Annotated in this window: 55 protein-coding genes and 1 riboswitch (2 of these 56 running past the window's edge); of the genes, 37 read left to right on the top strand and 18 right to left on the bottom strand. The window is 64.2% G+C overall.

All coding sequences use genetic code 11. The features are described from left to right. Positions 1-211 carry the 5' end (the start) of a transketolase gene (gene tkt, locus WM94_RS03230; protein ID WP_061550429.1) on the bottom strand. The gene continues 1,787 nt to the left of window position 1, outside the view, so 211 of the gene's 1,998 nt are visible here — the first part of the coding sequence; it begins with the start codon at positions 209-211; its stop codon lies beyond the left edge, outside the window. A 229-nt stretch (positions 212-440) separates the two neighbouring features. Between tkt and WM94_RS03235 the strand changes: the two genes are divergently transcribed. The 4 genes from WM94_RS03235 (at position 441) to WM94_RS03250 (ending at position 5,013) form a co-directional block, all read left to right on the top strand. Further along, the gene (locus tag WM94_RS03235) at positions 441-1,433 is read left to right on the top strand and encodes a metalloregulator ArsR/SmtB family transcription factor (protein WP_061550430.1); all 993 of its coding nucleotides are present in this window, start codon (positions 441-443) and stop codon (positions 1,431-1,433) included. Positions 1,434-1,451: 18 nt separating this feature from the next. Continuing rightward, the gene (metK, locus tag WM94_RS03240) at positions 1,452-2,642 is read left to right on the top strand and encodes a methionine adenosyltransferase (protein ID WP_015272060.1); all 1,191 of its coding nucleotides are present in this window, start codon (positions 1,452-1,454) and stop codon (positions 2,640-2,642) included. A 145-nt stretch (positions 2,643-2,787) separates the two neighbouring features. Further along, positions 2,788-4,488 (top strand): NAD-dependent DNA ligase LigB, encoded by a 1,701-nt coding sequence (gene ligB, locus WM94_RS03245; protein ID WP_061550431.1) that lies wholly within the window; start codon positions 2,788-2,790, stop codon positions 4,486-4,488. A 132-nt stretch (positions 4,489-4,620) separates the two neighbouring features. After that, the gene (locus WM94_RS03250) at positions 4,621-5,013 is read left to right on the top strand and encodes a DUF1090 domain-containing protein (RefSeq protein WP_061550432.1); all 393 of its coding nucleotides are present in this window, start codon (positions 4,621-4,623) and stop codon (positions 5,011-5,013) included. A 135-nt stretch (positions 5,014-5,148) separates the two neighbouring features. Here the strand turns inward: WM94_RS03250 and WM94_RS03255 are convergent, their stop codons facing one another. Then, a complete protein-coding gene (locus WM94_RS03255; protein WP_061550433.1) occupies positions 5,149-5,595 on the bottom strand; it encodes a cytochrome c in 447 nt (148 codons plus the stop codon). A gap of 119 nt (positions 5,596-5,714) precedes the next feature. Here WM94_RS03255 and WM94_RS03260 point away from each other — a divergent pair, with 119 nt between their 5' ends. Next, on the top strand, positions 5,715-6,866 hold the full coding sequence (locus WM94_RS03260; RefSeq protein WP_061550434.1) for a murein transglycosylase A: 1,152 nt from the start codon (positions 5,715-5,717) through the stop codon (positions 6,864-6,866). Between the two features lie 49 nt (positions 6,867-6,915). On the opposite strand, the gene WM94_RS03265 is transcribed toward WM94_RS03260, so the two are convergent. Both WM94_RS03265 and WM94_RS03270 read right to left on the bottom strand, forming a co-directional pair. After that, positions 6,916-7,302 carry an MAPEG family protein gene (locus tag WM94_RS03265; RefSeq protein WP_024087834.1) on the bottom strand — a complete coding sequence of 129 codons (387 nt, stop codon included), beginning with the start codon at positions 7,300-7,302 and terminating at the stop codon, positions 6,916-6,918. A gap of 28 nt (positions 7,303-7,330) precedes the next feature. Continuing rightward, positions 7,331-8,164, bottom strand: coding sequence for an EamA family transporter (locus WM94_RS03270; protein WP_061550435.1), 834 nt, complete (start codon positions 8,162-8,164; stop codon positions 7,331-7,333). A gap of 291 nt (positions 8,165-8,455) precedes the next feature. Between WM94_RS03270 and WM94_RS03275 the strand changes: the two genes are divergently transcribed. Beyond that, the gene (locus tag WM94_RS03275) at positions 8,456-9,691 is read left to right on the top strand and encodes a sodium:proton antiporter (RefSeq protein ID WP_061550436.1); all 1,236 of its coding nucleotides are present in this window, start codon (positions 8,456-8,458) and stop codon (positions 9,689-9,691) included. Between the two features lie 122 nt (positions 9,692-9,813). Here WM94_RS03275 and WM94_RS03280 read toward each other — a convergent pair whose 3' ends face one another. Next, the gene (locus WM94_RS03280) at positions 9,814-10,215 is read right to left on the bottom strand and encodes an acyl-CoA thioesterase (protein ID WP_003257757.1); all 402 of its coding nucleotides are present in this window, start codon (positions 10,213-10,215) and stop codon (positions 9,814-9,816) included. 178 nt (positions 10,216-10,393) lie between these two features. Next, positions 10,394-10,490, top strand: a riboswitch (S-adenosyl-L-homocysteine riboswitch). Between the two features lie 20 nt (positions 10,491-10,510). Between WM94_RS03280 and ahcY the strand changes: the two genes are divergently transcribed. The 5 genes from ahcY (at position 10,511) to WM94_RS03305 (ending at position 17,153) form a co-directional block, all read left to right on the top strand. After that, entirely contained in the window at positions 10,511-11,920 is a 1,410-nt protein-coding gene (ahcY, locus tag WM94_RS03285; protein ID WP_013974512.1) for an adenosylhomocysteinase, read from the top strand. Positions 11,921-12,086: 166 nt separating this feature from the next. Then, entirely contained in the window at positions 12,087-12,932 is an 846-nt protein-coding gene (gene metF / locus WM94_RS03290; protein WP_039612479.1) for a methylenetetrahydrofolate reductase [NAD(P)H], read from the top strand. Between the two features lie 92 nt (positions 12,933-13,024). Next, entirely contained in the window at positions 13,025-14,095 is a 1,071-nt protein-coding gene (locus WM94_RS03295) for a hypothetical protein (RefSeq protein WP_039612480.1), read from the top strand. 166 nt (positions 14,096-14,261) lie between these two features. Beyond that, a complete protein-coding gene (locus tag WM94_RS03300) occupies positions 14,262-15,050 on the top strand; it encodes an ABC transporter substrate-binding protein (protein ID WP_061550437.1) in 789 nt (262 codons plus the stop codon). 219 nt (positions 15,051-15,269) lie between these two features. After that, the gene (locus WM94_RS03305) at positions 15,270-17,153 is read left to right on the top strand and encodes a DEAD/DEAH box helicase (RefSeq protein WP_015272073.1); all 1,884 of its coding nucleotides are present in this window, start codon (positions 15,270-15,272) and stop codon (positions 17,151-17,153) included. Positions 17,154-17,292: 139 nt separating this feature from the next. Here the strand turns inward: WM94_RS03305 and WM94_RS03310 are convergent, their stop codons facing one another. The 3 genes from WM94_RS03310 to WM94_RS03320 form a co-directional block, all read right to left on the bottom strand. Then, positions 17,293-17,871: a YceI family protein gene (locus tag WM94_RS03310; protein WP_013974517.1), complete on the bottom strand. Its 579-nt coding sequence runs from the start codon at positions 17,869-17,871 to the stop codon at positions 17,293-17,295. 34 nt (positions 17,872-17,905) lie between these two features. Next, complete coding sequence (locus tag WM94_RS03315; protein ID WP_025340898.1) at positions 17,906-18,457, bottom strand: cytochrome b; 552 nt, start codon at positions 18,455-18,457, stop codon at positions 17,906-17,908. Between the two features lie 256 nt (positions 18,458-18,713). Next, positions 18,714-20,567, bottom strand: a complete 1,854-nt coding sequence (locus tag WM94_RS03320) for a flavin monoamine oxidase family protein (protein ID WP_061550438.1) — start codon at positions 20,565-20,567, stop codon at positions 18,714-18,716. A gap of 265 nt (positions 20,568-20,832) precedes the next feature. On the opposite strand from WM94_RS03320, the gene WM94_RS03325 reads away from it, so the two are divergent. Both WM94_RS03325 and WM94_RS03330 read left to right on the top strand, forming a co-directional pair. Beyond that, positions 20,833-22,239 (top strand): adenosylmethionine--8-amino-7-oxononanoate transaminase, encoded by a 1,407-nt coding sequence (locus WM94_RS03325; RefSeq protein WP_061550439.1) that lies wholly within the window; start codon positions 20,833-20,835, stop codon positions 22,237-22,239. A 129-nt stretch (positions 22,240-22,368) separates the two neighbouring features. Next, positions 22,369-23,088 (top strand): 16S rRNA (uracil(1498)-N(3))-methyltransferase, encoded by a 720-nt coding sequence (locus WM94_RS03330; RefSeq protein WP_061550440.1) that lies wholly within the window; start codon positions 22,369-22,371, stop codon positions 23,086-23,088. On the opposite strand, the gene WM94_RS03335 is transcribed toward WM94_RS03330, so the two are convergent. From WM94_RS03335 to WM94_RS03365, 7 genes are all read right to left on the bottom strand, one after another. Continuing rightward, on the bottom strand, positions 23,089-23,706 hold the full coding sequence (locus tag WM94_RS03335; RefSeq protein WP_013974522.1) for a hemolysin III family protein: 618 nt from the start codon (positions 23,704-23,706) through the stop codon (positions 23,089-23,091). It abuts the gene before it with no gap. A 158-nt stretch (positions 23,707-23,864) separates the two neighbouring features. Further along, the gene (locus tag WM94_RS03340) at positions 23,865-24,338 is read right to left on the bottom strand and encodes a chemotaxis protein CheW (RefSeq protein WP_013974523.1); all 474 of its coding nucleotides are present in this window, start codon (positions 24,336-24,338) and stop codon (positions 23,865-23,867) included. Beyond that, the gene (locus WM94_RS03345) at positions 24,331-29,283 is read right to left on the bottom strand and encodes an Hpt domain-containing protein (RefSeq protein WP_061550441.1); all 4,953 of its coding nucleotides are present in this window, start codon (positions 29,281-29,283) and stop codon (positions 24,331-24,333) included. The genes WM94_RS03340 and WM94_RS03345 overlap by 8 nt, the downstream gene beginning before the upstream one ends. Before the next feature lie 48 nt (positions 29,284-29,331). Continuing rightward, the gene (locus tag WM94_RS03350) at positions 29,332-31,386 is read right to left on the bottom strand and encodes a methyl-accepting chemotaxis protein (RefSeq protein WP_013974525.1); all 2,055 of its coding nucleotides are present in this window, start codon (positions 31,384-31,386) and stop codon (positions 29,332-29,334) included. Between the two features lie 11 nt (positions 31,387-31,397). Further along, a complete protein-coding gene (locus WM94_RS03355; RefSeq protein ID WP_003257767.1) occupies positions 31,398-31,952 on the bottom strand; it encodes a chemotaxis protein CheW in 555 nt (184 codons plus the stop codon). After that, entirely contained in the window at positions 31,949-32,314 is a 366-nt protein-coding gene (gene pilH, locus WM94_RS03360) for a twitching motility response regulator PilH (RefSeq protein ID WP_003257768.1), read from the bottom strand. Before pilH ends, WM94_RS03355 begins: the two co-directional genes overlap by 4 nt. 47 nt (positions 32,315-32,361) lie before the next feature. Next, the gene (locus WM94_RS03365) at positions 32,362-32,763 is read right to left on the bottom strand and encodes a PleD family two-component system response regulator (protein ID WP_003257770.1); all 402 of its coding nucleotides are present in this window, start codon (positions 32,761-32,763) and stop codon (positions 32,362-32,364) included. Between the two features lie 212 nt (positions 32,764-32,975). Between WM94_RS03365 and gshB the strand changes: the two genes are divergently transcribed. From gshB to WM94_RS03435, 14 genes are all read left to right on the top strand, one after another. Beyond that, positions 32,976-33,929, top strand: a complete 954-nt coding sequence (gshB, locus tag WM94_RS03370; protein ID WP_039612489.1) for a glutathione synthase — start codon at positions 32,976-32,978, stop codon at positions 33,927-33,929. A gap of 91 nt (positions 33,930-34,020) precedes the next feature. Further along, a complete protein-coding gene (locus WM94_RS03375) occupies positions 34,021-34,926 on the top strand; it encodes an energy transducer TonB (protein WP_013974528.1) in 906 nt (301 codons plus the stop codon). A gap of 171 nt (positions 34,927-35,097) precedes the next feature. After that, the gene (locus WM94_RS03380) at positions 35,098-35,667 is read left to right on the top strand and encodes a YqgE/AlgH family protein (protein WP_015272081.1); all 570 of its coding nucleotides are present in this window, start codon (positions 35,098-35,100) and stop codon (positions 35,665-35,667) included. Beyond that, entirely contained in the window at positions 35,667-36,104 is a 438-nt protein-coding gene (gene ruvX, locus WM94_RS03385) for a Holliday junction resolvase RuvX (RefSeq protein WP_013974530.1), read from the top strand. Before WM94_RS03380 ends, ruvX begins: the two co-directional genes overlap by 1 nt. 49 nt (positions 36,105-36,153) lie before the next feature. Further along, positions 36,154-36,672 carry a bifunctional pyr operon transcriptional regulator/uracil phosphoribosyltransferase PyrR gene (pyrR, locus tag WM94_RS03390; RefSeq protein ID WP_003257772.1) on the top strand — a complete coding sequence of 173 codons (519 nt, stop codon included), beginning with the start codon at positions 36,154-36,156 and terminating at the stop codon, positions 36,670-36,672. Positions 36,673-36,684: 12 nt separating this feature from the next. Beyond that, positions 36,685-37,689 (top strand): aspartate carbamoyltransferase catalytic subunit, encoded by a 1,005-nt coding sequence (locus WM94_RS03395; protein WP_061550442.1) that lies wholly within the window; start codon positions 36,685-36,687, stop codon positions 37,687-37,689. Then, positions 37,686-38,957 carry a dihydroorotase gene (locus WM94_RS03400; protein WP_015272083.1) on the top strand — a complete coding sequence of 424 codons (1,272 nt, stop codon included), beginning with the start codon at positions 37,686-37,688 and terminating at the stop codon, positions 38,955-38,957. Before WM94_RS03395 ends, WM94_RS03400 begins: the two co-directional genes overlap by 4 nt. Before the next feature lie 213 nt (positions 38,958-39,170). After that, positions 39,171-39,701, top strand: coding sequence for an ATP-dependent protease subunit HslV (gene hslV, locus WM94_RS03405; RefSeq protein ID WP_003249309.1), 531 nt, complete (start codon positions 39,171-39,173; stop codon positions 39,699-39,701). A 76-nt stretch (positions 39,702-39,777) separates the two neighbouring features. Further along, on the top strand, positions 39,778-41,121 hold the full coding sequence (gene hslU, locus WM94_RS03410; RefSeq protein WP_015272084.1) for an ATP-dependent protease ATPase subunit HslU: 1,344 nt from the start codon (positions 39,778-39,780) through the stop codon (positions 41,119-41,121). A gap of 171 nt (positions 41,122-41,292) precedes the next feature. Further along, entirely contained in the window at positions 41,293-41,670 is a 378-nt protein-coding gene (locus WM94_RS03415; protein ID WP_003249306.1) for a gamma-butyrobetaine hydroxylase-like domain-containing protein, read from the top strand. A 269-nt stretch (positions 41,671-41,939) separates the two neighbouring features. After that, positions 41,940-43,619, top strand: a complete 1,680-nt coding sequence (phaC, locus tag WM94_RS03420) for a class II poly(R)-hydroxyalkanoic acid synthase (protein ID WP_015272085.1) — start codon at positions 41,940-41,942, stop codon at positions 43,617-43,619. Positions 43,620-43,681: 62 nt separating this feature from the next. Next, a complete protein-coding gene (phaZ, locus tag WM94_RS03425) occupies positions 43,682-44,533 on the top strand; it encodes a poly(3-hydroxyalkanoate) depolymerase (RefSeq protein ID WP_015272086.1) in 852 nt (283 codons plus the stop codon). Between the two features lie 52 nt (positions 44,534-44,585). Continuing rightward, a complete protein-coding gene (phaC, locus tag WM94_RS03430; protein ID WP_039612490.1) occupies positions 44,586-46,268 on the top strand; it encodes a class II poly(R)-hydroxyalkanoic acid synthase in 1,683 nt (560 codons plus the stop codon). A 13-nt stretch (positions 46,269-46,281) separates the two neighbouring features. Continuing rightward, positions 46,282-46,896 (top strand): TetR/AcrR family transcriptional regulator, encoded by a 615-nt coding sequence (locus WM94_RS03435; protein ID WP_025340913.1) that lies wholly within the window; start codon positions 46,282-46,284, stop codon positions 46,894-46,896. A gap of 130 nt (positions 46,897-47,026) precedes the next feature. Here WM94_RS03435 and WM94_RS03440 read toward each other — a convergent pair whose 3' ends face one another. From WM94_RS03440 to WM94_RS03450, 3 genes are all read right to left on the bottom strand, one after another. After that, on the bottom strand, positions 47,027-47,800 hold the full coding sequence (locus WM94_RS03440) for a phasin family protein (protein ID WP_061550443.1): 774 nt from the start codon (positions 47,798-47,800) through the stop codon (positions 47,027-47,029). 10 nt (positions 47,801-47,810) lie between these two features. Next, the gene (locus WM94_RS03445) at positions 47,811-48,230 is read right to left on the bottom strand and encodes a phasin family protein (protein ID WP_061550444.1); all 420 of its coding nucleotides are present in this window, start codon (positions 48,228-48,230) and stop codon (positions 47,811-47,813) included. 123 nt (positions 48,231-48,353) lie between these two features. Further along, positions 48,354-48,629, bottom strand: coding sequence for a polyhydroxyalkanoic acid system family protein (locus WM94_RS03450; protein ID WP_015272091.1), 276 nt, complete (start codon positions 48,627-48,629; stop codon positions 48,354-48,356). A gap of 124 nt (positions 48,630-48,753) precedes the next feature. Between WM94_RS03450 and ubiE the strand changes: the two genes are divergently transcribed. The 10 genes from ubiE to WM94_RS03500 all read left to right on the top strand — a co-directional run. Beyond that, positions 48,754-49,524: a bifunctional demethylmenaquinone methyltransferase/2-methoxy-6-polyprenyl-1,4-benzoquinol methylase UbiE gene (gene ubiE / locus WM94_RS03455; RefSeq protein ID WP_013974541.1), complete on the top strand. Its 771-nt coding sequence runs from the start codon at positions 48,754-48,756 to the stop codon at positions 49,522-49,524. Next, complete coding sequence (locus WM94_RS03460; RefSeq protein ID WP_003259850.1) at positions 49,524-50,147, top strand: SCP2 domain-containing protein; 624 nt, start codon at positions 49,524-49,526, stop codon at positions 50,145-50,147. The genes ubiE and WM94_RS03460 overlap by 1 nt, the downstream gene beginning before the upstream one ends. Beyond that, a complete protein-coding gene (gene ubiB, locus WM94_RS03465; protein ID WP_061550445.1) occupies positions 50,144-51,763 on the top strand; it encodes a ubiquinone biosynthesis regulatory protein kinase UbiB in 1,620 nt (539 codons plus the stop codon). Before WM94_RS03460 ends, ubiB begins: the two co-directional genes overlap by 4 nt. Positions 51,764-51,835: 72 nt before the next feature. Further along, positions 51,836-52,228, top strand: coding sequence for a phosphoribosyl-AMP cyclohydrolase (hisI, locus tag WM94_RS03470; protein WP_013974544.1), 393 nt, complete (start codon positions 51,836-51,838; stop codon positions 52,226-52,228). Position 52,229: 1 nt separating this feature from the next. Continuing rightward, the gene (locus WM94_RS03475) at positions 52,230-52,565 is read left to right on the top strand and encodes a phosphoribosyl-ATP diphosphatase (protein ID WP_015272093.1); all 336 of its coding nucleotides are present in this window, start codon (positions 52,230-52,232) and stop codon (positions 52,563-52,565) included. A 153-nt stretch (positions 52,566-52,718) separates the two neighbouring features. After that, positions 52,719-52,991 (top strand): twin-arginine translocase TatA/TatE family subunit, encoded by a 273-nt coding sequence (locus tag WM94_RS03480; protein ID WP_003259853.1) that lies wholly within the window; start codon positions 52,719-52,721, stop codon positions 52,989-52,991. Positions 52,992-52,994: 3 nt separating this feature from the next. Continuing rightward, a complete protein-coding gene (gene tatB / locus WM94_RS03485) occupies positions 52,995-53,372 on the top strand; it encodes a Sec-independent protein translocase protein TatB (RefSeq protein WP_003259854.1) in 378 nt (125 codons plus the stop codon). Next, complete coding sequence (gene tatC / locus WM94_RS03490) at positions 53,369-54,157, top strand: twin-arginine translocase subunit TatC (RefSeq protein ID WP_013974546.1); 789 nt, start codon at positions 53,369-53,371, stop codon at positions 54,155-54,157. The genes tatB and tatC overlap by 4 nt, the downstream gene beginning before the upstream one ends. Then, a complete protein-coding gene (locus WM94_RS03495; RefSeq protein ID WP_061550446.1) occupies positions 54,154-54,861 on the top strand; it encodes a 16S rRNA (uracil(1498)-N(3))-methyltransferase in 708 nt (235 codons plus the stop codon). The genes tatC and WM94_RS03495 overlap by 4 nt, the downstream gene beginning before the upstream one ends. 100 nt (positions 54,862-54,961) lie before the next feature. Next, a protein-coding gene (locus tag WM94_RS03500; RefSeq protein WP_015272095.1) for a methyl-accepting chemotaxis protein crosses the window boundary here: on the top strand, positions 54,962-56,022 show its 5' portion. Its footprint extends 856 nt past the window's final position; the window shows 1,061 of its 1,917 coding nt (coding positions 1-1,061); its start codon is at positions 54,962-54,964; the stop codon falls past the right edge of the window.

Consider the following 56,022-nt stretch of genomic DNA (forward strand, 5'->3'; position numbering starts at 1 on the left):
TCAGCATCGAACCGTGGCCGTTGGACAGTACGAAGCGGTCACGGTCGGCGAAACTCGGGTTGCTCGGGTTGTGCTTCAGATAGTCGCGCCAAAGCACTTCGGCGATATCCGCCATGCCCATGGGGGCACCTGGGTGGCCGCTGTTGGCCTTTTGCACGGCATCCATGCTGAGGGCACGAATGGCGTTGGCACGTTCACGACGGCTGGGCATCGCTGATCTCCTGGGGGGCTTGAATAGGTGGTGTCACGAAAAAAGGCGGCCATTTTCGCCCACTGGGGGGGCTTGGGGCAATGACGTATGGTCGCAGTCGGGGGATTTTCCTGCGATTGGCATTCAATTCGGGGTAAAACCGGGAGAACCACCCCACTCATCACTCAATATCAAAACTTTTTGATATTGCCCTTGCTAGGGCAACGATGCCTGTCTAGACTGCCGCACCATGAACCTCCGTGCGCAATCGATCCCCGAGCAACGCGAAGCATTGGCTGCCCTGTGCAAAGCCAGTGGCGACGAGTTGCGCCTGAACGTATTGCGCGCCCTGGCCAACGACTCGTTCGGCGTGCTGGAGCTGGCGCAGATCTTCGACGTGGGCCAGTCGGGCATGAGCCACCACCTTAAAGTACTGGCCCAGGCCGAGCTGGTGGCGACCCGCCGCGAGGGCAATGCCATCTTCTACCGCCGCGCCCTGCCCGACAGCTTGCGCCTGGGAGGTCGACTGCACGCGGCGCTGCTCGAAGAGGTGGACAACCTGACTCTTCCGCCTGACGTGCAGGCGCGCATTGCCCAGGTGCAGCAACGCCGCGCAGCCACCAGCCAGGACTTCTTCCTGCGCGTGGAAGAGAAGTTCCGCGCCCAGCAAGACCTGATCGCCGGCCTGCCGCAGTACCGCGAAAGCCTGCTGGCGCTGCTCGACAAACTGAATTTCGACCCGGCCGCCAGCGCCCTGGAGGTCGGCCCCGGTGACGGTGGCTTCCTGCCCGACCTGGCCCGGCGCTTCGCCCAGGTCACCGCCCTGGACAACAGCCCGACCATGCTCGAACTGGCGCGCCAGGTGTGCCAGCGCGAAGGGCTCGACAACGTGAACCTGCAGTTGGCCGATGCACTGGGTGCAACGGATGTGGCCGCCGACTGCGTTGTGCTGAACATGGTGCTGCACCATTTCAGCGACCCGGCCCTGGCCTTGCGCCAGCTGGCCAAACGGGTGAAGGCAGGCGGCAGCCTGCTGGTAACCGAACTGTGCAGCCATGACCAGGGGTGGGCGCGCGAAGCCTGCGGCGACCTGTGGCTTGGCTTCGAACAGGACGACCTGGCCCGTTGGGCCAACGACGCCGGGCTGGCCCCCGGGGACAGCCTGTACGTGGGCTTGCGTAACGGTTTCCAGATCCAGGTCCGCCATTTCCAGCGGACGGCTGGCGACATACACCATCGGTAAATTTCAGGAACCTTCGAGATGAGCGAATACTCCCTTTTCACCTCCGAGTCCGTGTCCGAAGGGCATCCGGACAAGATCGCCGACCAGATTTCGGACGCCGTCCTTGATGCCATCATCGCCCAGGACAAATACGCCCGCGTAGCCTGCGAAACCCTGGTCAAGACCGGCGTCGCCATCATCGCCGGCGAAGTCACCACCTCCGCCTGGGTCGACCTGGAAGAGCTGGTGCGCAAGGTCATCATCGACATCGGCTACAACAGCTCCGACGTCGGTTTCGACGGCGCCACCTGCGCCGTGATGAACATCATCGGCAAACAGTCGGTGGACATCGCCCAGGGCGTCGACCGTTCCCGCCCGGAAGACCAGGGCGCCGGTGACCAGGGCCTGATGTTCGGCTACGCCAGCAACGAAACCGATGTGCTGATGCCGGCACCGATCTGCTTCTCGCACCGTCTGGTCGAGCGCCAGGCCGAGGCGCGCAAATCGAAACTGCTGCCATGGCTGCGTCCGGACGCCAAGTCGCAGGTCACCTGCCGTTACGAAAATGGCAAGGTGGTCGGCATCGACGCCGTGGTGCTGTCGACCCAGCACAACCCTGAGGTTTCGCAGAAAGACCTGCAGGAAGCCGTGATGGAGCTGATCGTCAAGCACACCCTGCCTGCCGAACTGCTGCACAAGGGTACCCAGTACCACATCAACCCGACCGGCAACTTCATCATCGGTGGCCCGGTGGGTGACTGCGGCCTGACCGGGCGCAAGATCATCGTCGACTCCTACGGCGGCATGGCCCGCCATGGTGGTGGCGCGTTCTCCGGCAAGGACCCATCCAAGGTCGACCGTTCCGCCGCCTACGCCGGCCGCTACGTGGCCAAGAACATCGTCGCCGCCGGCCTGGCCGAGCGTTGCGAGATCCAGGTGTCGTACGCCATCGGCGTGGCCCAGCCGACCTCCATCTCGATCAACACCTTCGGTACCGGCAAGGTCTCCGACGACAAGATCATCCAGCTGGTGCGCGAGTGCTTCGACCTGCGTCCTTACGCCATCACCACCATGCTCGACCTGCTGCACCCGATGTACCAGGAAACCGCTGCCTACGGTCACTTCGGCCGTACCCCGCAGCAGAAGACGGTCGGCGACGACACCTTCACCACCTTCACCTGGGAGCGTACCGACCGCGCCCAGTCGCTGCGTGACGCTGCCGGCCTGTAAGTTTCCTACAGCGCCAGGCGAAAGCCCCTGCCGAGCAATCGGCAGGGGCTTTTTTGTGACATATGGGCTGACAAACGCTGCATGGCGACGCGCACGCTACCTGCCTAGGCTGAGGGCTCCCACCTGCCATGCAAGGATGCTGGCCATGCCGCTCATGCTGCTGTTCGCCCTGATGTTGACGTTGAATGCTCCCCTTGTCCGTGCCGCCACATGCCCCACCTGGAACCCGCAACAAGTCGAGGCTGAAGTGAGCCGACTGCGCGCCACGCTTGCCCGCTGGGACGACCATTATCATCGTCAGGGCATCGCATTGGTGGCCGATGAAATATACGACCAGAGCCGCCAGCACCTGGCGCACCTGCAGCAATGCTTTGGCATCACGACTACCCCGTCCCCGCTGGCCAGCGCTGGCGGGCCAATTCCGCATCCGGTGCCGCACACCGGCGTCGACAAGCTGGCCGACCGTCAGGCTGTAGAACGCTGGCTGGCCGGCAAGGCAGATGTTTGGGTGCAACCAAAGGTCGATGGCGTAGCAGTCTCCCTCATCTACCGAAAGGGCCGGCTGGTGCAGTTGATCAGCCGGGGGGACGGCGTGCAGGGGCACGACTGGAGCCGCCACATCCCCCTGCTCGACGCAATCAACCGGCAGCTGCCCCAGACCATTGACCTGCAACTCCAGGGCGAACTGTACCTGCGCCTGGACGCGCATGTGCAAGCCCGGGCAGGCAGCGCCAACGCCCGAGGGACGGTAGCCGGGCTGCTGGCTCGCAAGCAGCTGGGTCGTGAGCAAGGTGAGCGCATCGGCCTGTTCGTGTGGGACTGGCCGCAAGGCCCCGAGCAGCAGGCCGAACGCCTCGCGAAGCTGGCGGAACTGGGCTTTGCGCACAGCCAGGATTACAGCGTCGCCATAGAAACAGCGGACGATGCAGCGCACTGGCGTGAGTACTGGTACCGCTCACCCCTGCCTTTCGCCACCGATGGCGTGGTGTTGCGCCTAGGCGTCCGGCCTCCGTCCGAACGCTGGCAGGCCAAGGCGCCCTACTGGATCGCGGCGTGGAAGCACCCGTACACGCAGGCCTTGGCCGAAGTGCGCGACGTACGCTTCCGCGTCGGCCGTACCGGCAGGGTTACGCCAGTCTTGCATATACTGCCGGTTACCCTGGATGACCGGCGAATCACCCAGGTGAGCCTGGGATCGCTGGCACGTTGGCTCAAGCTCGACATCCGCCCCGGTGACCAGGTGGCCGTCAGCCTTGCCGGGCTGACCATCCCACGCCTGGAGCAAGTGGTGCACCGCGCCGCCGAGCGCCAACCGGTGATCGCACCAGCGCCCGGCCAGCATCATGCCCACAGCTGCTGGCAGATCAGCGAAAGCTGCGAAGAGCAGTTCATTGCTCGTCTCACCTGGCTCAGCGGCAAGCAGGGGCTGGCCCTGCCGCGCACCGGCCCTGGTACCTGGCGCCGACTGGTGGCTGCAGGGCTGGTGACCTCGATGACCGACTGGCTGCATCTGGATGCCGAGCGCCTGGCCCAGGTAGCGGGTATCAGTGACACAACGGCTTCGCAGTTGCTGGGCAGTTTCGACCAAGCCCGCTCACGGCCTTTTGCGCAATGGCTTCGCGGACTCGGCGCGCCTACACCCACCGGCATGCAGGTAACAGGCGACTGGCTGGAGCTGGCTGCCCGCACGAATCTTGAATGGCAAGCCATGCCCGGTATCGGCGAAAAGCGCGGGCAACAGCTTGCTGGATTTTTTGCAACCACCGAGGTTCAAGCCATTGCAACGCAACTGGCCACGGCAGGGATCGATGGATTCCGGATCGACAGGCAAAGCATCGAGCAATGATTATTTACCAATTTACCTGTAGGAAAACCCCGAGATTAAGCCGGAAAACCCCAACAAGGGTTTCTAAATGAGCAAAACCAAGGCAGGATTTCCCCCAACTTTTGCTGCCCCGCCCCCTCAAGGAGGCTTTTCATGAAACGTATTTCGACCCTTTTCCTGATCGCGACACTGGGCCTGCCCGCTGGTGCCGTACAAGCCGCCCAGCCGGACGCCGGCCTGACCGGTTGCGCCGCCAAGCGTAGCGCCATCGAGAACCAGTTGAAGATTGCCCGTGACCACGGCAACAACGAACAGGCCGCAGGGCTTGAAGAGGCACTGCGAGGGGTCGACAACTGCACCGATGCCAGCCTGCGCAAGGAACGTGAGCAGAAGGTGCTCGACGCACGTCACGAAGTGGCGCAGCGGGAAAAGGACTTGAAGAAAGCCGAGAAGAAAGGCGATTCGGAGAAGATCAACAAGCGCAAGGACAAGCTGGCCGAGTCGCGCAAGGAACTGCAGGAAGCGGTGGAGGATCTGGATCGCTGACAGAGATTCGAATACTGCGTTGCCTTTACTGGCCTCATCGCCGGCAAGCCGGCTCCCACAGGTACTGCATTGCACTTGAGGGCAGCGTGATACTTGTGAGAGCTGGCTTGCCGGCGATGAGGCCGCAACAGGCCATCAATGATTACGAAACTCGATATGACAGGCCTTGCAAGCCGCTTCGACCTTGTCCATCGGTGCCTTCAACTGCGCAGCGTCCAGCGGCTGGTCGCGGGTGACGTCGACCAGTTCGCCAGTAACGCCTTCCAGCTGGCGGGCCAGGTCATGAAAGCGCGTCTGCCGCTCCCATACCTCGGCACGCGCACTACTGTCGCCACTATCACGCGCCTGTGGGAAGTGCTGCCAGGGCTGGTGCGAAAGGTTGTCCAGCTTCAGCGCACCGTCGGCAAACTTCACCCCGTCGAACGGCAACCGTCCACGCAACATGCCGCCCAGGTCTTCGCTGGTCTTGAGCATGTCCTTGAAGATCACCTTGCGCTTGCCCAGCGGGGAGTTCGGGTCAACCCGGTCACAACCACCCAGGGCCAGTGCTGCCAGCAGAACAACGGTCAATCGCTTCAACATCACGGTCACTTCGGCCTACGCAAATGGGCGGCCAGTATCGCTGCCAAGCGGCGAAAGACCAATAGCCACATAAAAAACAGGGGCGAATATCCGTGTTCACCCATGACAGGAACGTACTCATGAAATCTGCCCTGCGCCATCTGGCCTGGACACTCCCGGCACTGGCCCTTCTGGCCGGCTGCAACGGTGGCGAAAGCGCCAAACCCGAGCCCCATGCCATCGCCACCTACGCCAATGCCACATGGCAGGACCTGCCTGCCGTCAACGACAGCGACCTGGTGGCTGGCTTCCAGGCCTGGCGCAACGGCTGTGAAAAGCTAAAGCGCGACACCGTCTGGGCCAGCACCTGCGAAGCAGCCACCAGCGTGCCCGACAATGCCTTGCAGGTGCGTGCCTTCCTGCAACAGAACCTGCAGGTATACGGCCTGCGTTCGGCCGAGAATAACGCCAACGGCCTGATCACCGGTTACTACGAACCGGTCTACCCTGGCAGCCTGAGCCAATCGGCAACCAACCACGTGGCGGTCTACGGCATCCCCGACGACATGATCGTGGTCGACCTGGCCAGCGTGTACCCCGAACTCAAGGGCAAGCGCCTGCGCGGTCGCCTCGATGGCCGGGTGCTCAAGCCCTACGACACCGCCGAGGTGATCAACCGTGACGGCGTCAAGGCACCGGTGCTGGCCTGGCTGACCGACCCGATGGACCTGCAGTTTCTGCAGATTCAGGGTTCCGGCCGGGTACAACTGGAGGACGGGCGCCAGCTGCGCCTGGGTTACGCCGACCAGAACGGCCACCCCTATCGGCCGATCGGGCGCTGGCTGGTGGAACAGGGCCAGTTGAAGAAGGAAGAAGTGAGCATGGGCGCCATTCATGCCTGGGCCCAGGCCAACCCACAACGGGTGCCGGAACTGCTCGCCAGCAACCCCAGCTACGTGTTCTTCAGCACCCGCCCGGACAGCAACGAAGGGCCACGCGGTTCGTTGAACGTACCGCTGACCGCTGGCTACAGCGTGGCCATCGACCGCAAGGTGATTCCGCTGGGCAGCTTGCTGTGGTTGTCCACCACTCGCCCGGACGGTACGCCGGTGGTACGCCCGGTGGGGGCCCAGGATACCGGCGGGGCAATTACTGGCGAGGTGCGCGCCGACCTGTTCTGGGGCACTGGGCCGGAAGCTGGAGAACTGGCCGGGAACATGAAGCAGCAGGGGCAGATCTGGATGCTGTGGCCCAAGGGCAAGCCGCTGCCCGAGGTGCCGAAAGTACCTTGATCGGCGGTGGATTCTTCGCGGGCGAGCCCGCGAAGAAGGCGACGCGGTATCAGATGGAAACCACGAAGAAAGCCACAATGATCGCCAACCCGGCAAACCACACCAGCGATCGCAGCATGGCCCAGTCGGCCAGGTAACAGATGATGTACAGCAGCCGGCTGGTGATGTACATCACCCCCAGCACATCCTGGGTCACCTGCTCGGCATTGCCGACGATATCCGCCACCAGCACCGCCGCGGCAAATGCCGGGAAGGCCTCGAAACTGTTCTGTTGGGCAGCATGCGCGCGCCGCGGCAGCCCGGACAGGGTATCCAGGAAGGCACGCGGGTCGTGGTTGTCGCGCAGTCGGAAGCGGCCACTACCGGCCTTGGCTATCAACGCGCACAGTGGCGGCAAGAGCAGCGCGATCAGGATGCACCACAGGGCAACAGTCATGGACAGGACTCCTTGTTCAGTCTTCGGGTCAAAGCTTCATTACCAGCATGCCGGCCAACACCAGCCCGCAAGCTAGGAGTCTCGGCCCGCCAAAAGGTTCTTTCAGGTAGCGCATGCCCAGCAGCACCACCAGAATCACACTCAACTCGCGCAACGCCGCCGCTTCGGCCACCGACCCCAGGTGCATGGCCCACAGCACCAGCGCGTAACTGAGCAGTACACACAGCCCCACCGCCAGCCCCAGGCGCCACTGAAGGCGCCAGAACAAGATGAATGGCGCACGTCGGGCCACGCTGGCCAGCAACGGGAAGGGCCAGGCACTGAGCAAGGTCAGCCATACCAGGTAATCCCAAGGCTTGCCCCACAAGCGCACGGCCTGGCCGTCGAACCAGGTGTAGCAACCAATACACAGGCCAATCAGGACAACCACCGGCAGCATCGACCAGGGCAGCCGGTCACCGCCACCGCCCTGCCACAACAGGCAGGCCATGCCACAGGGGATCAGCAGGATGCCGATGATCTGCTGCTGGCTCAGCGATTCGCCGGCAAAGGCCAGGGTCAGCCCCAGCACCACCAACGGCGACAGCCCGCGCATCAGAGGATAGACCAGCCCCAGGTCGCCCACGCGGTAGGCCTGGATCAACAGGAAGCGGTACAACTGCTCGGCCAGCGCCGAAGCCAGCAGCCAGGGCCAGATGTTGGCCGGCGGTACCTCGACGAAGGGCACCGCCAGCACCGCGAAGGCCAACGCCACCGTATCCATGCTGGCGATCACCAGCAGGCGCTCGCCGCTGAATTTGATCAGGGTATTCCAGGTCGCATGCAGCAGGGCAGCGACCAACACCAGGGAAGTAGCCAGCACGCCTTCTTATCCTTGTGGCTTTTTATGGCTGGGACTATATAGCGTTCGAGGGCCACTGTGCGGCCCAATCGCCGGCAAGCCAGCTCCCACCTCGACCGCGTCGCTTTCAAGGTTGATGCAGTACATGTGGGAGCTGGCTTGCCGGCGATTGGGCTGCGTAGCAGCCCCTTGGATGGGAACGTTTCAAACGAATCCGGTCAAACCCTGTGTCCCGAACCCCGCGCCAGGTCATCAAAGAACTGCCCGAGCCATTCGGGTTACGACTTGGAAGCCACTGTTACAGGATTCGGGATGCTTGAACTAGTTGCCGCGTTTATCTGCCTCACCACACTCCTTACCTATGTAAATTACCGTTTCATCGGCCTGCCCCCTGCCATCGGTGTGATGGTCACGGCGCTGCTGTTTTCCCTGATGCTGCAGGGCTTGAGCCTGATCGGCTTCCCTGGCCTGGAAGCTCGCGTCGAAGGTCTGATGAACCAGATCGACTTCAATAACCTGCTGATGCACTGGATGCTGGCGTTTTTGCTGTTCGCCGGCGCCTTGCACGTGAACCTCTCCGACCTGCGCAGCTACCGCTGGCCCATCGGCCTGCTGGCCACCGTCGGCGTACTGATTGCCACCGTCGTCATCGGCTACCTGTCGCACTGGGTGTTCGCCCTGTTCGGCTGGCAAGTGCCGCTGATCTACTGCCTGCTGTTCGGTGCGCTGATCTCGCCCACCGACCCGATCGCCGTGCTTGGCGCGCTACGTACCGCCAACGCCTCCAAACCACTGAAAACCACCATCGTCGGCGAGTCGCTGTTCAATGACGGCACCGCGGTAGTGGTGTTTACCGTGTTGCTGGGCATCATCCAGTTGGGCGAGACGCCGAGCATGACCGACACGGCGCTCCTGTTCGCCCGCGAGGCCATCGGCGGGGTGCTGTTCGGCGGCCTGATCGGCTATGCCACCTACCGCATGATCAAGAGCGTCGAGCAATACCAGGTGGAAGTGATGCTGACCCTGGCGCTGGTCATCGGCGGCTCGGCAATGTGCTACGAACTGCACGTTTCGGCGCCGATCGCCATGGTGGTGGCCGGGCTGATAATCGGCAACCTGGGGCGCAACCTGGCGATGAACGACATGACCCGTCGCTACATGGACGGCTTCTGGGAGCTGATCGACGACATGCTCAACGCCTTGCTGTTCGCGTTGATCGGCCTGGAGCTGTTGCTGCTGCCTTTCAACTGGATGCACATGGTAGCCGGCGGCGTGCTGGCGCTGGCGGTGCTACTGTCGAGGTTGCTGACCGTGGCCCCGGCGATCGTGCTGCTGCGGCGCTGGCGCCCGGTGCCCAAGGGCACGGTACGGGTGCTGACCTGGGGTGGCTTGCGCGGTGGGGTGTCGGTTGCCCTGGCACTGTCGCTGCCACTGGGCGAAGAACGTGACCTGCTGCTGTCGATCACCTACATCGTGGTGCTGTCGTCGATCCTGGTGCAGGGGTTGAGCATCGGGCGGGTGGTGCGCAAAGTCAGCGCTCAGCCTTGAGAAATTGTGCCGGCCTCTTCGCGGGTAAACCCGCTCCCACAGGATCTGCGCTACCTTTCGGACGGTGAAAAACCTGTGGGAGCGGGTTTACCCGCGAAGAGGCCGGCACCGACAACCGAGATCTATTCGACTGCACTGTCCGGGAACTGGTCCTGGATGTACTTGATCTCGGTCCGCCCATGCGCCGCTGGCAACCCATCCTCGCCAAGGTTGACGAAGACCATCTTGTCGACCGTGAGGATGGCCTTGCGGGTGATCTTGTTGCGCACTTCGCACTTGAGGGTGATCGAGGTACGGCCGAACTCGGTGGCAGTGATGCCCAGCTCGATGATGTCGCCCTGACGCGAGGCACTGACGAAGTTGATTTCCGATATGTACTTGGTCACCACACGCTGGTTGCCCAACTGGACGATGGCGTAGATCGCAGCCTCTTCGTCGATCCAGCGCAACAGGCTGCCACCGAACAAAGTGCCGTTTGGGTTGAGGTCTTCGGGTTTAACCCACTTGCGGGTATGAAAGTTCATCTGTACTCCTGACCTGCCTGGCTAACGTGTAGCAATGATGGCAGAGCGGCCGCTGTCGCTCCATTGAACATCGACTATCGTCGCGATTAATCGACAGAAAACCTTGGGCAAGCCGGCGGGCGCGGCTATAATCTCCGCCGCTTCACATGGCCGCCCTCAGCGGCGCCATGCCCGCCACCCGTCCGAGGGGCGCTGCAGCAGGCTAGGCCTGTCAGGCTCGGATGGGGCGTTGCTCGCTCTCGCGGGCGCTTAACGCACAACGGCGCCCATTCGCACACTACGAATGGAGGCTCTCATGAGCGCTGCAAACATGCCTGCTGGTTTTACCGATTACAAAGTCGCCGACATCTCCCTGGCCGCCTGGGGTCGTCGCGAAACCATCATCGCCGAATCGGAAATGCCTGCACTGATGGGCCTGCGTCGCAAGTACCTGGCCGAGCAACCGCTCAAGGGTGCGAAGATCCTGGGCTGCATCCACATGACCATCCAGACCGCCGTGCTGATCGAAACCCTGGTTGCCCTGGGCGCCGAAGTGCGCTGGTCGTCCTGCAACATCTTCTCCACCCAGGACCAGGCCGCCGCGTCCATCGCCGCCGCCGGTATCCCTGTGTTCGCCTGGAAAGGTGAAACCGAGCAAGAGTACGAGTGGTGCCTGGAGCAGACCATCCTCAAGGATGGCCAGCCATGGGACGCCAACATGGTCCTTGACGACGGTGGCGACCTGACCGAGCTGCTGCACAAGAAATACCCGCAAGTGCTGGAGCGCGTGCACGGTGTGACCGAAGAGACCACCACCGGCGTGCACCGCCTGCTGGACATGCTGGCCAAGGGCGAGCTGAAAGTCCCGGCGATCAACGTCAACGACTCGGTTACCAAGAGCAAGAACGACAACAAATACGGCTGCCGTCACAGCCTGAACGACGCCATCAAGCGTGGTACCGACCACCTGCTGTCGGGCAAGCAGGCCCTGGTGATCGGCTACGGTGACGTGGGCAAGGGCTCGGCCCAGTCCCTGCGCCAGGAAGGCATGATCGTCAAGGTCACCGAAGTCGACCCGATCTGCGCCATGCAGGCCTGCATGGACGGTTTCGAAGTGGTTTCGCCGTTCATCGACGGTATCAACAACGGTACCGAAGCCAGCATCGACAAGGCCCTGCTGGGCAAGATCGACCTGATCGTGACCACCACCGGTAACGTCAACGTCTGCGACGCCAACATGCTCAAGGCGCTGAAGAAGCGTGCCGTGGTGTGCAACATCGGCCACTTCGACAACGAGATCGACACCGCCTTCATGCGCAAGAACTGGGCCTGGGAAGAGGTCAAGCCGCAGGTGCACAAGATCCACCGCACCGGCGCTGGCAGCTTCGACCCGCAGAACGACGACTACCTGATCCTGTTGGCCGAAGGTCGCCTGGTCAACCTGGGTAACGCCACTGGCCACCCAAGCCGCATCATGGACGGTTCGTTCGCCAACCAGGTACTGGCGCAGATCTTCCTGTTCGAGCAGAAGTTCGCCGACCTGTCGCCCGAAAAGAAAGCCGAGCGCCTGACTGTCGAAGTACTGCCGAAGAAGCTCGACGAAGAAGTGGCCCTGGAAATGGTCCGCGGCTTCGGTGGCGTGGTCACCCAACTGACCAAGCAGCAGGCCGACTACATCGGCGTGACCGTCGAAGGCCCGTTCAAGCCACACGCATACCGCTACTAAGCGGCCAGCTTGAAGCTTCAAGCGGCAATCAAAGGCAGACCATGCCGTTGCCGCTTGCAGCTCAAGCATCACGGATCTTGAACGATGCCCAAGCCAGGCCGGCCATAACCGATCTGGCTTTTACTTGCAGCCTGCCGCTTGAAGCTTGCTGCCAGAGGAACGCCCGATGTCCCAGGAACGCCGTTACAGTTTCGAGTTCTTCCCGACCAAGACCGATGCCGGTCACGAAAAGCTGATGGGCGTCGCCCGCCAGCTGGCCGCCTACAACCCGGACTTCTTCTCCTGCACCTACGGTGCCGGTGGCTCGACCCGCGACCGCACGCTGAACACCGTGCTGCAGCTGGAAAGCGAAGTGAAGATACCTGCCGCGCCGCACCTGTCGTGCGTAGGCGACACCAAGGCCGAACTGCGTGCCCTGCTGGCCGAATACAAGGCTGCAGGCATCAAGCGCATCGTCGCCCTGCGTGGCGACCTGCCATCGGGTATGGGCATGGCCAGTGGCGAACTGCGCTACGCCAGCGACCTGGTCGAATTCATTCGCCAGGAAACTGCCGATCACTTCCACCTGGAAGTGGCCGCCTACCCGGAGATGCACCCCCAGGCCCGCAACTTCGAGGCTGACCTGGCCAACTTCGTGCATAAGGTCAAGGCCGGTGCGGACAGCGCCATCACCCAGTACTTCTTCAACGCCGACAGCTACTTCTACTTCGTCGAGCGCGCGCAGAAGCTGGGCGTGGACATCCCGGTGGTACCCGGCATCATGCCGATCACCAACTACAGCAAGCTGGCGCGCTTCTCCGATGCCTGTGGCGCCGAGATTCCTCGCTGGATCCGCAAACAGCTGGAAGCCTATGCCGACGACACCGCCAGCATCCAGGCATTCGGCGAGGAAGTGATCACCCGCATGTGCGAACAGCTGCTGCAAGGCGGCGCACCGGGCCTGCACTTTTACACCTTGAACCAGGCCGAGCCGAGCCTGGCGATCTGGAACAATCTGCAGCTGCCGCGCTGAAATTTTTTGCAAAATCTGTTTAAGATTTGATTAAGGCTTTGGTCATAGACTAAAGCCTTATTCATTTTCCGGTTAAACAGGTCTTGCCTGCCATGCAGCCCCCTCAGCCATTGCGTCCCCAGCTCGTCTACCTGGCTTTTGGCCCGGCAACCTACCATCAGGAAGCCTGCTTCAGCATCATCAGCGCCCTCGCCCATCTGGGCACGGGCGAAGCCATGGACATTCAGGTTTACACCGACAACCCGCAGCCCTATGCCGGTCTGCCGGTCACCGTGCACCTGTTGGACGAAGCCACACGCCAGGCATGGAACGCGCCTCACGGTTATCACTTTCGCAGCAAGCATGTGCTGTTGCGCCAGGTGCTGCAGCAACACCCGCTGGCAGTGCTGATCGACACCGACACCTTCTTCCGCAAGTCGCCGCTGGAGCTGTTCGCTCGGGTAGCCCCTGGCCGCCTGCTGTGCAATGCCATCGGTGCGCGCTACGGCAGCAACCAGAAGTGCCTGCTGTACAAGAACCTGCTGGCCATCCTCGAGTCCAGAGGCCTGGCTGATTGCCAGATGCCACTGGTCAATTCGGGGGTGATCGGCCTCACCGTCGAAGACGCCGGAACCCTGGACCGCTCCATCGCCATGATGGACGAGTTCCACCCCCTGGCTCGCGAAGCGTATACCCTCGAGGAGTTCTGCCTGGCGGTGGCGGCCTACCGCACGCTGGAATTGGCCGAATGCACAGATGTCATCCACCACTACTGGAGCCGCAAGGCGCAGTTCCGCGCCAAGATTCAGGCCTGGCTGCGCAAGCACGGCCACGACCCGCTGAGCCAGGCGGCGCTGGCCGACGTATCCCTGGTCAATGACCAGCTGCCACGGCCGCCGGCCCTGCAACGCCTGGGTTACAAGGCACTGAGCATGACCCTGCCCAGCCACGAGCGCCAGTTCGCCCGCGAGCTGCTTTATGGCTGCTACCCCTATCCCAATGAGTTCGACCGCGCCTGCGCGCCGGCCTGGTGGGACAAGGCCCTGGAAAACCTCAACGCCCGCCATGGCCACGTGGAGCCCGAGCAACTGCGCCAGTGCCTGCGCCACCCGGGGTTGCGCCTGTCGCTGGGCGAGCGGCGCAAGGATATCGAGGCGCACCTGCTGAGGTCATCCCACACTTGAGTGAACCTGTGCCGGCCTCTTCGCGGGTAAACCCGCTCCCACAAGTACATCGCGAGCCTGCAAGCCAGCAGAGATCCTGTGGGAGCGGGTTTACCCGCGAAGAGGCCGGCACAGGGGAACATCATCCTCACTGGCCTTGAACAGGCCGAGCGCGTAATCTCCGGGCATGCCACACATCGCCCGACTGTTCTGGATCCTGTTGCTCGCCTGCCTGAGCCCGCTGGCCCTGGGCGAGCGCCTGCGCCTGGTGACCGACGACTGGGCACCTTATGCGTACCAGCACGACGGCCAACCGCGCGGCATCGACTACGAAGTCACCACACGGGTGTTCGAGCGCCTTGGCGTCGAGGTGGAGTGGGAGTTCCTGCCGTGGAAGCGCTGCCTGGCAATGATCGAGCAGGGCTTGGCCGACGGCATCATGGATATCTTCCAGAACGAGTCGCGCCAGCACTACCTGGTGTACGCCCCCGAGCCCATGTCGGAGGTAGAGTTCGTCCTGTTCCAGGCCCGCACTCGACGCCATGCCGTCAAGACTCTCGATGACCTTGCCGGCCTCACCGTCGGCACCTCACCCGGCTACGCCTACGGTGCCGCTTTCAACGAGGCTGTACATTTCCGGCGCGAAGCTGCACCTACCCATGAAGCCAACTTCGGCAAGCTGATGCTGGGCCGCGTCGACCTGGCAATCACCGACCGCAAGGTCGGCCATTACCAGCTGCGGCATCTGGGCCTCCAACAGCAGGTCGAGGAGCTGCCCCTGGTGATCAGCCGCCAGGCCCAGTACCTGGGGCTGGCGCGCAAGCCGGGGCGGGAAGCACTGGCCCAGGCCTTCGCCGTGGAACTACGGCGCTTCAAGCTGGAACCGGCCTATGCAGCAATCAACAACCGCTACACAGGCGACATCGGAAACATTCTCAACGCCGTTGAGCAGCAGGAAAGCAGCACAGCGCGATAGCTCTGTTATACTCGGGCCTTCCCGCCCGGCTCACGCCCGGACGCTCGGCCTCGCAACAGGCATCCCGATCGGCATCGACGCACTTTCGCGTCCACCCTCTGCTACCCGGATGTGCAGTGAAAGCCCAGCTGGACCGGACGCGATCGCATCCCACCGATGCCCGTCGCGCCAGGCAGAACATCCCAAACGGGCCCAGCCCACACGAGAACAGGATTGCCCATGTCCTTTGCTTCCCTCGGTCTCTCCGAGGCTCTTGTCCGCGCTATCGAGGCTGCGGGCTATACCCAGCCGACCCCCGTGCAACAGCGGGCGATTCCCGCCGTGTTGCAAGGCCGCGACCTGATGGTCGCCGCACAGACAGGTACTGGTAAAACCGGCGGTTTCGCCCTGCCGATCCTCGAGCGCCTGTTCCCGGCCGGCCACCCCGACAAGTCGCAGCGCCATGGCCCGCGCCAACCTCGCGTGCTGGTCCTGACCCCGACCCGCGAACTGGCAGCCCAGGTGCATGACAGCTTCAAGGTCTATGCCCGTGACCTGCCACTGGTCAGCGCCTGCATTTTCGGCGGCGTCGGCATGAACCCGCAGATCCAGGCCATTGCCAAGGGTGTGGACGTGCTGGTCGCCTGCCCTGGCCGCCTGCTCGACCTGGCCGGCCAAGGCAAGGTTGACCTGGCCCACGTGGAAATCCTGGTGCTGGACGAAGCCGACCGCATGCTCGACATGGGCTTCATCCATGACGTCAAGAAGGTCCTCGCTCGCCTGCCGGCCAAGCGCCAGAACCTGTTGTTCTCGGCCACGTTCTCCAAGGACATCACCGACCTCGCCGACAAGCTCCTGCACAACCCGGAGCGTATCGAGGTCACCCCGCCGAACACTACCGTCGAGCGTATCGAGCAGCGCGTCTACCGCCTGCCCGCCAGCCACAAGCGCGCGCTGCTGGCGCACCTGATCACCCAGGGTGCCTGGGAACAGGTACTGGTGTTCACCCGCACCAAGCACGGCGCCAACCGCCTGGCCGAGTACCTGGAAAAGCACGGCCTGACCGCCGCCGCAATTCATGGCAACAAGAGCCAGAACGCCCGCACCAAGGCCCTGGCCGACTTCAAGGCCAACAGCGTGCGCGTACTGGTCGCCACCGACATCGCCGCCCGTGGCCTGGACATCGACCAGTTGCCGCACGTGGTCAACTTCGAGCTGCCGAACGTAGAGGAAGACTACGTTCACCGTATCGGCCGTACCGGCCGTGCCGGGCGTTCGGGCGAGGCCATTTCCATGGTCGCGCCGGATGAAGAGAAACTGCTCAAGAGCATCGAGCGGGTAACCAAGCAGAAGATTCCTGACGGCGACCTGATGGGTTTCGACGCCAGCCAGGTTGAAGCAGAAAAGCCTGAAGTACGCGAACGCCAGCAGAACAATGGCCGTGGTGGCCGTAACCAGCAGGCCCGCGGCGAAGGCGGCAAAGACGCCAACGGCGGCCGCAAGGACAAGGGCAAGGATAAAGGCAAGGCCAAGCAACAGGCTGCGGACAAGCCGGCCGACAAGGAAAAGAGCGGCGACAAGCAACAGCAGCAACGCAAGCCGCGTGACAAGAAGCCACGCCAGCAGCAACAGCAGGCCAGCAACGGCAGCGTGCCGAAAGTGCCTGCCGACCGTGATCCTGAAGAGTTCCTGGACGACGATATCGACAACTTCGGCAACCGTGCCGACTATGTCAGCCCGTACCAGGGCAAGAACCAGGGCCGCAATCGCCGCCCGGGCGCCAATGCCGGCCAAGGTCAGGGCCAGGGTAATGGCCGCAGCAACACCGGTGGCCAAGGTCGCAACAGCGGCCAGCAGCGCAACGGCGGTGGCGGCGAGAAACGTCCAGCCCGCGCTAACAACGGTGGCGGTGCCCGTCGTGATGGGGGTGGCCGTGGCCGCCCGGCCCGTGACGATGCTGCCCGGCAAGAGCCGGCCGTTCGCAACCCGCGCCAGCCGGAAAAACAGCCAGTGATCATCCGCAAGGAATCCAAGCTCGACCGTTACCCGACGCCTGAGCAGCTGGATGACCTGCCGAGCCGCCCGCGCGGTGAGCGCCCGGCGCTGTTGACCCGCAAGGGCTGACAGAAGCACCGAGGGGGCTGCTTCGCAGCCCTATCGCGACACAAGGCCGCTCCTACAGGGTTACGTAAATCCCTGTAGGAGCGGCCTTGTGTCGCGATAGGGCCGCAAAGCGGCCCCCTCAGTTTTCAGCAGGTAAGAATTACTTCTGCTTCACACCTTCAACACTGATATCCAGGTCCAGGGTCTGCGAGGTAGCGCCCGGGCCCTTGATGCCGAAGTCGTTCAGGTTCAGCGTGGTGGTAGCGTTGAAACCAGCGCGCTCGCCGCCCCATGGGTCCTTGCCTTCACCGTTGAAAGTGGCCTTGAAGGTGACCGGCTTGGTCACACCGTGCATGGTCAGGTCGCCAGTCACGTCAGCAGTCTTGTCGCCAGTCGGCTTGACGCTGGTGGAGACAAACTTGGCTTCGGGGTACTTCTTCACGTCGAGGAAGTCGGCGCTGGCAATGTGCTTGTCACGCTCGGCGTGGTTCGACCACAGGCTGGCGGTTTTCAGGTCGACGTTGATCTTGCTGGCTTCAGGCTTTGCACTGTCCCAGGTGAAGTTGCCGTCGAAGTCCTTGAAGGTACCGTGAATGAAGCTGTAGCCCAGGTGGCTGATCTTCCAGTCAACGAACGCGTGCTGGCCTTCCTTGTCGATCTTGTACTCGGCAGCCATGGCCTGGCCGGCGGAGAGCAGAGCGGTACCGAGCGCCAGAGCGGCAAAAGTCTTTTTCAACATCCTTACTTCCTTCCTTTGCAATTGAGGTTGAGAGTCAAGCTTTGCGGCCCAGCATGCGGGTCAGGGTCGCGTCACGGTCGATGAAATGGTGCTTGAGCGCTGCCAAGCCATGCAGCACGGCAAAAATCACCAAGCCCCAGGCCAGCCAGAGATGGATCACGCCTGCCAGGTCTGCCTGGTCGGGCAGGTCGCTGACGAGTGCCGGCACTTCGAACAGGCCAAACACCGGAATGCCGACACCGTCGGCGGTAGAAATCAGATAACCGGCAATCATTACCGCGAACAGCCCCAGGTACAGGGCCAGGTGGCCCAACTTGGCTGCCAGGCGGGTAAGTGCGCCGTGGTTGGCCGGTGCCGGTGGTGGCGGGCTGATGAAGCGCCAGACCACCCGCAGCAGCATCACCGCCAGCAGCACCAGGCCAATGCTTTTGTGCAGGTCCGGGCCGGCCTTGCGCCAAGGGCTGTAGTAGTCGAGGCCGACCATCCACAGGCCCAGGCCGAACAGGCCGAAGACTGCCAGAGCCACGCCCCAGTGCAGGACGATGCTGACCACGCCGTAGCGAGAAGATGAATTGCGCAGTTGCATGTTGACGTGTTTCCCCGTGAAAGCTGTGCACAGACTAACGCGTAACGCATCGAATAAAAGCGTAAAAAATTGCTTTGGATTATCGAGAAATCCGATATGTATTCTGTAAGCTTCCCATTAAGGAAACATTAACGATAGACGGAGCGTTCGCGGTTGCCAGTGCCGCCTCTTTCGCAGCACAAGGCTGCTCCTACAGGACGGCGCAGTACTTGTAGGAGCAGCCTTGTGCTGCGAAGAGGCCAGCACTGGCAATAAATCAACCCGCCTTGGCTTGGGTATTGGCTACAGCTTTCTTGGCCGGCTCGGACTTGGCAGTTGCCTTCTTGGTCTGGGCTGGCTTGTGCGCCGGTGCACGCTTGGCAGGTGCAGCCTTGGTAGCAGCAGGCTTGGCCGCCGCTTCCTTGACCACTGGTGCTGGTGCAACCGGGGCCGGCGCAGCTTGCGGGGCTGGCACAGGTGCTGGCGCCACTTCCTCGGCCTTGGCAATCGGCTCGGCCTTCACCTCAGGCTTGTCCGCCCCACCAAACAGGCGCTTGAAGAAGCCCGGCTTATCCTGCTTGGCCTCATCGACCGGCTTCGGCTCGGCCTTGACCGGGGCCTTGTCAGCCTTGTCGCCCTTGTCGGAAGAACCACCGAACATGCTGGAGAAGAACCCGCCCTTGCTCTCCTTGGCCGCCACGGCGCCTGCAGCTGCTGCCGCCGCCACCGGTGCCGCCTTGGCCGGGTCGAACGACTTGCCGGCCAGCAGGTCCTGCACCTGGCTGGCCGCGCGCTGGCCACTGCGCAGGGCGCCTTCCAGGGTGCCTGGGTAGAGGGCGTCGGTATGCTCACCGGCAAAGGTGATGCGCTGCACCGGGCGCTCCCACAGGCGCCAGTACTTGCTGATCTGGCCCGGGCCATAGGCCAGGTAGGCGCCGCCGGTACCGGCGTCGGTGCTGTAGCGCTTGACCTCGTAACCGGTGAACGAGCCACGGGCCTGTGGATAGAACGCATGCAGGCGGATCAGCACCTGATCGACCATCTGCTTGTCGCCGAACGCTTGCAGCAGGCGGGCGTTGTCGCCCGACAGGTTGATCACCACGTTGGCGCCACCCTTGAGCGCGGGTTCGATCCACAGCATGCCCAAACCTGCGTTACTGAAGATTTCGCCCGACATGCGCGCCCGGCTTTCCCACACCGGCTTTTTGAACTTGAGCATCAGCTGGTCGCGCCAGCCATAGTTGGTACCCTTCAACGCCGCCAGGTGCTGGCTGTCCAGGCCCGGAGTCATCTGGATCTTGGCCAGGGCGCGCAGGGGCACGGCCATGACCAGGTAATCCGCCTGGTAGCCGACGCTGCCGACCTTGACCGTGACACCGTCCTTGTCCTGGACGATGGAGGTCACGGGCGAACTGGTCTTGATGGTCTTCAGTTGCTTGACGAACGCTTGGGCCAGCACCGGGCTGCCACCGGGCAGGCGCGCGGCACGCAGGTCACGGTCGCTGACGCCGCGATACACGCGGTTCTGCTGGGCAAAATACAGCAGCGACAGGCGCGATGGCTCATCGTAGCGGGTACGGATCTGCTGGTTGACCAGCTGGCGGGCGGTGGTCGGCAGCTGCAGCTTGTCCAGCCAGGTGGAGACGTTGATCTGGTCGAGGGCGAACAGCGTGCTGTTGGCTTGCGGGTTCAGCGGGTCTTCGATCGAACGGGCCAGGTCATCGAGGGTTTTCTCGTAACGCTTGAGCGCCTCGGCGGTGGCCGGCTGCTTGGTAGCCAGGTCGGTGGCACTGAAATACTCGCCGTCAATCAGGTAACCGGGGGTACGCACGAATTCCGGTGCCGGCAGTGTTTCAAGTTTGAAACGGTCGAGGTACTGGTTGAGCACCGGCTGCGCCTTTGCGTTGCCGATCCACTCGCTGGTAGCCAGGCCCGAGCGCCCGCCCATGCCCGGCTTGGCTTCCAGCAGCGTCACCTGCCAGCCTTTGTTCTGCAGCTCGTAGGCGGCCGTCAGGCCCGCCAGGCCGCCACCCACGACGATCGCCGAAGGTGTCTTGTCCTTTGCCAGCGCGGCGCCGCTGGACACACCAATCAATACCAACGCGCACAGGCGCACCCAAGCAGCAGCCATGTCGGCGAACTCCGAGTCAGGGGGTTACAGAAACGTGGAGAGGCAGGAATGCCCCGGGAGAGATGCGTTAAGAATACGTCAGGTCTACCGACCCTGCCAGCGCAGTGACATCAAGTCCTTTTCGCCACTGACATTTTTGCCTGCAGCGTTTCCACGCGGTAGCAAGCGTAGCTGGCAACCCGATGAACAGCGGCGGTTGTCCTGCCCTGCGGCATTGCTTAGGCTTACGCGGTCGAACCAAGCCGCAAAGCCAGGAGAAGTGCCCATGGGCCTCAATGATCAGTGGATGCAACGCGACCTCAAGGTCCTGTGGCACCCCTGCACCCAGATGAAAGACCACGAGCAGCTGCCGCTGATCCCGATCAGGCGCGGCGAAGGCGTGTGGCTGGAAGACTTCGAAGGCAAGCGCTACCTGGATGCGGTGAGCAGCTGGTGGGTCAACGTGTTTGGCCACGCCAACCCGCGTATCAACCAGCGCATCAAGGACCAGGTCGACCAGCTGGAGCACGTGATCCTGGCCGGTTTCAGCCACCAGCCGGTGATCGAGCTGTCCGAGCGCCTTGTAGCCATGACCCCGGCCGGCCTCGACCGGGTGTTCTATGCCGACAACGGTTCGTCGTGCATCGAAGTGGCGCTGAAGATGAGCTTCCACTACTGGCAGAACGTCGGCAAGCCGGGCAAGAAGCGCTTCGTCACCCTGACCAACAGCTACCACGGCGAAACCATCGCCGCCATGTCGGTCGGCGATGTGCCGCTGTTCACCGAAACCTACAAGGCGCTGCTGCTCGACACCCTCAAGGTGCCCAGCCCCGACTGCTACCTGCGCCCCGAAGGCACGAGCTGGGAAGAGCACTCACGCACCATGTTCCAGGCCATGGAACAGACCCTGGCCGAGCACCACGCCTCGATCAGCGCGGTGATCGTCGAGCCGCTGATCCAGGGTGCCGGCGGCATGCGCATGTACCACCCGGTGTACCTCAAGCTGCTGCGCGAGGCCTGCGACCGCTACGACGTGCACCTGATCCACGACGAAATCGCCGTGGGCTTCGGCCGCACCGGCACCATGTTCGCCTGTGAACAGGCCGGCATTCGCCCGGACTTCCTGTGCCTGTCCAAGGCCCTGACCGGCGGTTACCTGCCGCTGGCCGCCTGCCTGACCACCGACAAGGTGTACCAGGCGTTCTACGACGACTACCCGACCCTGCGCGCGTTCCTCCACTCGCACAGCTATACCGGCAACCCGCTGGCCTGCGCCGCGGCGCTGGCGACCCTGGACATCTTCGAGCAGGACAACGTGATCGAGGCCAACAAGGCATTGGCCACCCGCATGGCCAGCGCCACCGCGCACCTGGCCGACCACACGCATGTGGCCGAGATTCGCCAGACCGGCATGGCCCTGGCCATCGAAATGGTCCAGGACAAGGCCGGCAAGGTCGCCTACCCGTGGCAAGAGCGTCGTGGCCTGAAAGTGTTCGAGCATGCCCTGACGCGTGGCGCCCTGCTGCGCCCGCTGGGCAGCGTGGTGTACTTCCTGCCGCCGTATGTGATTACGCCAGATCAGATCGACTTCCTGGCAGAAGTGGCCAGCGAAGGCATCGACATTGCCACTCGCGATAGCGTCAGCGTGGCCGTACCGGCCAACTTCCACCCCGACTTCCGCGACCCGGGCTAAGCCCGGAAGCCCGCCGCGTACCCTGTGGGAGCGGGTTCACCCGCGAATGCAATAGTGGAGTCACCGCCGCATTCGCGGGTGAACCCGCTCCCACAGGGACCACATTCTCCCTTTAGCTTGAGCTCAACCATGAGACTGTCCCGCTTTTTCATCGACGCCCCCCTGAGCCTTGGCGAGCATGACCTGCCCGAAGCCCAGGCCCACTATATCGGCCGCGTTCTGCGCATGGCCCCCGGCGACGCCGTGCAGCTGTTCGACGGCAGTGGCCAGGAATACCGCGGCCAGTTGCTCGAAGTGGGCAAGAAAACCGTGCGCGTCAGCCTCGACCAGGCCCTCGCCGGCCAGGCCGATTCACCACTGCACGTGCATCTCGGCCAAGGCCTGTCCCGTGGCGAGCGCATGGACTGGGCAATCCAGAAAGCCACCGAACTGGGCGCCAACGAAATCACCCCGATCGTCAGCGAACGCTGCGAAGTGCGGCTGAAGGACGAGCGCGCCGACAAGCGCCTGGCCCACTGGCGCCAGGTGGCGATCAGCGCCTGCGAACAATGCGGCCGCTCGACCTTGCCGGTCATCCACCCGCCAGTGACCCTGGTTGAATGGCTGAACAGTGCCAAGGCCGACTTGAAACTGGTCCTGCACCCGGTGGCCGAACCGCTCACCAGCCATGCCAAGCCGGCCACCCTGGCCTTCCTGATCGGCCCCGAAGGCGGCCTGAGCGAAGCGGAGGTCGACCAGGCCAAGGCTGCCGGTTTCCACGCCGCACGCCTCGGCCCACGCGTGCTGCGCACCGAAACCGCACCGGTGGTGGCACTGTCGGTGGCACAGCAACTGTGGGGCGACTTTTAACTAGCGCACGTAGAACGACACCGCCACGAAGTGCATGAGGCTGCCGGCGATCACGAACAGGTGCCAGATGCCATGCCAGTGGCGGAAGCGGCTGTCGAAGGCGAAGAAGATGATGCCGACGGTGTAGAACACCCCGCCGGCGGCCAGCCAGGCAAAGCCTGCGCTGCCGAGCGAGTGCAGCAATGGCTTGACCGCCACCAGCACGATCCAGCCCATCACCGCATAGATGATGATCGACAGGATGCGCGCCTCGGATCGCGGCTTGATCTCCTGCAGCATGCCGATCACCGCCAGCCCCCAGACCACCCCGAACAGGCTCCAGCCCCAGGGCCCGCGCAGGCTGACCAGGCAGAACGGCGTGTAGCTGCCGGCGATCAGCAGGTAGATCGACAGGTGATCGAGCTTGCGCATGATCACCTTCGCCCGCCCGCGAGTGCTGTGGTACAGGGTAGAAATGCTGTACAGCAACAGCAAGGTGCTGCCGTAGATGGAGAAACTGACGATCTTCCACGGGTCGCCCTGCAGGCCCGCGACCACGATCAGCCAGATGGCACCGATACAGGCCAGGACGGCACCGACCAGGTGGGTCCAGGCGTTGAAGCGTTCACCGTAGTACATGCAAACACAGACCTCCTGAGGTGGGCTGGGTTCCTGCGTCCTTCTGTTCCGGCCTCTTCGCGGGTAAACCCGCTCCCACAGGGATCCCACGATACCAGAGGGTGGCGCACTACCTGTGGGAGCGGGTTTACCCGCGAAGAGGCCCTGTGTCTTACATCCTACCCAAGCTCAGGTTGCAATTGCGCGTCACGCACCAGCCGTTCCAGCCCGGCCAGGTCCGGCACCCGCGCTACCTGTTCGCCCACCTGCACCGCCGCCAGTTCCAGGCGACCCAACGCCACGTCCACGTAGTTCAGCTGGCTGTCCAGCTTGCATGAGCGCGGTATGTCCTGCAGCAACAACGCCAGGTAGCGCAGACCGGTATCACCCAAGGCATTGAGCACCACCACGCGTGCCCGCTCGCCGCAGGGTGTCTCGCCACCGCACGCGGCTTCGAAGCCGATCAGCGGCAGGCGCTGCTGGCGCCAGTCGATCCAGCCCAGGTGCCAGGCCGGCTCGCCGCGTTGGCACACCACATTGCGCTGGCCACTCAACTCGGCCACCGCCACGTTGGGCAACACCAGGGTACGGTCACCCAACGGCAGCAAAAGCCCGGTCAGGCTGCTGCGTTGGCCGGCGATCAGTTCAAGCATGGGTCTGGCTCCAGTGGGCAATGCTCTGCAACAGGACCGACTCCTGATACGGCTTGCCCAGGTATTCGTTGACGCCGATGGCCATGGCGCGGTCGCGGTGCTTCTGCCCGGTGCGCGAAGTAATCATTATGATCGGCAAGTCTTTCAGACGCTCGTCACGGCGGATACGTGTGGCCACCTCGAAGCCGTCCATGCGCGGCATCTCGATGTCCAGCAGCAACACATCGGGGCGGTGTTCTTCCAGCAGGGCCATTGCATCGACCCCGTCCTTGGCCGTCAGCACACTCATGCCGTGGCGCTCCAACAGGCGGCTGGTGACCTTGCGCACAGTCACCGAATCGTCCACCACCATTACCAGCAACGCCCGCCGTGGCGCAGGGCCGAACACCTGGCGCCGAGCCGCACCGCCACCCGGCAGGCGCGCCAGGCGCCGCTGCTGGCCACGCAACTGGCCCAGCAGGTCGAGAATCAGTACCACCCGACCATCGCCCAGCAGCGTCGCCCCCGACAACCCGGCAACCGCGGCAAACTGTGGCCCCAGGCTCTTCACCACGATCTCGCGGCTGGGCGACAGGCTGTCGGCCTGGATGGCGAACGACTGCTCCTGGGAATGCACCAGCAGCACCGGCAGCGGCACGCTCTGCCCGAGCAATGCCGGGCGCGGCATGCCCTGCAGCAGCTCACCCAGGTAGCGCAGCTCGTATTCGTGGCCGGCGTACACATAACGCGGGGCGTCCAGTTGGTAGCACGCCGCCAGTTCGGCCGGCGGCACGCGGACGATGCCCTCGATGGTGTTCAGCGGAATGGCGTACTGCTCTTCGCCCAGGTGCACCATCAGCGCACGGTTGACCGACACGGTGAACGGCAGGCGGATCAGGAAGCGCGCCCCCTTGCCTTGGGCCGACTCGATACTCATCGAGCCACCCAGTTGCTTGACCTCTTCGTGCACCACGTCCATGCCCAGGCCACGCCCGGAAATCTGGGTGATCTTCTCGGCAGTGGAAAAGCCCGGGCGCAAAATGAATTGAAGGATCTCGTGATCGCTCAATTGCGCCTGCGGGTCCAACAGGCCGCGCTTGATGGCCTTGCGGCGGACCGCTTCCAGTGGCACGCCGGCACCGTCATCGGTCATTTCGATAACGATATCCGCGCCTTCGTGCAGCAGATTCAGGTGAATGGTGCCCTGCTCCGGCTTGCCCGCGGCCAGGCGTATTTCGCGGCTTTCCAGGCCATGGTCGACGGCGTTGCGCAGCATGTGCTCCAGCGGCGCCACCATACGTTCGAGCACGCTGCGGTCGAGCTCACCCTCGGCATTGCCGACCACCAGCTCAACCTGCTTGCCCAGCTCGCTGGCCACCTGCCGTACCACACGCTGCAAGCGCGGCACCAGACGCTCGAAGGGTACCATCAGGGTAGCGGTCAGGCCTTCCTGCAACTGGCTGTTAACCCGCGCTTGCTGCTGCAGCAGGCTGTGGGCTTCCTGGGCGCGCTGTGCCAGGGTTTCCTTGAGGTCAAGCAAGTCCGAGGCGGACTCGAACAAGGCCCGCGACAGCTGCTGCAGTTGCGAGTGGCGGTCCATTTCCAGCGGGTCGAAGTCGTCATAGGCATCGCCTTCGAACTGCTGCCGGCTGGACATCCGCCCTTGGGTCTCGATATCCAGGCGCAGCAACTGGTCGCGCATGCGCTCGAGGGTGGTTTCCATCTCGTTGAGGGTGAACTGCGCATCGTTCACCTGCTGCTCGATGCGCCCGCGGATGATCGAGTGCTCACCGGCCAGGTTGCCCAGGTCGTCGAGCAGCTCGGCATCGACCTTGACCATGTCGCCTGGTGCCCGCTCCGGAGCCACCGCCGGCGCCTCACTGGTCGCGGCCTCGACCGGCCCTTGGCCGGCAGCGCTGTCGGCCAGGGCCGAGAAGCTGAAGTTGCGGATGTAGTCGATCAGCGCGGTGGCAGCATGCAGCGGTTGCCCCAGGCGCACGGCATCGAGCATATGCGCCAGGCGGTCATGGCAGTTCTGCAGCAAGGCGAACAGTGGCGCGCTCGGTGGCATACGGCCTGCGGCCAGCAGTTCGTAGAGAAACTCCAGCTCGTGGGCCAGGTCGCCGATCGGCGCAATTTCGACCATGCGCGCCACACCCTTCAGGGTGTGCAGGTCGCGCATCAGGTTGTCCACCTCGACACTGCTGCGCGGGTCGGCCTGCCAGCGCGCCAGGGCAGCGGCGGCACTCTCGACGATGTCCGAGCTTTCTTCGAGGAAGACTTCCAGCAGCTCTTCGCCTGGGCTTTCCGGCTCTTCGACCAGCGGCTCGGCCACAGCTGGCAGCAAAGGGTTGTGCGCAGGCCCGAGGTCAAGGGTATCGGCCAGGTCCATGTCCGGATGCAACGGCGTGACCGTGTCGATGCCCACCAGGCCAGTGGCCTCCGGTGCCAGGGCCTGGCCAAGCAGGTGGCGCAGGCTGTCGACCAGCTCTGGCCTTGGCGGGATGTCCTGCCCGGCCGCCACTTCGTCGAGCATGTCCAGCAGTGCTTCATGGGCCCGCTGCACGTGGGCGAAGAACCGTGCATCGGCGGGCAGGCTGCCCTCCTCCACGGCGCCGTACAAGTCGAGCAAGGCCTCGCACACGTCATCCATCTGCCACAGGTCGGCCAGATGCGCAGCGTGGCCCAGGGTAGTCAGTTCGTCGAGCAGGGTGTCCAGCGCATCGCGCTGGCCGGGCTGTTCCTGCCAGCGCGACAGCAACGACTCGGCATCCAGCAGGATATCCATGGCCTGGGCCAGGAAACTGGCGATCAACTGCGGGTCGCGCTTGCTGCGCCGCGCATGCTGCGGGTCGTCATGCAAGCTGGCCAGGTGCGCGTCCACCGCCTGGCCGACCTGCTCGATCAGTTCCGCGGCGCCGGGGATGGCTGCCAACGGCGTGCTGTCGAGTTGCGCCAGGCCCAGGTGGAACAGCGAGCGCGCAGCTTCCAGCCATTCGATCTCGGCCATTTGCAGGGGCAGTTGGTGGCCCTTGTATTCACGTGCCAGGCGGTCGAAGGCGGTGGCCAGTTCGGCGACCGGCATCACCCCGGCCATGGCGGCACTGCCCTTGAGCGTGTGCAGGGCGCGCTGCAGGCCATCGCTGACCTGCGTTTCGTGGCCGTCGGCGCCCTGCAGGAAAGTATCCAGGCTGGCCAGGTGGCCCTGCGCCTCGCTGCGGAAAATGTCGAGCAGTTGCGGATCGAGGCCGTCGATGTCGGCCGCCACCGGGGCATCGTTTTCGGCCAGGGCATGCAGGTGCCCGGCCAGTTGCTCGATTTCCGTCAATTGCGGCAACTGGCCTGCGGCGAAGTCGGCCAGTAGGTCGGGCAGGTAGACGAATACCTGCTGCAGGGCCACCACGCCTTCCGGGCTGAGCACGCTGCGGCCCTCGAGTACCCGGTTCAGCAGGTGTTCTGCGCCCCAGGCCAGCTCGGCCACCGCCTCGGCATGCACCATGCGGCCACTGCCCTTGAGCGTATGCAAGGCGCGGCGTACTTCTCCCAGTGCCTCGCGCTGCTGGTTGTCGGCACGCCAGCGCAACCAGTGGCGCTCGATTTCCGGCAGCAGTTCACCGGCCTCGTCGAGAAACACTTCACGCAGCTCGTCATCGATGCCATCAGCGCTGCCATCATGGCCTGCGGTGGCCTCGACCATCTCGCAGTGCACACCCAGTGTCGCCAAACTGGCGCGCGCCATGTCGATGAAGGGCTGGCCATCCGCCAATGGGTCCGCCACCCGCCATTGCAGGTAGCATTCGGCGGCGCTCAGGGCCTCGGCCAAGTGCGTCAGCTCATCGGCTGGCGGCTCCACCTCCAGGTGCTGCAGCCACCGCTGCACATAGCTGGCGCAACCGGCAAACAGCTCGGCCACGGTCGGCAGCATCAACATCGCCAGTGCACCACGAATCTGCTGCAACAGCCCTGGCAAAGGTTGCAGGCGTTGCCGAGGCCAGCCGGATTCCAGGCAATCGCCGATCAGGTCCTTGGCCTGCTGCAGCACATTCAGCGACTCGTTCAACACCAGCTGGCGGATTTCGGCCAGGTCCGAGCCCGGCAGGCCGCCCTGGCCGTTTTCCTCCAGCGGGCCGACCATGCCATTGAGCGTGGCCTCCACGTACAGCAGGGCCCCCGCTACATCCATCAACACCGCGTCGTCCACGGCCCGCTCGCCCTGGGCCAGGGCCTGCAGCGCCAGCACCTGGTCGATGATCACCCGGCGTGGCTGCTGGAAGCCAAGCACCGCGAGGGTGTCGGCCACGTGGCGCAGCGGTGCCAGCAGGGCATCGAGCTGCTCGCTGTGCTGGCGGTCGCCACGCACGAACTGGTCCAGGCGCTCCTTGATGCGCATCAGGTCGTCGCACAGCGCGGTCACCACCGAGCGCAGGGCATCGCGGCCCGGCCCTGCCTGCAGCTGGTCGCGCCAGTTGCCCAGCGACAGGTCGAGGTTGGCCAGGTCGTCGGCACCGGCAAAGCGTTGGGTGGCGCCGCTGATCAGGCTGGCCTGGGCCAACGGCTCCTCGCCACGGCAGGCACGCAGTTGGTTGAGCAGCGGCAGCATCACCAGTGGCAGGTCGTGGCGGGCGCCGCGCAGGCGCTCCAGATACGACGGCAGTTGCTCCAGGCCGCGGAACAACGCGCCCAGGCAATCACCGCGGGGGCTGACCTGCCCATCGGCCAGGGCCTTGGCGAACAGCTCCAGTTCTTCAGCCAGGCGCGTGGCACCGCGCAGTTCGAGCATGCGCAGGCAACCGTGCACCTGGTGCAGGTTGTCGACCACGAATGCCAGCATCGACAGGTCGCCAGGCTCGCCGGCAAAGCGCTCCAGCGCCTGGCGCGCCTGGCCCAGGCAGTCGAGGATGGCGGCTTTGGTCCAGGCCAGCGCCACGGTGTCGTGGCGCTCGGGGCTTACAGCTGCTACAGCCATGGGCATTCCTCGGCGCGGCTTTTCAGTAGAGCTCATCAGTAGGGCTCTTCACTTGGGCTCTGCTGGTGGTGGCAGGGTGAACCCGGACACCGAACGGCGCATCTCGCTGGCCATGCGTGCCAGGTGGCGGATGCTGTCGGCAGTGGCGCCGGAGCCGGCGGAGGTCTGCGCGGTAATCTGCTGGATGACCGCCATGGTGTGGGAGATCTGCCCGGCAGACGAAGTCTGCAGCTGGGCGGCATCGGAGATGCTGTGGATAAGGTCGGCGAGGTTCTGCGAGACGCCTTCGATCTCGGCCAGCGCCACCCCGGCATCCTGGGCCAGGCGGGCACCGCGCACCACCTCGGCGGTGGTCTGCTCCATGGATATCACCGCCTCGTTGGTGTCGGCCTGGATGGTACGCACCAGCGCTTCGATCTGCCGGGTGGCCGACGACGAGCGTTCGGCCAGGCGCTGCACTTCGTCGGCGACCACGGCGAACCCACGGCCGGCCTCGCCGGCCAGCGAGGCCTGAATCGCCGCGTTGAGGGCGAGGATGTTGGTCTGGTCGGCAATGTCGTCGATCAGGCTGACGATATCGCCGATTTCCTGGGAGGACTCACCGAGGCGCTTGATCCGTTTGGCGGTGTCCTGGATCTGTTCGCGAATGTTGTCCATGCCGTTGATGGTGTTGTGCACCACCTCGTTGCCCTTGTTGGCGATCGCCACCGAGCGCTCGGCCACCTTGGCCGACTCGTAGGCATGCGCCGAAACCCGGTCGATCGATTCGACCATGTCGCCAACCGCCTCGGAAGCCTCGCTGATCTGCTCGGCCTGGTGCTCCGAGGCCTTGGCCAGCTGGCGTGCGGTGTTCTGTGTGTCCTGCACGGCGGCAGCGACCTGCACGGCACTGTGGTTGATGGTGGCGACCAGGTCGCGCAATTGGTCCACGGAATAGTTGATCGAGTCGGCAATCGCGCCGGTGAAGTCTTCGGTCACCGATACGGTCACGGTCAGGTCGCCGTCAGCCAGCTCTTCGATTTCGTCGAGCAGGCGCATGATCGCCTGCTGGTTGCGTTCGTTCTTTTCCGCCGTCTCGCGCAGCTGGCGGTTGGTGGTGCGTACCATGACCAGGCCGATGAGGATGATCGAAGCCAGCGCCAGAAGGCCCAGGACATAGCCGCCGACGGTGTCGAGCGTGCGCCCGCCAGCCAGGTTCTCGAAACCGTTGGCCAGGTGCGAGGCCTCGTCGAGCAGGGTTTGCGACAGGCTGAAGATGTTGCCCGCAGCCTCGCGCACGCGGAACAGTTCCGGCGAGGTTTCGAGGATTTCATCCACCGAGCCGGCAACGAACTGGAACAGCTCGGCAATTTCAGCCAGGCGCGCACGGGCATCGGCGTCCTCGACACGGGTCACCTGGATCGCCGCGTTGCCACTGAGCATGCCCTCGAGCACCTGGCCGAAGCGCCCGGCATCGCGGCCGAAGGCATCCGCCGCCTGGGCCGCGGCATCGTCACCGGCCAGCACGGTGTTGACCGAGCCGAGAATGCGTTCGGCCAGCAGCAACTGGCGCTGGGCCACCGCCACCTGGCTGGCCGGGGCGCCACTCTGCAGCAGGATTTCGACCACTTTCTCGTATTCCACCTGCAACTGCGGCACGGTCTCGGCCAGGGTCGCCGCCACCTGGTGCAGCGACAGCACGGTCTGCTCGCTGGCCAGGATGGTGTCGGTGTTCTTGCGCAGGTTTTCCCAGTCGCGGCGTACCGCTTCCATCTCGTCACGCACCATGGGCGGCGCAGGTGGCAGGCCGGTGGACTTGTCACCTTCACGCAAGTAGCCCCAGCGCCGTTCGAAATCGTTGCGCGCGTCCGACAGCAGCTTGAAGGCCAGGGCCTTGCCGGTGGCGGCTTCGGTGGCGTTCTTGGCGATGCGCTGCGACAGCACCCGCAGTTCGCCGGCGTGGCCGATGTACTGCTTGTCGTAGTTGGACTGGGTGTTCAGGTAGGCAAAGTTGGCGAACAACAGAATGATCGACAGGATCAGGATCAGGAACAGCACGGTGATCTGCGCGATGCTGCGGGTACGTGGGGTCACGGTGGTGACGGGGGTGGCAGGCTTGTTCACGTTCGCAGGTCCTATAACGCCACATCGAGAAAGCCCGGCGCCTGGGCCAGGGCGAAGGGGCTGAAGATCGCCCAGTTGCGTTCACGCGGGAAGTGCCCCTGCACGAAAGGTGCAGCGGCGCGGATCAGGGGCTGTGGCGGCGACAGTTGCAGGCTGTCGAGGGCAAAGTGCTGCAGGCCCAGCACCTCGTCCACCAGCAGGCCGACGAACAGGTCCTCGTGGTCCAGCACCAGCACCCGCCGCTGCTTGCCCGGGGCGGCGTGGCCCAGGCCGAAGAAACTGCTCAGGTCCATCACCGGTAGCAGCCGGCCGCGCAGGTTGGCTACCCCGCAAACCCACGGCTGCACGCCGGGGACGCGGCTGCTGCGCGGTTCGCGCAGCACCTCGGCAACCTCGCCCATGGGCGCGACGAACCATTGCCCGGCTATGCGGAAGCCGATGCCGCTCCACTGTTGCAGGCGGTTGTCCTGCGGCGGCTGGTCGGCGACCAGCAGGCGGCAGCGCCGGTCGATGTCCAGCAACAACTCGAAGGCGGTCAGCGACGCGCCCTGCGGGCGGGTGGTCAAGCCCCGAGCACTTCTTTGAGCTTGGCGATCAGCGCGTCCTCTTCCACCGGCTTGGTCAGGAAGTCACGAGCGCCCTGGCGCGTGGCCCAGATACGGTCGGTTTCCTGGTCCTTGGTGGTGACCACGATCACCGGGATGGTGCTGGTTTCCGGGTCCTTGCTGAGCTGACGGGTTGCCTGGAAGCCGTTCATGCCGGGCATCACGATGTCCATCAACACCGCGTCGGGCTTGTCCTGCCGTGCCAAGGCCACGCCATCGGCACCGTTGTTGGCCTTGAGCACCTGGTAGCCGTGCTTTTCCAGCCATTCGGTCAATCGGTACATCTCTGTCGGCGAGTCGTCGACAATCAGAACTCGGGCCATGCTGGTTCCCCATCAGGAAAGAAAGACCGTGCCATGGCGGGGCGCGGTCAGGGTGCGTGTTGTTGGGCTGCGGCAAAACCGGGCACGTGGGCGCGGATCGCGTCGAGCAGTTCTTCCTTGCTGAACGGTTTGGTCAGGAACTGGTCGGAGCCGACCACCCGGCCGCGGGCCTTGTCGAACAGGCCGTCACGTGACGAAAGCAGAATGACCGGGGTGTCCTTGAAGGCACTGTTGTGCTTGATCACCGCGCAGGTCTGGTAGCCGTCCAGGCGCGGCATCAACACATCGACGAAGATGATGCTGGGCTGGTGGTCGACGATCTTGGCCAGGGCATCGAAGCCATCACTGGCGGTGATCACCTCGCAGCCCGCTTCACCGAGCAACATCTGTGCGGTGCGGCGGATCGTGCGCGAGTCGTCGATCACCATCACCTTCAGGGGTTGTTCCATCACTTGGGCTACCGTCGCTGCTTATGCCGAATTCCTGGAGCTGCTGCGCAGCCCCAAAGGCCTGTTGTATAGCGCTATGACTGGCATTTTTAGCACACTCCGGGTGGCCGTTCCATCTGCGGCGCCCCTTGACCGGCGGCGTTCACGGCGCCACCCTGAGCCACTTTTCTTTCGATCCATCGCGGCCACGTGCCGCCAAGAGGAACCACCCCATGAGCGTTCGCCTCGGCATTGTCATGGACCCCATCGCGTCCATCTCCTACAAGAAGGACAGCTCGCTGGCCATGCTGCTGGCCGCCCAGGCGCGCGGCTGGAGCCTGTTCTACATGGAACAGCGCGATATGTACCTGGGCGCCGGCCAGGCCCGTGCGCAGATGCGCCCGCTGAAAGTGTTCGCCGACCCGGCCCGCTGGTTCGAGCTGGGCGAGGAGCAGGATAGCGCGCTGGCCGAGCTGGACGTGATCCTGATGCGCAAGGACCCGCCCTTCGACATGGAGTTCGTCTACAGCACCTACCTGCTGGAGCAGGCCGAGCGCGAGGGGGTACTGGTGGTCAACCGCCCGCAGAGCCTGCGCGACTGCAACGAAAAACTGTTCGCCACCCAGTTCCCGCAGTGCATGGCGCCTACCCTGGTCAGCCGCCGTGTCGACATCCTGCGCGAGTTCGCCGACAGCCGTGGTGACGTAATCCTCAAGCCGCTGGACGGCATGGGCGGCGCCTCGGTGTTCCGTCACCGCAAGGACGACCCTAACCTGTCGGTGATCCTCGAGACCCTGACCCAGCACGGCGGCCAGCAGATCATGGCGCAGGCCTACCTGCCCGAGATCAAGGACGGCGACAAGCGCATCCTGATGATCGACGGCGAGCCGGTGGACTACTGCCTGGCGCGTATCCCGGCCAGCGGCGAGACCCGTGGCAACCTGGCCGCCGGTGGCCGTGGCGAAGCACGCCCGCTGACCGACCGCGACCGCTGGATCGCCGCCCAGGTCGGCCCGACCCTGCGCGAGAAGGGCCTGATGTTCGTAGGCCTGGACGTGATCGGCGACTACCTCACCGAAATCAACGTCACCAGCCCCACCTGCATCCGCGAGATCGATGCCGCCTACAACACCGACATCGGCGGGCAATTGATGGATGCCATTGATCGCCAGCTGAAGGCGCGCTGACCGCCGACGCACGGCAACAACCCAGAGTGGGGTATGATGCGGGTCCTTTTGGCCTGGCCTGCTACCCCGCCCTGCGGTTGCTGGAAACCCGATGACGCTGCCCGCTGACATCCCCGCCGACCTGCTGCCCCCCCGTGTTCGCCCGGTGGACCGGCTCGGCTTTACCCTGTTCCTGGCTGCCCTCGTGCACCTGGCGCTGATCCTCGGCGTCGGCTTCAGCGTGGTCAAGCCTGCCGAAATCCGCCACACCATGGACATCACCCTGGCCACCTTCAAGAGCGAGAAACCGCCGGAGAAGGCCGATTTCCAGGCCCAGGACAACCAGCAGGGCAGCGGCACCCTGGACAAGAAAGCGGTGCCCAAGACCACCGAACTGGCACCGTTCCAGGACAGCAAGATCAACAAGATCACCCCGCCACCCGCCGCGAAGCCCGAGGTGGTACCGCCCCCTGTCCCGCAGAAGTCGGCGGTAGTGACCACGGCGCCCAAGCCGCAGAAGGTCGAGCCCAAACCCAGGGAAAGCAAACCGCAGCCCAAGCCGGCAGCTCCGGCACCGGACTTCGACAGCTCACAGTTGTCCAGCCAGATCGCCAGCCTGGAGGCGGAACTGTCCAACGAACAGCAGATGTACGCCAAGCGCCCGCGCATCCATCGGCTCAACGCCGCCTCGACCATGCGCGACAAGGGTGCCTGGTACAAGGAGGAGTGGCGCAAGAAGGTCGAGCGGGTGGGCAACCTGAACTACCCCGATGAAGCGCGCCGGCAACAGATCTACGGCAACCTGCGCATGATGGTGTCGATCAACCGCGATGGCTCGCTGTACGAGGTACTGGTGCTGGAGTCGTCCGGGCAACCGGTGCTTGACCAGGCGGCGCAGCGCATCGTGCGGCTGGCGGCGCCGTTTGCGCCGTTTACCGGGGACCTGGCCGAGTTTGACCGGCTGGAGATCATCCGCACCTGGCGCTTTGCCCGTGGGGACCGTTTGTCCAGTAACTGACCTGCGGCATTATGCGGTCCCTGTGGGAGCGGGTTTACCCGCGAAAGCGTCCGACTAAGCGACATCATTGCCTGATCTGGCGCATTCGCGGGTAAACCCGCTCCCACAGGAAACGCGCAAGCCTCGTTACGCACCTTGTCAGTCTCGCCACCTGGCGCCACACTATCCTCCATGAAAACCCTCACGCCGAGCTACCTCAAGCATCAGTTCCTGATCGCCATGCCGCACATGGCCGATCCGAACTTCGCCCAGACCCTCACGTACATCGTCGAGCACAACGCCCATGGCGCCATGGGCCTGGTGGTCAACCGGCCGCAGGAGCTGAACCTGGCCGACATCCTCGAGCAGCTGCGCCCGGACGAAATGCCACCGGCCAGCACCTTGCAGGTGCCGATCTACCAAGGTGGCCCGGTACAGACCGACCGTGGCTTCGTGCTGCACAGCAGCGAATGCAGTTTCCAGGCCACCGTGGCGCTGGAAGGGCTGTCGCTGACCACCTCGCAGGATATATTGCTTGCCATCGCCGCCGGGGTAGGCCCGAAACAGAGCCTGATCACCCTGGGCTATGCCGGCTGGGAAGCGGGCCAACTGGAAGCGGAGCTTGCCGACAACGCCTGGCTCAACTGCCCGTTCGACCCGGAAATCATCTTCGGCCTGACCAGCGACCTGCGCCTGGAAGCCGCCGCCGCCAGCCTGGGGATCAACCTGAACCTGCTGACCAGCCAGGCGGGCCACGCCTGATGGCTGAACTGCACCCTGAACTGCGTCTGCTGCTGGGCTTCGACTACGGCAGCAAACAGATCGGCGTAGCCGTCGGCCAGGTGGTCACCGGCCAGGCCCGCGAGCTTTGCACCCTGAAGGCACAGAACGGCGTGCCGGACTGGGCCCAGGTGGAAAAGCTGATTGCCGAATGGAAGCCCGACGCCATCGTCGTCGGCCTGCCGCTGAACATGGACGGCACCCCCAGCGAAATGAGCGCCCGCGCAGAAAAGTTCGCCCGCCGCCTGAACGGCCGCTTCAACCTGCCCGTGCACACCCACGACGAACGCCTGACCACCTTCGAGGCCAAGGGCGAGCGCATGGCCCGTGGCGGCCAGCGCGGCAGCTACCGCGACAACCCGGTCGATGCCATCGCCGCCGCCCTGTTGCTGCAAGGCTGGCTGGAGGCCAATACCTGATCATCTTTGCCGCCGGCCCCGCCCGGCGCACCCTTCCGAGGAGCCCGCAATGAGCCTACCCAATCCCGCCGACCTGATTCGGCAGATGGCTGTCGACCTTCGTGCCCACCTGGCGCGCCGGGCAATTAACGAACCGCGCTACATCGGTATCCGCACCGGCGGCGTCTGGGTTGCCCAGGCCCTGCAGGAAGCCATGGGCGACACCAGCCCCATGGGCACTCTGGACGTCTCGTTCTATCGCGACGACTTCAGCCAGAACGGCCTGCACCCGCAAGTGCGCCCGTCCGAGCTGCCGTTCGAGGTCGAGGGCCAGCACCTGGTGCTGGTGGATGACGTGCTGATGAGCGGCCGCACGGTACGCGCCGCGCTCAACGAACTGTTCGATTATGGCCGCCCGGCCAGCGTCACCCTGGTCTGCCTGCTGGACCTGGATGCTGGCGAACTGCCAATCCGCCCGAATGTACTCGGCGCCACCCTGTCGCTGCCCCCCCATGAACGGGTAAAATTGACCGGACCCGCACCGCTCGCCCTCGAGCGCCAGGACCTCGCCTCCGCTTCCGCCCTTTAAGAGTCCCCCGCGATGACGCCAATCGACGCCAAGCGCCCGCTGCAGCTCAATGATCAGGGCCAGCTGCGCCACTTCCTCTCGCTCGACGGTTTGCCCCGCGAACTGCTCACCGAGATCCTCGACACCGCCGACTCCTTCCTGGAAGTCGGTGCCCGGGCCGTGAAGAAGGTCCCGTTGCTGCGCGGCAAGACTGTGTGCAACGTGTTCTTCGAGAACTCCACCCGTACCCGTACCACGTTCGAACTGGCGGCCCAACGCCTGTCGGCCGACGTGATCAGCCTGAACGTGTCGACCTCCTCGACCAGCAAGGGCGAAACCCTGTTCGATACCCTGCGCAACCTCGAAGCCATGGCCGCCGACATGTTCGTGGTGCGCCACTCCGATTCCGGGGCTGCGCACTTCATCGCCGAGCATGTGTGCCCGGAAGTTGCCGTGATCAACGGTGGTGACGGCCGCCACGCGCACCCGACCCAGGGCATGCTCGACATGCTCACCATCCGCCGCCACAAGGGCAGCTTCGAGAACCTGTCGGTGGCCATCGTCGGCGACATCCTGCACTCGCGCGTGGCCCGCTCCGACATGCTGGCGCTCAAAGCGCTGGGCTGCCCGGACATCCGCGTGATCGGCCCGAAAACCCTGATCCCGATCGGTATCGAGCAGTACGGCGTGAAGGTCTACACGGACCTCGCCGAAGGCCTGAAGGACGTCGACGTGGTGATCATGCTGCGCCTGCAGCGTGAGCGCATGGCCGGCGGCCTGCTGCCCAGCGAAGGCGAGTTCTACCGCCTGTTCGGCCTGACCACCGCGCGCCTGGCCGGCGCCAAGCCCGACGCCATCGTCATGCACCCGGGCCCGATCAACCGTGGCGTGGAAATCGAGTCGGCGGTGGCCGACGGCAAGCACTCGGTGATCCTCAACCAGGTCACCTACGGCATCGCCGTGCGCATGGCCGTGCTGTCCATGGCCATGAGCGGGCAGAACGCGCAACGTCAATTCGACCAGGAGAACACCCAGTGACCATCAGTATTCTCGGCGCCCGGGTCATCGACCCGAACAGCGGCCTGGACCAGGTCACCGACCTGCACCTGGACGGGGGCCGTATTGCCGCCATCGGTGCAGCCCCGGCCGGCTTCAGCGCCAGCCGCACGATCCAGGCTGATGGCCTGGTCGCCGCACCCGGCCTGGTCGACCTCGGCGTGTCCCTGCGCGAGCCGGGCTACAGCCGCAAAGGCAACATCGCCAGTGAAACCCGCGCCGCCGTCGCCGGCGGTGTCACCAGCCTGTGCTGCCCGCCGCAGACCAAGCCGGTGCTGGACACCTCGGCCGTGGCCGAGCTTATCCTTGACCGCGCCCGCGAGGCTGCCAACAGCAAGGTCTATCCGATCGGCGCCCTGACCAAGGGCCTGGAAGGCGAGCAACTGGCCGAGCTGGTGGCACTGCGCGACACCGGCTGCGTGGCCTTCGGCAATGGCCTGAAGGAAATCCCCAACAACCGTACCCTGGCCCGCGCCCTGGAATACGCCGCCACCTTCGACCTGACCGTGGTGTTCCATTCCCAGGACCGCGACCTGGCCCAAGGCGGCCTGGCTCACGAAGGTGCCATGGCCAGCTTCCTCGGCCTGCCGGGCATTCCGGAAACCGCCGAGACCGTGGCCCTGGCGCGCAATCTGCTGCTGGTGGAACAGACCGGCGTGCGTGCGCACTTCACCCAGATCACCAGCGCCCGTGGCGCACGGCTGATCGAGCAGGCCCAGCAGCTTGGCCTGCCGGTGACCGCCGATGTGGCGCTGTACCAACTGATCCTTACCGACGAGTCGCTGCGTGAGTTCTCCAGCCTGTACCACGTGCAGCCACCGCTGCGCACCGCCGCCGACCGTGACGGCCTGCGTGCGGCGGTGAAGTCGGGCGTGATCCAGGCGATCTCCAGCCATCACCAGCCACACGAGCGCGACGCCAAGCTGGCCCCGTTCGGCGCCACCGAGCCGGGCATCAGCAGTGTCGAACTGCTGTTGCCGCTGGCCATGACCCTGGTGCAGGACGGCCTGCTCGACCTGCCAACCTTGCTGGCCCGCCTGAGCAGCGGCCCGGCGGCGGCCCTGCGCCTGCCGGCCGGCGAGCTGAAAGTGGGAGGCGCGGCCGACCTGGTGCTGTTCGACCCGCAAGCCTCGACCGTGGCCGGCGAGCAGTGGTTCTCCCGCGGCGAGAACTGCCCGTTCATCGGCCACTGCCTGCCGGGTGCGGTGCGTTATACCTTGGTCGATGGGCATGTCTGCCACGAGGCCTGAGTAACCCTCACTGGCCTCATCGCCGGCAAGCCAGCTCCCACAGGAAATCACTGCCCTCAATGCCTGTGATATCCGTGTTGGAGCTGGCTTGCCGGCGATGAGGCCAGTACAGGGGAACACCTACCATTCATCCCCCACGGTTGAAATCCTTCCCCCCACCCCCATATGAGTCTGCATCAGGCACTTTCGCCCCGCTGCGTGGAGACTCTCCCCTTGACCACCATCGTTTCTGTCCGCCGTAACGGCAAAGTCGTCATGGGCGGCGACGGCCAGGTATCCCTCGGCAACACCGTGATGAAAGGCAACGCCAAGAAGGTGCGCCGCCTGTACCACGGCCAGGTCATCGCGGGCTTCGCCGGCGCCACCGCCGATGCGTTCACCCTTTTCGAGCGCTTTGAAGGCCAGCTTGAAAAACATCAGGGCCACCTGGTCCGCGCCGCCGTCGAGCTGGCCAAGGAATGGCGTACCGACCGTTCCCTGAGCCGCCTGGAAGCCATGCTGGCCGTGGCCAACAAGGACGCCTCCCTGATCATCACCGGCAACGGCGATGTGGTCGAGCCCGAAGACGGTCTGATCGCCATGGGTTCCGGCGGTGCCTACGCCCAGGCCGCAGCACGCGCCCTACTGAACAAGACCGACCTCTCGGCCCGTGAAATCGCCGAGACCGCCCTGAACATCGCCGGCGACATCTGCGTGTTCACCAACCACAACCTGACCATCGAGGAGCAGGACCTGGCCGACTGATCAGCTGTTCTGGCGCTCCATCCCGGTGATGGGGCTTTTCCACGCTGAATCATTCTGCCCGAGGACCCTATTGATCATGTCCATGACCCCCCGCGAGATCGTCCACGAACTCAACCGCCACATCATCGGCCAGGACGACGCCAAGCGCGCCGTGGCAATCGCCCTGCGCAACCGCTGGCGGCGCATGCAGCTCCCCGCCGAGCTGCGCGCCGAAGTGACCCCGAAGAACATCCTGATGATCGGCCCAACCGGCGTCGGCAAGACCGAAATCGCCCGCCGCCTGGCCAAGCTGGCCAATGCGCCGTTCCTCAAGGTCGAAGCCACCAAGTTCACCGAAGTGGGCTACGTGGGCCGCGACGTCGAGTCGATCATCCGTGACCTGGCCGATGCAGCATTGAAGATGCTGCGTGAGCAAGAGATCATCCGCGTGCGCCACCGCGCCGAAGACGCCGCCGAAGACCGCATCCTCGATGCCCTGCTGCCGCAGGCGCGGGTCAGCAGCTTCGCCGAGGAAGCCGCGCAGACCAGCACCGATTCCAACACCCGCCAGCTGTTCCGCAAGCGCCTGCGCGAAGGCCAGCTGGACGACAAGGAAATCGAGATCGAAGTGGCCGATGCCGTGGGCGTCGAAATTGCCGCGCCGCCCGGCATGGAAGAAATGACCAACCAGCTGCAGAGCCTGTTCGCCAACATGGGCAAAGGCAAGCGCAAGGCGCGCAAGCTGAAGGTCAAAGAGGCTCTGAAGATGGTTCGCGATGAAGAAGCGAGCCGCCTGGTCAACGAGGAAGAACTCAAGGCCAAGGCCCTGGAAGCTGTCGAGCAGCACGGCATCGTGTTCATCGACGAAATCGACAAGGTTGCCAAGCGCGGCAACGTTGGCGGCGCCGACGTGTCCCGTGAAGGCGTGCAGCGCGACCTGCTGCCGCTGATCGAAGGCTGCACCGTCAACACCAAGCTGGGCATGGTCAAGACCGATCACATCCTGTTCATTGCCTCGGGTGCGTTCCACTTGAGCAAGCCGAGCGACCTGGTGCCCGAACTGCAAGGCCGCCTGCCGATCCGTGTGGAGCTCAAGGCCCTGACCCCGGAAGACTTCGAGCGCATCCTGCAGGAGCCGCACGCGTCGCTGACCGAACAGTACCAGGCCCTGCTCAAGACCGAAGGCCTGAATATCGAGTTCCTCGCCGACGGTATCAAGCGCCTGGCCGAGATTGCCTACCAGGTGAACGAGAAGACCGAGAACATCGGTGCCCGCCGCCTGCACACCCTGCTCGAGCGTTTGCTCGAAGAGGTGTCGTTCAGCGCTGGCGACCTGGCCAGCACCCATGACGAAGCGCCGATCCAGATCGACGCGGCGTATGTGAACAGCCACCTGGGTGAGCTGGCGCAGAACGAAGACCTGTCGCGTTACATCCTGTAAGACCGCAGGGGGCCGCCTTGCGGCCCATCGCGACGCAAGGCCGCTCCTACAAGGGAACGCGATCTCCTGTCGGAGCGGCCTTGTGTCGCGATGGGCTGCAAAGCAGCCCCCTTGCACAATCCCCCGAATCTCCTGAAGCTGTGCACCATCAGCTCCCGAGAGATTCCGCCCATGGCCCGCCTGCCCACCGCCATCAACCTGCACAAAGCCTCGAAAACCCTCAGCCTCACCTACGCCCCCGGCGAGGTCTACCACCTGCCCGCCGAATTCCTGCGCGTGCACTCCCCCTCCGCCGAGGTCCAGGGCCACGGCAACCCCATCCTGCAGTTCGGCAAGATCAACGTCGGCCTCAGCGGGCTGGAACCTGCCGGGCAATACGCACTGAAACTGACCTTCGACGACGGCCATGACAGCGGCCTGTTCACCTGGGAGTACCTCGAGCAACTGTGCCTGCGCCAGGAACAGCTGTGGGCCGAGTACCTCGACGAACTGCACAAGGCCGGGAAATCCCGCGACCCCGCCGAGTCGGTGGTCAAACTCATGCTCTAGCGCAAGGCCTTCAGGATTTAGAGCGCATTTTCTAAATTCATTTGTTTGAATACCTTACAGACAGCCCAGTGAAGGGCTGTCTTGCGCATTACATGAAAGTCGGGTAACCAATGGGGGGTGGCAAGTTCCCTGCATCAAATTGCAGGTAGCCAGAACCCTCGCAGCACCGCTGTTCCTTATCACTGGTCACCCGAGTAGCAGTACCGGGCTCAGAACTGTGCACCCGCCACAGCAACCGGTACTCGTCTCAGGACAACGGAGCGTCGTAGATGAGTAACAAGAACAACGATGAGCTGCAGCGGCAGGCCTCGGAAAACACCCTGGGGCTGAACCCGGTCATCGGTATCCGTCGCAAGGACCTGTTGAGCTCGGCACGCACCGTGCTGCGCCAGGCCGTGCGCCAACCGCTGCACAGCGCCAAGCATGTGGCCCACTTTGGCCTGGAGCTGAAGAACGTGCTGCTGGGCAAGTCCAGCCTTGCCCCGGAAAGCGACGACCGTCGCTTCAATGACCCGGCATGGAGCAACAACCCACTTTACCGCCGCTACCTGCAAACCTATCTGGCCTGGCGCAAGGAGCTGCAGGACTGGATCGGCAGCAGTGACCTTTCGCCCCAGGACATCAGCCGTGGCCAGTTCGTCATCAACCTGATGACCGAAGCCATGGCGCCGACCAACACCCTGTCCAACCCGGCAGCGGTCAAACGCTTTTTCGAAACAGGCGGCAAGAGCCTGCTCGATGGCCTTTCCAACCTGGCCAAGGACCTGGTCAACAACGGCGGCATGCCCAGCCAGGTGAACATGGACGCCTTCGAGGTGGGCAAGAACCTGGGCACCAGTGAAGGCGCCGTGGTGTACCGCAACGATGTGCTGGAGCTGATCCAGTACAGCCCCATCACCGAGCAGGTGCATGCCCGCCCGCTGCTGGTGGTGCCGCCGCAAATCAACAAGTTCTACGTATTCGACCTGAGCCCGGAAAAGAGCCTGGCGCGCTACTGCCTGCGCTCGCAGCAGCAGACCTTCATCATCAGCTGGCGCAACCCGACCAAAGCCCAGCGCGAATGGGGCCTGTCCACCTATATCGATGCGCTCAAGGAGGCGGTCGACGCGGTGCTGGCGATTACCGGCAGCAAGGACCTGAACATGCTCGGTGCCTGCTCCGGCGGCATCACCTGCACGGCATTGGTCGGCCACTATGCCGCGCTAGGCGAGAACAAGGTCAATGCCCTGACCCTGCTGGTCAGCGTGCTGGACACCACCATGGACAACCAGGTCGCCCTGTTCGTCGACGAGCAGACCCTGGAGGCCGCCAAGCGCCACTCCTACCAGGCCGGCGTGCTCGAAGGCAGCGAGATGGCCAAGGTGTTCGCCTGGATGCGCCCCAACGACCTGATCTGGAACTACTGGGTCAACAACTACCTGCTCGGCAACGAGCCGCCGGTGTTCGACATCCTGTTCTGGAACAACGACACCACGCGCCTCCCGGCCGCCTTCCATGGCGACCTGATCGAGATGTTCAAGAGCAACCCGCTGACGCGCCCGGACGCCCTGGAAGTGTGCGGCACTCCGATCGATCTGAAACAGGTCAAATGCGACATCTACAGCCTCGCCGGCACCAATGACCACATTACCCCTTGGCAGTCGTGCTACCGCTCGGCGCACCTGTTCGGCGGCAAGATCGAATTCGTGCTGTCCAACAGCGGCCATATCCAGAGCATCCTCAACCCGCCAGGCAACCCCAAGGCGCGCTTCATGACCGGTGCCGATCGCCCAGGTGACCCGGTGGCCTGGCAAGAAAACGCTACCAAGCATGCGGACTCCTGGTGGCTGCACTGGCAAAGCTGGCTGGGCGAACGTGCCGGCGAGCTGAAAAAGGCACCGACCCGTCTGGGCAACCGTGCCTATGCCGCTGGCGAGGCATCCCCGGGCACCTACGTTCACGAGCGTTGAGCTGCAGCGCCGTGGCCCCTGCGGGGCGCCACGGTGTTCATTTCACCCCATGAGTCACGCGCATGCCGCAACCCTATATCTTCAGGACCGTCGAGCTGGACAACCAGTCCATCCGCACCGCCGTCCGCCCGGGCAAGTCGCATCTGACGCCGCTGCTGATCTTCAACGGCATCGGCGCCAACCTGGAGCTGGTGTTTCCGTTCATCGAGGCGCTGGACCCGGACCTGGAAGTCATCGCCTTTGACGTGCCCGGGGTCGGCGGCTCGTCCACGCCGCGCCACCCTTACCGCTTCCCCGGGTTGGCCAAGCTGACGGCACGCATGCTCGACTACCTCGACTACGGCCAGGTCAATGTCATCGGTGTGTCGTGGGGCGGCGCCCTGGCCCAGCAGTTCGCCCACGACTACCCCGAGCGCTGCAAGAAGCTGGTGCTGGCCGCCACTGCCGCCGGTGCGGTGATGGTGCCGGGTAAGCCCAAGGTGCTGTGGATGATGGCCAGCCCGCGGCGCTACGTGCAGCCGTCGCATGTCATCCGCATTGCGCCGACGATCTATGGCGGCGGCTTCCGGCGTGACCCGGACCTGGCCATGCAGCACGCCGCCAAGGTGCGCTCCGGCGGCAAGATGGGCTACTACTGGCAGCTGTTCGCCGGGCTTGGCTGGACCAGCATCCATTGGCTGCACAAGATCCAGCAGCCGACCCTGGTGCTGGCAGGCGACGACGACCCGTTGATCCCGCTGATCAACATGCGCCTGCTGGCCTGGCGAATTCCCAATGCCCAGCTACACATTATCGACGACGGCCATCTGTTCCTGATCACCCGGGCCGAGGCCGTCGCCCCGATCATCATGAAGTTCCTTCAGCAAGAGCGTCAGCGCGCTGTCATGCACCCTCGCCCGGTTTCGGGCGTGTAGGGGCGGGCTTGCCCGCGATGCGGCGCCATGGTTAGAACGAGGGAGTGTTGCCATGAAAGACAAAACGGCCAAAGGAACGACAACGCTTCCCGCCACCAGCATGAACGTGCAGAACGCCATCCTCGGCCTGCGCGGCCGTGACCTGATTTCCACGCTGCGCAATGTCAGCCGCCAAAGCCTGCGTCATCCGCTGCACACCGCGCATCACCTGTTGGCCCTGGGTGGTCAGCTGGGCAGGGTGATGCTGGGTGACACACCGTTTCAGCCGAACCCGCGCGATCCGCGCTTCAGCGACCCGACATGGAGCCAGAACCCGTTCTACCGGCGCGGCCTGCAAGCCTACCTGGCCTGGCAGAAGCAGACCCGCCTGTGGATCGAGGAAAGCCACCTGGACGACGATGACCGGGCCCGTGCGCACTTCCTGTTCAACCTGATCAACGATGCACTGGCGCCGAGCAACTCGCTGCTCAACCCGCTGGCGGTCAAGGAACTGTTCAACAGCGGTGGCCAGAGCCTGGTACGCGGCGTGGCCCACCTGCTCGATGACCTGCGCCACAACGATGGCCTGCCACGCCAGGTCGACGAGCGCGCCTTCGAAGTGGGCGGCAACCTGGCCGCAACCGCCGGCGCCGTGGTGTTTCGCAACGAGCTGCTGGAGCTGATCCAGTACAAGCCGATGAGCGAAAGGCAGCATGCCAGGCCACTGCTGGTGGTGCCGCCGCAGATCAACAAGTTCTACATCTTCGACCTCAGCCCGACCAACAGCTTTGTCCAGTACATGCTCAAGAGCGGCCTGCAGGTGTTCATGGTGAGCTGGCGCAACCCCGACCCGCGCCACCGCGAATGGGGCCTGTCCAGCTACGTGCAGGCCCTGGAAGAAGCGCTCAACGCCTGCCGCAGCATCAGCGGCAACCGCGACCCCAACCTGATGGGTGCCTGCGCCGGCGGCCTGACCATGGCCGCGCTGCAGGGTCACCTGCAGGCCAAGCACCAACTGCGTCGGGTGCGCAGCGCCACCTACCTGGTCAGCCTTCTGGACAGCAAGTTCGAAAGCCCCGCCAGCCTGTTCGCCGACGAGCAGACCATCGAGGCCGCCAAGCGCCGCTCCTATCAGCGCGGCGTGCTGGATGGCGCCGAGGTGGCGCGGATCTTCGCCTGGATGCGGCCCAACGACCTGATCTGGAACTACTGGGTCAACAACTACCTGCTCGGCAAGACACCACCAGCCTTCGACATCCTGTACTGGAACGCCGACAGCACACGCCTGCCCGCCGCGCTGCATGGCGACCTGCTGGACTTCTTCAAACTCAACCCGCTGACTCACCCAGCCGGCCTGGAGGTATGCGGCACCCCCATCGACCTGCAGAAGGTCGATCTGGACAGTTTCACCGTGGCCGGCAGCAACGACCACATCACCCCGTGGGATGCGGTGTACCGCTCGGCCTTGCTGCTGGGCGGCGACCGTCGCTTCGTGCTGGCCAACAGCGGGCACATCCAGAGCATCATCAACCCGCCCGGCAACCCCAAGGCCTATTACCTGGCCAACCCCAAGCTGTCCAGCGACCCGCGAGCCTGGTTCCACGATGCCAAGCGCAGCGAAGGCAGCTGGTGGCCGTTGTGGCTGGAGTGGATCACCCCGCGCTCCGGCCCGCTCAAGGCACCGCGCAGTGAACTGGGCAATGCCACCTACCCACCGCTGGGCCCTGCGCCGGGCACCTACGTGCTGACCCGATGAGCATGCCGACTGGATGAAGACTCGCGACCGTATCCTCGAATGTGCCCTGCAGCTGTTCAACCAGCAGGGCGAACCGAACGTATCCACCCTGGAAATTGCCAACGAACTGGGCATCAGCCCCGGCAACCTCTACTACCACTTCCACGGCAAGGAGCCGTTGGTGCTGGGGCTGTTCGAGCGCTTTGAAGAAGCGCTGATGCCCTTGCTCGACCCGCCGCTGGAGGTACGCCTGGATGCCGAGGATTACTGGCTGTTCCTGCACCTGATCGTCGAACGCATGGCGCAGTACCGCTTCCTGTTCCAGGACCTGTCGAACCTGACCGGGCGCCTGCCCAAACTGGCTCGCGGCATGCGCAGCCTGATCAACGCGCTCAAGCGCACGCTGGCGGCGTTGCTGGCCAGCCTCAAGGGCCAAGGGTTGGTAGAGAGCGAGACCCAGGCGCTGGGGCAACTGGTGGAGCAGATCACCCTGACACTGATGTTCTCGCTGGATTACCAGCGGGTACTGGGGCGCGAGGGGGATGTGGGGATTGTGGTGTACCAGGTGATGATGCTGGTGGCGCCGCATCTGCAGGCCCAGGCGCGGGGGGCGGCGGAGCAGTTGGCGGTGAGGTATCTGGAGGGGTAAGCCTGACAGAAATGTATTGCAGCAGCCGACGCATTCGCGGGTGAACCCGCTCCCACAGGTACGGTGCAGAGCTTACAAGCGGCGCAGCACCTGTGGGAGCGGGTTTACCCGCGAAGAAGGCGACGCGGTATCAGATCAGGGTACCGGTGCCTGTCGGTGCCGAAGGCGGATTGGTGGCCGGAGCCGCGGTTGGTGCAGGAGCTGCGCTAGCGGCCGGAGCGGCGCTGGCCGCTGGAGCTGCCGGCTTGGCGGCTGCTGGCTTGGCCGGTGCTTTCTTCACTGCAGGCTTCTTCGCCACAGCCGGCTTGGCCGCTGCCGGTTTCGCCGCAGGCTTGGCCGCCGCAGTCTTGGCAGCAGGTTTAGCCGCTGCGGCCTTGGCCGCCGGCTTGGCCGCCGCGGTTTTCGCCGCAGGCTTGGCCGCTGCCGTCTTGGCCAGTGGCTTGGCCGCCGCCTTGCTCGCAGCCGGTTTGGCTGCAGTGCGCGACGAAATCGGGGTAACCGAAGCGCCGGTGAGTTTCTCGATCTGCTTGGTCAGGCTGTCCACCTGCTGGTGCAGGGCCTTGATCTCGTTGCGGCTCGGCACGCCGAGGCGCGAGATGGCGCTGTTCAGGCGCTTGTCGAAGGCCTCTTCGAGTTCGCTCCACTTGCCCAGCGCACGGTCCTTCACGCCCGACACACGCGAAGTGGTCGACGACTTGGCAGTTTCAGCAACATCTTCGGCGGTCTTCTTCGCCTGCTTCTCGGCCTTCTCGCCATCCTTCACCAGCGAGTCGAACAGCTTCGGGCCGTCCTGGTCGATCTTCGAATAGATACCAAGCCCCGCCAGCCAGATCTTGCGGGAGTACTTCTCGATCCCGCCGACCCAGGAGCTGCCTTCTTTCTCGGAATTCTTCTTGCCAGCCATCCTGCTCTCCTTATGGTTTGTGCGCGACGCGCTCGAGCAGCTCGTGCAGCTGTTCAAGCTTGATGGACAACGCCTCAACGTCATGTTTAGACGGAATGCCAAGGCGATTCAAGGCGCGACCTACCCGCGCGTCGAAAGCTTTTTCGATCTTGTCCAGTTGAACTTCGACCTTGCCGCGTACGCGACTGACTTCCTGAGTCGCTTCGTCGAGCTGGTTGTTGGCAGCATCGAGCTCCTTGTCGATGCGCTTCTTGCCACGCTTCTCGACGCCTTCGCCGGCCTTGACCAGCTCATTGAAGTAGTCGGAGCCTTCCTGGCCCACACGCGCATAGGCGCCGATGCCCGCCAGCCAGATCTTGCGCGCGTAGCCGCGCACCTCGCCCAGCGTGCCCGGGGCGTCGTCCTTTTTCTTCACAGTCACTTTGGCCATGCTCTGTACCTCATGCTCATGAGTGGAGGAGAAACCGCCCATGGAGGTTGGGCTTGAGCACAAGGTAGAGAGGGAAATTAGAATCTTCACCCTAAGGTGAACGAGCATGGCCCCGGGAAGGGGTCAGGCCAGGGCTTTGTCCAGCGCCCGCTCGATCTCGCCCTTGATGGTGCCGCTCATCATCGACAGCATCATGCCCAGCTTCAATTCGACGCGGATGCGGTCATCGAAGATGTGCACGCTGCCGTTGGCACCGCTGCGCGCCACGTCGACCCTGTCGCCGTTCCAGGTGGCCTTGAGGTCGTATTCGCGGGTCAGTTTGTCGACCAGCGCTTCAGCCTTGGCACGGGCGGCATCGCGGCCGAGGGAATGTTTGCGTTCGACGCTGATCTGGGTCATGCGGGTGTTCCTGAAGATGAAGACATAATGAGCATTATGCCCGCCCCTGCCCACTGGCACACCCCGCCAAGACAAATCTGCCCGTTCGCCCTAGAATGGCGGTAATTTTTTCCGGTGAAGCGATATGAACGACCAGCGCAAAGGCGACCACGCCGAACCCACCACCCATTTCGGTTACCAGGACGTCCCTGAAAGCCAGAAGGCGAAGAAAGTCGCCGAGGTGTTCCACTCGGTAGCAGCCAAGTACGACCTGATGAACGACGTGCTTTCCGGCGGCATGCACCGCCTGTGGAAGCGCTTCACCATCGAGCTGTCGGGCGTACGCGCCGGCAATCGTGTACTGGACATCGCCGGCGGTACCGGCGACTTGGCCGCCAAGTTCTCGCGGCTGGTTGGCCCGACCGGTCAGGTAGTGCTGGCCGACATCAACGAATCGATGCTCAAGGTCGGCCGTGACCGCCTGCTCGACCGTGGCGTGGCCGGCAACATCGAGTTCGTTCAGGCCGACGCCGAGAAGCTGCCATTCCCGGACAACCACTTCGACTGCGTGACCATCGCCTTCGGCCTGCGCAACGTCACCCACAAGGACGAAGCCATCCGCTCGATGCTGCGCGTGCTCAAGCCAGGCGGTCGCCTGCTGGTGCTGGAGTTCTCCAAGCCGACCAACAAGCTGATGTCCAAGGCCTACGACGCCTACTCGTTCGCCTTCATGCCGCTGGCCGGCAAGCTGATCACCAACGACTCGGAGAGCTACCGTTACCTCGCCGAGTCGATCCGCATGCACCCCGATCAGGAAACCCTGAAGGCCATGATGGTCGAGGCCGGTTTCGACCGGGTCACCTATCACAACATGACCAGCGGCATCGTTGCCGTGCATCGGGGGATCAAGCCCTGATGCTGCTGGCCGGGCTGCTCGCCAGCGCCGAACATGGCCTGAACCGCGTCCTGCGCATGGACAGCACGGCCCTGCCGCGGCTGGCCGCGCTGGAGGGCAAGGTCATCGAGATCGACTGCCGCCAGCCAGCCTTGCAGGTGTTCATCCTGCCCGATGAAGAGGGCCTGATGCTCGCCGCCCACTGGCAAGGCGAGGTCGACTGCAGCCTGCGAGCCCCGGCCGGCAGCCTGGCGCAACTGGCCCTGGCCAGGGACAAGACCGCCGTGCTGCACAGCCCGCAAGTCGAACTGCATGGCGACAGCGCCGTGTTGCTCGACCTGTTCGGTGTGCTGCAGGACCTGGAGCTGGACTGGGAACACGAACTGCAACGCTGGCTTGGCCCGGTCGCCACGGCGCTGCTGGCCGGCCACATCCGCCTGCGCGCACGCTGGACCCGCCAGGGCCTGGCGCGCTTCAGCCAGAACCTTTCCGAGTACCTGGCCGAAGAGTCCCGCACCCTGGTCGGCAAGCGCGAAGCCGAAGCCGCCTTCAGCGAGCTCGACACCCTGAAGCTCGATACAGAACGCCTCGAGGCGCGCCTCAAGCGCCTCTCCCGATCCCTTGATACCAGCGATAACGCATGAAGCTGCTCGCCGTCCGCCGTCTTTTTCGCATCCAGCGTGTGGTGATCCGCTACCGTCTCGATGACCTGCTGTTCGACCTGCCGCTGCCCTGGTGGCTGATGAGCCTGCGACTGCTGATGCCGTGGCGCTGGCTGCCGCGCAAGCCGTCCGAGCTCAACCGAGGCGCGCGCCTGCGCCTGGCCCTGCAGGACCTGGGGCCGATCTTCATCAAGTTCGGCCAGTTGTTGTCCACCCGCCGTGACCTGCTGCCCAACGACATAGCCGATGAACTGATGCTGCTGCAGGACCGCGTGCCGCCGTTCGACCCCAAGCAGGCCGTGGCACTGATCGAGGCGCAGCTGGGCGCCCCGGTAACGCAACTGTTCAGCCGCTTCGACGTCGAACCACTGGCCTCCGCCTCGGTGGCCCAGGTGCATGCTGCGCGCCTGAAAAGTGGCGAGGAAGTAGTGGTCAAGGTGGTGCGCCCGGGCCTGAAGCCGGTGATCGCCCAGGACCTGGCCTGGCTGTTCCTGATCGCCAAGGCCGCCGAGCGCGCTTCGGCCGACGCCCGCCGCCTGCACCCGGTGGAAATCGTCGGCGACTACGAAAAAACCATCTACGACGAGCTCGACCTGCTGCGCGAAGCGGCCAACGCCAGCCAGTTGCGGCGCAATTTCGAAGGCTCCGAGCTGATGTACGTGCCCCAGGTGTACTGGGACCTGTGCCGCCCCAAGGTGCTGGTGATGGAGCGCATCTACGGCGTGCCGGTGACCGACATGGCCACCTTGGCCGACCAGCGCACCGACATGAAGCTGCTGGCCGAACGGGGTGTGGAGGTGTTCTTCACCCAGGTGTTCCGCGACAGCTTCTTCCATGCCGACATGCACCCGGGCAACATTTTCGTCAGCACGGTCAAACCATGGAGCCCGCAGTACATTGCCATCGACTGCGGCATCGTCGGCAGCCTGACCGCCGAGGACCAGGACTACCTGGCGCGCAACCTGATCGCTTTCTTCAAGCGTGACTACCGCCGCGTCGCCCAGTTGCACATCGACTCGGGCTGGGTGCCGGCGCACACCAAGGTCAACGAGTTCGAAGCGGCGATCCGCACCGTGTGCGAGCCGATCTTCGAAAAACCGTTAAAGGATATTTCCTTCGGCCAGGTGCTGATGCGCCTGTTCCAGACCGCCAGGCGCTTCAACATGGAAGTGCAGCCGCAGCTGGTATTGCTGCAGAAAACCCTGCTCAACATCGAAGGCCTGGGCCGCCAGTTGTACCCAGACCTGGACCTGTGGAGCACCGCCAAGCCGTTCCTCGAGCGCTGGATGCGCGACCGCATGAGCCCCAAGGCCGTGCTCGGCAACATCCACAGCCAGGTCGAGCAACTGCCGCACCTGGCCGACATGGCCCGCGACCTGCTCGAGCGCCTGTCGCAACCGCACCTGCACGATCCGCAACTGCCGGAGCGGCGCCGCCACGGCGACCGCTGGGCGCTGCGCCTGCTCGGCGCCGGCCTTCTTGGCGGGGGCGCGGTACTGGCCGCTGGTGCCGCCGCGGCCGCCAGCCTGGCCGCCCCTGCCGCCTGGCCGGCCTGGCTGATGCTGGCCGCCGGCCTTTACCTGATCGTGCGCCAATAGCCAGCCGCGCCCATGGCTGGCACACTAGCGCAAAGGGCCCGGCACAGGAGCGGGCCCGCTTTGGAGTCGACGATGAAAGACTGGCTGGACGAGATCAAGTGGAACAGCGAGGGCCTGGTACCGGCGATCGCCCAGGACCACAAGACCGGACGCGTGCTGATGATGGCCTGGATGAACCGCGAATCGCTGGCCCTGACCGCCGCCGAGCAACGCGCCATCTACTGGTCGCGTTCGCGTGGCAAGCTGTGGCGCAAGGGCGAGGAATCCGGGCATGTGCAGAAGCTGCATGAAATGCGCCTGGACTGCGATGCCGACGTGATCATCCTGATGGTCGAGCAATTGGGTCATATCGCCTGCCATACCGGCCGTGAAAGCTGCTTCTACCGCGTCTTCGAAGACGGCCAGTGGAAAACCGTCGACCCGGTCCTGAAAGACCCGGATGCCATCTACAGCGCAGGACACTGACATGAGCGACACCCTGAACCGCCTGGCCGAAGTGCTTGAAGAACGCAAGCAAGCGGCGCCCGACAGCTCCTACGTGGCCAGCCTGTACCACAAGGGCCTGAACAAGATCCTCGAAAAGCTCGGCGAAGAGTCGGTCGAGACGATCATTGCCGCCAAGGACGCCGCGGTCAGCAAGGATTACAGCGATGTCATCTACGAAACCGCCGACCTGTGGTTTCATAGCCTGGTAATGCTCAGCGCGCTGGGCCAGCATCCGCAGGCCGTGCTCGATGAGCTGGAACGCCGCTTCGGGCTTTCCGGGCATGATGAGAAAGCTGCACGAACGCCTGCTGCCTGACGTATTTTCGGGGCCTGTGGGAGCGGGTTCACCCGCGAACACCGGCAAAGCCGGTGCCATACACCGCGTTGCATTCTTCGCGGGTGAACCCGCTCCCACAATGGTTGCAATGCAGCCCCGATAGGGCCAACACACATTTTTCAGGAGTACGAAATGGGTATCTTTGACTGGAAACACTGGATCGTCCTGCTAGTGGTCGTGGTCCTGGTGTTCGGTACCAAGAAGCTGAAGAACTTCGGCAGTGACCTGGGTGAGTCGATCAAGGGCTTCCGCAAGGCCATGAGCGACGAAGAGAACAAGCCAGCCGAGCAGACCCCGCCGCCTGCCCAACCCGTTCCACCGGTGCAGAACACTGCCCAGCAGAACCAGGGCCACACCATCGAAGGCCAGGCCCAGCCGGTCCAAGAGCCGCAGCGGAAAGACTGACCCATGTTCGGCATCAGTTTCAGCGAGCTGCTGCTCGTCGGCCTGGTCGCCCTGCTGGTGCTCGGCCCCGAGCGCCTGCCCGGTGCCGCGCGCACGGCAGGCCTGTGGATCGGCCGGCTCAAGCGCAGTTTCAACAGCATCAAGATGGAAGTGGAGCGCGAAATCGGCGCCGACGAAATCCGCCGCCAGCTGCACAACGAGCACATCCTGCAGATGGAAGAGGAAGCCAAGCGCATCCTCAACCCGATGACGCCACCGGCGCAGCCGCCTGTCACCACCGCAACCGTTCAGCCCCCCGCCGGGCTCGAAGCCAGGCCGGTCGAGACCGCTGCCGCCCCGGCCACGCCCTCTGAACCGCCTCAACCGCCGCGAGCCCCATGAGCGAAAATCCGGAACACGACCAGCCAATGCCGCTGGTTTCGCACCTGACCGAACTGCGCACCCGCCTGTTGCGCTGCGTTGCCGTCATTTTCCTGATCTTTGCCGGGCTGTTCTCCTTCGCCCAGCAGATCTACACCCTGGTCTCCGCACCGCTGCGCGAGCACTTGCCGGCCAATGCCACGATGATCGCCACCGACGTGGCATCGCCGTTCCTCACGCCGTTCAAGCTGACCATGATCGTCTCGCTGTTCCTGGCGATTCCGTTCATCCTCCAGCAGATCTGGGGCTTCATCGCACCCGGGCTGTACCGCCATGAAAAGCGCATTGCCATTCCGCTGCTGGTGTCGAGCATCTTCCTGTTCTACGCCGGCATGGCCTTCGCCTATTTCCTGGTGTTCCCGCTGATCTTCGGCTTCTTCGCCAGCGCCACGCCGGAAGGCGTGTCGATGATGACCGACATCGCCAGCTACCTCGACTTCGTGATGACGCTGTTCTTCGCCTTTGGCGTGGCCTTCGAAATCCCGGTGGCGGTGGTGCTGCTGGTATGGATCGGCGTGGTCGACGTGAAGTACCTGAAGAAGATTCGCCCCTACGTGATCATCGGCTGTTTCGTGGTCGGCATGGTCCTTACCCCGCCGGACATCTTCTCCCAGACCCTGCTGGCCGTACCCATGTGGCTGCTGTTCGAGATCGGCGTGCTGTGCGGCAGTCTGATCCGCAAGCGCAGCGCCCACGACGAAACCGCCAACGACCACAACGACCAGCCACCAGCGACCCAACCGTGAACCTGTTGCTCCTTGAAGAGGCCGACTTCGTCTCGGCCGACCGCGTCGTCCTCGCAGATAGGCGCTTCACCCACATGCAGGACATCCACCGTGTGGCGGTGGGCGACAACCTGCGCGTGGGGCGTATCAACGGCCTGATGGGCAAGGCCACGGTGCTGCGCCTGGAAAAGCACGAAGCAGAGCTGGAAGTCGCCTTTGACCAGCAGCCACCGGCCAAGCTGCCGCTGACCCTGGTGCTGGCCGTACCTCGGCCGAAAATGCTGCGCCGGCTTTTCCAGACCGTGGCCACCCTTGGCGTGCCGCGGCTTATCCTGCTGAACAGCTACAAGGTCGAGAAAAGCTTCTGGCAAACACCGTTCCTGCACCCGGACAGTATTCGCGAGAACCTCATCCTGGGCCTGGAACAAGCCCGCGACACCGTGCTGCCCGAAGTGATCATCGAGAAGCGCTTCAAACCGTTCGTCGAAGACCGCCTGCCGGCCATCACCGCAGGCACCCTGGGCTTGGTCGGCCACCCCGGCCCCTACCCCGCCTGCCCGCGCGCCGTGGAGCAGCACGTGACCCTGGCCATCGGCCCGGAGGGCGGCTGGATCCCCTACGAGGTGGACCTGCTAGGCAAGGCAGGCCTGGCTCCGGTCCAGCTGGGCGACCGCATCCTGCGGGTAGAGACCGCGGTGACAGCGCTGCTTTCACGGATTTTCTGACACTCTAGTCAATTTTTACCCATAAAGTTTCCCTTCCCCAGGCCGATTGTCTTGGCAACACAACAATTAATCGTGCTGCCAAGGCGCCGGGGAGTCGTACATGTATCAATGGTTCGCCCAATCATTGGGCAATGTGAGCGTCAATCGCAAACTGGGGCTGGGCTTCGGCCTGGTGCTGCTGTTGACCCTGGCCATTACCCTGGCTGGCTGGCACGGCATGGACAGCATCATCAACCGTGGCGACAAGCTGGGAAACATCTCGGTCATCCAGCAGTACACCCAGGAACTGCGCATCGCCCGCCAGCATTACCAGCGCCAGCCTGACGAAGCCTCGGTGGCAGAGCTGGAAAAAGCCCTGGGCAATCTCGAGCGCCAGGTGCAGCTTATGCTCGGGCAGATCGAGCAGCCCGCTGACAGACAGCGCCTTGAGCAGCAGCGCGAGGCCGTGCGCGGCTACCAGCAGGCATTCAACGACCTGAAACAGGCCGGCCAGCGCCGCGAGGCCAGCCGCGCCGTGCTAGGCGACACTGCCGACAAGGCCGCGGAGCTGATTGGCCGGGTGCAACGCGGCCTGCTGCAGGGTGGCGATATCAGCCAGTACCAGCACGCGGTGGAAGTCAGCGCCCTGTTGCAACAGGCGCGGTTCCAGGTACGCGGTTACACCTACAGCGGCAACGCCGACTACCAGCAAACGGCGCTGAAGGCCATCGACCAGGCCTTGGCCGAGCTACGCGCGCTACCGGCCAAAGTGCCGGCGGAGCACGCTGCCAGCCTGGACGATGCCACCACCGCCCTGGCAGGCTACCGCGACGCGGTCACCCAGTTCGGCAATGCCCAGGCCGCCAGTGAGCAGGCCCTGCAGAGCATGGTCGAGCACGGCACGGTACTGCTGCAGACCAGCCAGGCGATGACCACCTCACAAACCGCTGTGCGCGACGCCGGGGCGGCCCAGGCCAAGACCGTGCTCGCCGTGGCCACCGTGCTGGCGCTGGCCCTCGGCCTGCTGGCGGCCTGGGCCATCACCCGGCAAATCATCGTCCCGCTGCGCCAGACCTTGCACGCCGCCGAGCGCGTGGCCAGTGGCGACCTGACCCTGAACCTGCAGGTACAACGCCGCGACGAACTGGGCCAGTTGCAGGCCAGCATGCAGCGCATGACCCA

This window comes from Pseudomonas sp. ABFPK, from assembly GCF_001586765.1.
In the GTDB taxonomy this organism is placed as follows: Bacteria; Pseudomonadota; Gammaproteobacteria; order Pseudomonadales; family Pseudomonadaceae; genus Aquipseudomonas; species Aquipseudomonas asiatica.

What these genes read in the sequence shown, in the direction of transcription:
- WM94_RS03320 (WP_061550438.1), bottom strand. Translation starts at nt 20,567, where the DNA reads ATGGCTGCTGCTTGGGTGCGCCTGTGCGCGTTGGTATTGATTGGTGTG.
- pilH (WP_003257768.1), bottom strand. Translation starts at nt 32,314, where the DNA reads ATGGCCCGAGTTCTGATTGTCGACGACTCGCCGACAGAGATGTACCGA.
- WM94_RS03375 (WP_013974528.1), top strand. Translation starts at nt 34,021, where the DNA reads ATGACGCTGCCCGCTGACATCCCCGCCGACCTGCTGCCCCCCCGTGTT.
- hslU (WP_015272084.1), top strand. Translation starts at nt 39,778, where the DNA reads ATGTCCATGACCCCCCGCGAGATCGTCCACGAACTCAACCGCCACATC.
- WM94_RS03340 (WP_013974523.1), bottom strand. Translation starts at nt 24,338, where the DNA reads ATGCTTGAACTGATCGCCGGCCAACGCAGCAGCCTGACCGGGCTTTTG.
- WM94_RS03480 (WP_003259853.1), top strand. Translation starts at nt 52,719, where the DNA reads ATGGGTATCTTTGACTGGAAACACTGGATCGTCCTGCTAGTGGTCGTG.
- WM94_RS03295 (WP_039612480.1), top strand. Translation starts at nt 13,025, where the DNA reads ATGCAGCCCCCTCAGCCATTGCGTCCCCAGCTCGTCTACCTGGCTTTT.
- WM94_RS03275 (WP_061550436.1), top strand. Translation starts at nt 8,456, where the DNA reads ATGCTTGAACTAGTTGCCGCGTTTATCTGCCTCACCACACTCCTTACC.
- ligB (WP_061550431.1), top strand. Translation starts at nt 2,788, where the DNA reads ATGCCGCTCATGCTGCTGTTCGCCCTGATGTTGACGTTGAATGCTCCC.
- gshB (WP_039612489.1), top strand. Translation starts at nt 32,976, where the DNA reads ATGAGCGTTCGCCTCGGCATTGTCATGGACCCCATCGCGTCCATCTCC.
- ubiB (WP_061550445.1), top strand. Translation starts at nt 50,144, where the DNA reads ATGAAGCTGCTCGCCGTCCGCCGTCTTTTTCGCATCCAGCGTGTGGTG.
- WM94_RS03395 (WP_061550442.1), top strand. Translation starts at nt 36,685, where the DNA reads ATGACGCCAATCGACGCCAAGCGCCCGCTGCAGCTCAATGATCAGGGC.
- pyrR (WP_003257772.1), top strand. Translation starts at nt 36,154, where the DNA reads ATGAGCCTACCCAATCCCGCCGACCTGATTCGGCAGATGGCTGTCGAC.
- WM94_RS03250 (WP_061550432.1), top strand. Translation starts at nt 4,621, where the DNA reads ATGAAACGTATTTCGACCCTTTTCCTGATCGCGACACTGGGCCTGCCC.
- WM94_RS03265 (WP_024087834.1), bottom strand. Translation starts at nt 7,302, where the DNA reads ATGACTGTTGCCCTGTGGTGCATCCTGATCGCGCTGCTCTTGCCGCCA.
- WM94_RS03435 (WP_025340913.1), top strand. Translation starts at nt 46,282, where the DNA reads ATGAAGACTCGCGACCGTATCCTCGAATGTGCCCTGCAGCTGTTCAAC.
- phaC (WP_039612490.1), top strand. Translation starts at nt 44,586, where the DNA reads ATGAAAGACAAAACGGCCAAAGGAACGACAACGCTTCCCGCCACCAGC.
- ruvX (WP_013974530.1), top strand. Translation starts at nt 35,667, where the DNA reads ATGGCTGAACTGCACCCTGAACTGCGTCTGCTGCTGGGCTTCGACTAC.
- WM94_RS03310 (WP_013974517.1), bottom strand. Translation starts at nt 17,871, where the DNA reads ATGTTGAAAAAGACTTTTGCCGCTCTGGCGCTCGGTACCGCTCTGCTC.
- phaZ (WP_015272086.1), top strand. Translation starts at nt 43,682, where the DNA reads ATGCCGCAACCCTATATCTTCAGGACCGTCGAGCTGGACAACCAGTCC.
- WM94_RS03260 (WP_061550434.1), top strand. Translation starts at nt 5,715, where the DNA reads ATGAAATCTGCCCTGCGCCATCTGGCCTGGACACTCCCGGCACTGGCC.
- ubiE (WP_013974541.1), top strand. Translation starts at nt 48,754, where the DNA reads ATGAACGACCAGCGCAAAGGCGACCACGCCGAACCCACCACCCATTTC.
- metF (WP_039612479.1), top strand. Translation starts at nt 12,087, where the DNA reads ATGTCCCAGGAACGCCGTTACAGTTTCGAGTTCTTCCCGACCAAGACC.
- tatC (WP_013974546.1), top strand. Translation starts at nt 53,369, where the DNA reads ATGAGCGAAAATCCGGAACACGACCAGCCAATGCCGCTGGTTTCGCAC.
- WM94_RS03325 (WP_061550439.1), top strand. Translation starts at nt 20,833, where the DNA reads ATGGGCCTCAATGATCAGTGGATGCAACGCGACCTCAAGGTCCTGTGG.
- WM94_RS03335 (WP_013974522.1), bottom strand. Translation starts at nt 23,706, where the DNA reads ATGTACTACGGTGAACGCTTCAACGCCTGGACCCACCTGGTCGGTGCC.
- hisI (WP_013974544.1), top strand. Translation starts at nt 51,836, where the DNA reads ATGAAAGACTGGCTGGACGAGATCAAGTGGAACAGCGAGGGCCTGGTA.
- WM94_RS03440 (WP_061550443.1), bottom strand. Translation starts at nt 47,800, where the DNA reads ATGGCTGGCAAGAAGAATTCCGAGAAAGAAGGCAGCTCCTGGGTCGGC.
- WM94_RS03305 (WP_015272073.1), top strand. Translation starts at nt 15,270, where the DNA reads ATGTCCTTTGCTTCCCTCGGTCTCTCCGAGGCTCTTGTCCGCGCTATC.
- WM94_RS03235 (WP_061550430.1), top strand. Translation starts at nt 441, where the DNA reads ATGAACCTCCGTGCGCAATCGATCCCCGAGCAACGCGAAGCATTGGCT.
- tatB (WP_003259854.1), top strand. Translation starts at nt 52,995, where the DNA reads ATGTTCGGCATCAGTTTCAGCGAGCTGCTGCTCGTCGGCCTGGTCGCC.
- WM94_RS03280 (WP_003257757.1), bottom strand. Translation starts at nt 10,215, where the DNA reads ATGAACTTTCATACCCGCAAGTGGGTTAAACCCGAAGACCTCAACCCA.
- WM94_RS03315 (WP_025340898.1), bottom strand. Translation starts at nt 18,457, where the DNA reads ATGCAACTGCGCAATTCATCTTCTCGCTACGGCGTGGTCAGCATCGTC.
- ahcY (WP_013974512.1), top strand. Translation starts at nt 10,511, where the DNA reads ATGAGCGCTGCAAACATGCCTGCTGGTTTTACCGATTACAAAGTCGCC.
- phaC (WP_015272085.1), top strand. Translation starts at nt 41,940, where the DNA reads ATGAGTAACAAGAACAACGATGAGCTGCAGCGGCAGGCCTCGGAAAAC.
- WM94_RS03380 (WP_015272081.1), top strand. Translation starts at nt 35,098, where the DNA reads ATGAAAACCCTCACGCCGAGCTACCTCAAGCATCAGTTCCTGATCGCC.
- metK (WP_015272060.1), top strand. Translation starts at nt 1,452, where the DNA reads ATGAGCGAATACTCCCTTTTCACCTCCGAGTCCGTGTCCGAAGGGCAT.
- WM94_RS03415 (WP_003249306.1), top strand. Translation starts at nt 41,293, where the DNA reads ATGGCCCGCCTGCCCACCGCCATCAACCTGCACAAAGCCTCGAAAACC.
- WM94_RS03445 (WP_061550444.1), bottom strand. Translation starts at nt 48,230, where the DNA reads ATGGCCAAAGTGACTGTGAAGAAAAAGGACGACGCCCCGGGCACGCTG.
- WM94_RS03475 (WP_015272093.1), top strand. Translation starts at nt 52,230, where the DNA reads ATGAGCGACACCCTGAACCGCCTGGCCGAAGTGCTTGAAGAACGCAAG.
- WM94_RS03255 (WP_061550433.1), bottom strand. Translation starts at nt 5,595, where the DNA reads ATGTTGAAGCGATTGACCGTTGTTCTGCTGGCAGCACTGGCCCTGGGT.
- WM94_RS03345 (WP_061550441.1), bottom strand. Translation starts at nt 29,283, where the DNA reads ATGGCTGTAGCAGCTGTAAGCCCCGAGCGCCACGACACCGTGGCGCTG.
- WM94_RS03365 (WP_003257770.1), bottom strand. Translation starts at nt 32,763, where the DNA reads ATGGAACAACCCCTGAAGGTGATGGTGATCGACGACTCGCGCACGATC.
- WM94_RS03330 (WP_061550440.1), top strand. Translation starts at nt 22,369, where the DNA reads ATGAGACTGTCCCGCTTTTTCATCGACGCCCCCCTGAGCCTTGGCGAG.
- WM94_RS03300 (WP_061550437.1), top strand. Translation starts at nt 14,262, where the DNA reads ATGCCACACATCGCCCGACTGTTCTGGATCCTGTTGCTCGCCTGCCTG.
- WM94_RS03460 (WP_003259850.1), top strand. Translation starts at nt 49,524, where the DNA reads ATGCTGCTGGCCGGGCTGCTCGCCAGCGCCGAACATGGCCTGAACCGC.
- WM94_RS03450 (WP_015272091.1), bottom strand. Translation starts at nt 48,629, where the DNA reads ATGACCCAGATCAGCGTCGAACGCAAACATTCCCTCGGCCGCGATGCC.